Source organism: uncultured Senegalimassilia sp. (genome assembly GCF_934636665.1).
In the GTDB taxonomy this organism is placed as follows: Bacteria; Actinomycetota; Coriobacteriia; order Coriobacteriales; family Eggerthellaceae; genus Senegalimassilia.
This window is the reverse complement of the sequence record NZ_CAKUAT010000009.1, coordinates 57672-101471: the sequence shown is the minus strand read 5'-3', so window position 1 is coordinate 101471 and position 43800 is coordinate 57672. Positions and strand designations below refer to the sequence as shown.

Genomic DNA, 43800 nt, shown 5'->3' with positions numbered 1-43800 from the left:
TGGCCGCGCTGCCGGTGACCATGACGGTCGCCTGGACGCTCTAGCCGCCCGCGGGGCGGGGCGCCCGGCCCCGCGCCTGCCGCGGGGAGCGGGCCGTCCCTCCCGCCCGGGCCCCGTCCCCCGTTCGGGGCGGGCGCCCGGGGCGGGCCCCTTCCCTTGGAGCGGCGGCTCCCCGAGCCGCCGCCCTCCCTTCCCCAGGCTGTCGCCCAATCCCCGGGCGGCAGCCCTTCTGCGTTTAGGGACGATTTGCGCGGCGGCTCCGGGTCCTGACGCTTCGGGTGACACTCGGGGACGGAGCACTAGGTGTCCGGGTTTTAGCTTGGGCTTCGCATGCGCCCCCGGCGAGCAGGGGTTCGTTTATGGGCGAACGCTTGGAGTGCTTCGTAGACGTAGGTCATGATCCTTCGCCGATACTTTGAGACGGATGCTGGGGTCCTGACACTTGGGGTTCTGGCTGAAGCGTTGGGTTGGCTTTGGGGCGTCTTGAAGTGGCCGCTTTGGGGAATCCGGACACATAGTGCTACGTCGCCGAAGTGTCTGGGGTAGTATGAGGTGGTAAGGGAAGCCCGGCGGTGGGGTCGGGCGCGTGTCCTGAAGGAGGATGCTATGGATGCAAAGGTGTACGAGCTGATCAACGATCAGATCCGCAAGGAGCTGTATTCGGCGTACCTGTACCTGTCGTTCGCCGATTATTATGCGGAAGAGGGCCTGGAGGGTTTCGCCCATTGGTACGAGATCCAGACGCAGGAGGAGCGCGACCATGCGCTGATCTTCCGCAAGTACCTGCATGAGAACGGCTGCAAGGTGAAGCTGCAGGCCATCGACCAGCCCGACAAGACCTTCAGCAACCATCTGGAGCCGCTGGAGGCAGCGCTGGAGCATGAGAAGTACATCACCAGCACCATCAACGACATCTACACCGCGGCGCTTGAGGCGAAGGATTACCGCACCATGAAGTTCCTCGACTGGTTCATCGAGGAACAGCAGGAGGAAGAGGACAACGCCGAGAAGCAGGTGTCGCGCATGAAGCTGTTCGGCAGCGACGCCAAGGCGCTCTACGACCTGGACCAGGAGAACGCGGCGCGCGTTTACACCGTGCCCAGCCCGCTTGCGAACGCGTAGCCTCACGGCGAAGGCGGTCTTGCCAGGTTTGCGGGCGGTTCGCCCGGCTTCGGTAAACGCGACAGCGTGCCGGCAAGGTGTTTCGTTCTGGCGATTCCGAATGCAAAACCACGCTGAAAAGACGCTCCGATACGAATCGGGGCGTCTTTTGTGTTCAGGGCCGAAACAGTTGAGGGTGTGGGGTACTGCATACGCCGCGCCCTGTCGGATGTCGTCTCGCGGTTTTGCGGTGCCTATCGACTGAGCGCGCTGCATCATTCACGGCGCCTATCGATTGCGGACGCTTCTGAGTGGCTTATGCATAAATAATGGAACATTATGCATTTCTATAAAAAGCCACAAATAGTGATATCTGTGGCTATAATGCGAGTTCAGAGGCCGAAAATGATTATTTCATCTGCGTAAACGGCTTTTTGGCCAGGTTGCGGAAAATGAGCTGGCATGCAACAATACTGCCTGTCCGACAGAAGACAAATTGCAAAACTCAAACGACTATCTTCGCCAAATCGACTGTCTCGGGTTTGCAGGTTCCGTCGCCAAGCGGAACGCGGGTTGCCAAGACCCCGCACATTGCCTGTCGGGATTCCTTTCGAAAGCCGGGTCCTTCCTACCCGGCTTTATTTTTTCCTTGTGCACCTGCAAGAAACTATTTTCGCCTTGCGCTCGCGTTCGTTTCGAAGGCTTTCCCGCAATCCCTTTCCGGCATCATAGCGCCGAGCTGGGTGGTTTTGCGGCGTTGCGCAGCCGCCTCTTATCGCATGAGCGAGGCAATCTTTGCCCGATAGCGCCAGGCGCCGGGTTCGAGCGCTATACTGAGCGCATCGTGCTGCTTGCGGGCGAAGGTGGGCGGCGCGGCGTCCCGAAACCAAGGAAGGCGGTTCCCATGGAAGACTTCGAGTTCGTTTCCCCTACGCATTTCGTGTTCGGCCACAACGCCGAAAGCAAGGTCGGCCCCATGCTGGCCGAGCGTGGCGCGCATAAGGTGCTGCTGCACTATGGCGGGCAGAGCGCCATCAAGTCGGGCCTCATCGACCGCGTGTGCGCATCGCTCGAGCAAGCCGGCATCGAGTACGTGAAGCTGGGCGGCGTGCGCCCCAACCCCGAGATCGGCCTGGTGCGCGAGGGCGTCGCCCTGTGCAAGGAGAACGATGTGGACTGGGTGCTTGCCGTGGGTGGCGGCTCGGTCGTCGACTCCGCGAAGGCCATCGCCAACGGCGCCCGCATCGATTACGACGTGTGGGAGCTCATCACCAAGAAATACCCGAACACCGAAGTGCTGCCCATCGCCGTGGTGCTCACCATTCCGGCAGCCGGCAGCGAGGCGTCGAAGAACACCGTCATCAGCAACGACGAGCTGGGCATGAAGACCGGTTACGCCAGCAACTATCAGCGCCCGAAGCTGGCGTTCATGAACCCCGAGCTCACGTTTACGCTGCCGCCGTTCCAGACGGCCGCCGGCATCACCGACATGTACTGCCACCTGCTCGAGCGCTTCTTCGACGACGTGGGGGCCGTGCCCGTCACCGACGGCATGAACCTGTCCGTTATGCGCACCATCCGCGCCGAGGCCCCGCGCGTGCTGGCCGAGCCCGAGAATTACGACGCCCGCGCGAACATCATGTGGGCCGGCATGCTGTGCCATCAGGGCCTTTTGGGCATGGGCCGTCACGAGGACTGGGCCACGCACGGCCTTGAGCACGAGCTGTCCGCCTACGACACCACCGTCACGCACGGCGCCGGCCTGGCCTGCCTGTTCCCGGCGTGGATGGAATACGTCTACGACGCCAACCCGGCGCGCTTCGCGCAGTACGGCTACGAGGTGTTCGGCCTGGCGCCCACGGGCGATATCGAATCCGACGCGCTGTCGGCCATCGACGAAACGCGCATGTTCTTCGCCAGTCTGGGCATGCCCATCAGCTTGGGCGAGCTTGGCCTGGACGAGGACAACATCGAAGATGCCATCGCCGAGATGATCCCCACCCTGCGCGAGAACAAGGGCGAGCCGTTCGGCAGCTTCAAGAAGCTGACCATGGAGGATGCCGCCGAGATCTACCGCTTGGCGTTGTAAGAGAATCGCCCGCCTGTCGATGTCCGGCAGGCGGGCGTTTTGCGACGTCTACATGAAGCAGCCGGCGATGATCACGATAGCGGTGGTGAGCAGGCCCGATACGGCGATGCTGACGCCGGACATGGCGCCTTCCAGCTCGCCCATCTCAAGCGCCTTCGTGGTGCCCACCGCATGGCTGCAGGTGCCGATGGCCACGCCCTTGGCGATGCGGTTGTTCACGCGGAAGATCTTCGACATGAGCGGCGCGAAGATGGCGCCGAGGATGCCGGTGATGATGACGGCCGCCACGGTGATGGACGTGATGCCTCCCAGCTGCTCCGACACGGCGATGGCGATGGGGGTGGTCACGGATTTGGGGATGAACGACGTGGCCATCTCGTCGCCCAGGCCGAGCAGCTCGCAGAGCGTGTATGCGCTGATCATCGACACGACCGAGCCTACCAGGCAGCCGCAGAAGATGGGGATGAAGTGCTGCTTGAGGATCTGGCGTTGGCGGTAGACCGAATACGCCAGGGCGACCGTCGCCGGCCCCAGCAGAAACGAGACGAGCTGCACGCTGGACTCGTAGGAATCCAGCGGGATGTGGAAGACGCATAGGAGCGCGATGATGAACGCCACCGTCACCAGCAGCGGGTTGAGCAGCGGGGAACGCACCTTCTTGTACAGCGCCACGGCCAGCTTGAACACGATGAAGGAGATGACGGTGCCTAAAGCCAGGGTTGCGATGAGGTTCAGCATGGTTTAGGCCTCCTTGCCGGCGATGGGGGAGATGATGCCGGTTCCCGGCGTATGCGGATGGTGCTTGCCGGCGCCTTCGATATGCGCGTTGCCCGAATCAGCGTTCCCGGCCTGGGCGTTCGTCGCGTTCTCCGCTTCGACGGCGGGGGCAAGCGCGGTGTCCTTGCCCAGCTTCGCCATAACCCAAGACACGAACAGCACCGTGTAGGACGTGGCCAAGAACACGATGACGGTGGTGGTGATGCAGACGAACGCGAACTTCGCCGCCGCGGCCTGCAGCATGGAGAAGCAGCCCATGATGGCCACGCCGGCGGGGATGAAGAACACGGACATGTTATCGATAAGGTAGTCGCACGCCTCGCTGATGTATTTCGTCTTCAGGATGTGCGTGCCCAGCAGCACGAGCAGCAGCACCATGCCCAAGATGTTGCCGGGAAGCGTGATGGGCAGCACGGAGGCCAGCGCGCAACCGGCGGCGTATACGCCCATGATCAGGCATAACTGGGCCAGCAGCAGCAAGCCGTGCCTGATGGAGCGCTGTAGGCGCTGCTTGGGGGTATCGGCGCCCTTGAACATCTCGTCGTGCGTTTCCTTCAGGTCTCCTTTGACTGAAGCGACGAATTCCTTGAAGTGCGCCCAGATTTTGCGCGCACAACCCTTGACGCTTGCGGCGTCGTTATTCGATTTCATGATGTGTGGAACAACCCCTTGTCTGATTTTGGGAATGGATACCGTTTGTCTCGAATTTCATACTAGGACGCTTACCCGGCATTTCAAAAGTTTGCCGGGGAATCCACGCGACCGGCATAAGCCGTGCAGCGGAATCTCACAAAACCCAGGCATGCGAAAGGGGGCGATGGAAATCGGTTCCCATCGCCCCCCTGCGATAAGTTGGCGGATCGGTTGTCGGGTTTTCGGCTGGATGACTCGGTTTTGCGCTTCCGGCGTCAGACCGGCAGCGTTAGCGCACCCGGGCCTTCCATGCCAGCGCGGCCGCGGCTATGACGAGCGCCGCCACCGTTGCCACCAGGCCGATGGTGGGCGCCTTGTATCCGACCAGCATGACGGCCGTGCCGAACAGCGCCATGACCAGGCACAGGATGCTCAGCCACTTCATGTAACCCTGCGCGTCCATTTAGTAGTTCACATCCTTGTCGTCCAGGCGCCCGCGGAAGACGCGGTACGCGATCACGTGGTAGGTCAACACCAGCGGCACGCCCACGCAAGCGATGCCGGTCATCCACGCCAGCGACGTGTCGGAGGACGCCGCGCTCATTAGCGTGATGGAGGTTCCCACGCTGCCGGGGGCGGCAACCACCAGGTTGGGGAACAGCGTGACCGCGGCAAGCGCCACCAGGCAAACTGCGGCCGCCGACTGCAGAAGGAACGCCATCAGGTCGTTGCCCTTGCGGCCCAGCGCGATCGACGCGACCACGCACGCAAGGAACACCAGGGCGACGACCACGCCGGCGGCGAGCATGCCCGGCGCGAATGCGGGCTTTACCACGGCGAACGCCAGGACCGTCGCAACGGCGAACAGCGCCAAGGCCGCGATCTGGCAGGGCACGCGCAGCTTCGCGGCACGCTCATGCACGGCGGAGCCGGCCGGCGCCTTCAGCGCCACCCAGGCCGCGCCGGCGGAAAGGCACATGGCAAGGCCGAGCAGGCCGGCGACCAGGGTAAACGGCGACAGCAGGCCCAGAAGCGGCACGCCTGAATAGTCGCCGTTGGCGGCCATGGGGATGCCGGCGATCACGTTGCCCAGCGCCACGCCCAGCAGCAGCGCCGGCAGGAACGAGCCCACGGTGAAGCAGACGTCCCAGGCGCGCGCCCATTGCGGGTCGTGGGCGCGGAACTCAAGCGAGACCGCGCGGACGATCAGGCCGAACAGCACCAGCATGACGGCCAGGTAGAAGCCCGAGAACGTGGTGGCGTACGCCGCGGGAAACGCCGCGAACAGCGCGCCGCCGGCGGTGAGCAGCCACACCTCGTTGCCGTCCCATACCGGGCCGATGCTGCGGCGCACGAGCGCCCTCTCGCGCTCGTCTTTCGCCAGCGCGCGGTACAGGACGCCCACGCCCAGGTCGAACCCGTCGAGCACGAAGTACCCGGCGATCAGCACGAAGATCAGAAAGAACCAAAGGACTGCAAGCGCGCTCATGGCTATTCCCCTTCCTTGACGGCGTCGTTATCGGCGGCGTTGGCCGCGGGGGCGGCATCGCCGACGGGGCCGCGCTCGATGAAGCGCGAGATCACGCGCGCCCATCCGATGAACAGGAACACGTACACGGCTGCGAACAGGGCCAGGGTCAGCAGCAGCTCAGGAGCGGAAACCGACTGAGAGATGGCGTTGTTCGTCAGCAGGCTCACGCCGTCGGGGCCGGACGTGGAAGGGTAGACGACCCAGGGCTGGCGGCCCACCTCGGCGGTGATCCAGCCAACCTGGATGGCGACGAACGGGAACAGGGGGCTGACCAGCAGCAGCTTCTGCAGCCAGCGCATGGAGCGGATGCGGCCGCCGCGCAGGGTGAACACCACGGCCAGGATGGCCGTGATCATGATCAGCCCGTACATGGCAACCATAAGGTGGTAGGACTGGAACACCAGGTTCACGGGCAGGTCGGCCACGTCCATGTCGCCGTACTTTTCGGTCTGCGCCAGCGAGTTCAGGCCCTGGTACTGGGCGTCCCACGTGCCCGTTGCCAGGAAGCTGGTGCCGCCGGGGATGGAGAACGGGGTGATGACCTGCTGGTTCTCCTCATCGACCCAGCCGAACGCGTACAGCGGAGGCACCTCGTCGTCGTACATGCCCTCCATCATGGCAAGCTTGGTGGGCTGCTCCTGCGACACCTCCACGGCGGAGGAGTGCGCGGTGACGATCAGGGCGCACGAGGCCACGATGCCCACGACGGCGCCCACGCGGATGGTCTTCATGGCGAAGTCGGCGTGCTTGCCGCGCAGCAGGTACCATGCGCCCACGGCCAGGGAGGCGAACGCGCCCAGAATCAGCAGCGCCACCACCACGTGGGTGTAGCGCGGCAGCGTGGACGGGTTGAACGCCGCGGCCAGGAAGTCGGTGATGACGGCCTTCGAACCGTCGGCGGCCAGCTCGGCGCCGGCGGGCGTTTGCATCCACGAGTTCGCGATGAGGATCCACAGCGCGCTCAGGCACGAACCGGCCCACACGAGCCACGCCGACACGGTGTAGAACAGGCTGGACACCTTATTGCGCCCGAACAACAGCACGCCCAGGAACACCGATTCCAGGAAGAACGCGAACAGGGCCTCGGCGGCAAGCGGCGCGCCGAAGATGTCGCCCACGAAGCGCGAGTAGTCGGCCCAGTTCGTGCCGAACGAGAACTCCATGGTGATGCCCGTGGCCACGCCGATGGCGAAGGTGGCGGTGAAGATGCGCACCCAGAAGCGCATGGCGTTGCCATCGGCCTCGCTGCGGCTTCGGTGGTACTTGGTGGCGAAGATGGCCAAGATCAGGCCTAGGCCGATGGATAACGGGACGAAGATGAAGTGGTACGCCACGGTCAGCGCGAACTGGATTCGCGAGAGCAGCGCGACGTCGGATAGCATATCCATGAGAACCCCCTCCTATGTTCATATGCTACTAAACTAGTAACATAATACGCTGCGAAACAAGAAAATGGAAGTATTAACGAGATTTTGTATCGATTATTTTTGCGAGGATGCGCTGTCGTTGCGCGCTTGGGCGCGGCAAGCCGTGCGCGCGGCGTTTCGGTGCGCGAAGCCTGACGCGGAAGAGCGCGGTGCAGCGGGTTTTGGAGCTTGTTCGAGCGATGACCGGCTCGGCAGGGCTGTTTCTCGGGGCGCGTCCGGACGCATCGCGGCGTGCTCGGACGCGCCCTGCTGCGCTTTCGTCTAGTTGTCGGCCACGATGGAGTTCATGATGGCGGACACGATGCTGATGACGATGGACGCGAAAAACGCGCTGCCGAAGCTGGAGATGTAGAACCCCACGTGGAACATGCCGTTGCTCAGCCATGCGGCCAGGTACAGCATGGCGGTGTTCACCACCAGGTAGAAGATGCCGAACGTCAGGCACGTGATGGGCAGGCTGAGCAGCTGCAACAGCGGCTTGATGCTCATGTCGATGAGCGACAGCGCCAGGCCGGTGATGGCCACGGCGATCCAGCTTTCGGTGGTGCCCAGCACGGCGATGCCGGGGACCAGCCATACGGCGGCCCCTACGGCGACGGCGGTGGCCAGCCAACGGATGATGAATTGCATGGCGTCTCCTTTCGGTGGGGCGGGGCGGAAGCCAAGGCAGTTGCTTCCGATTATAGCCTCGCGGTATGCGCAGGGCGTGTGGGGCGCCGCCGCACCTGCCGCGGGGCATGCGGCGGCGCCTGCTTCGCTAGCGGTCGTCGTCGCGTTGCAGCTCGTCCAGGGTCTTCGCCAGGTCGGCGATCTTGAACGGCTTGCCCACGTGGGCGTTCATGCCCGAGTCCAGGGCCTTCTTCACGTCGTCCGCGTAGGCGTTGGCGGTCAGCGCCACGATGGGCGTGGTCTGCGCGTCGGGGCGCGGCAGCTTGCGGATGGCGCGCGTGGCCTCGTAGCCGTCCATCACGGGCATCATGGCGTCCATGAGCACGGCGTCGAAGTGCTGCGGCTCGCTTTCGGCGAACAGCTCCACGGCCTCCTTGCCGTTTTGCGCCTGTTCGAGGGTTGCCCCGCGCTCGGTGAGCATCTCGGCAAGGATGATGCGGTTGATCTGGTTGTCCTCGGCAACCAGATAGCGCCGGCCCTTGAACACCTCGGTATAGGAGGGGCGCTTCTCGTCCGCGTCGCCCTTCGCGCGGCCGTGCTCGGCGTCCTTGCCCGTTCGCTTGCCCTTGCCGGGGTCGTTCTCTGCGGCCTTGCGCGGGCACGGCTTCGCGCCTTCGCCCTCGCCAAGCTTGAACTTCAGCTTCACGGTGAACGTGGTGCCCTGGCCTTCCTTGCTCTCCACGTCGATGGTGCCGCCCATGGCGTCTACCAGGGCCTTTGTGATGGTCATGCCCAGGCCGGTGCCCTGAATGCCCTGCATCTGCCTACCTTCGGCGCGCTCGAATGGGGCGAAGACGTGGTCGATGAACTCGGGCGGCATGCCCATGCCGTTGTCGCGCACGATGAAGCTCAGGCGCGCGAAATTCGGGCTGGTCTGCTCGTGCTCCTCCACGTGCAGGGCCACCATGCCGCCGTCGGGCGTGTACTTCACCGCGTTCGACAGCAGGTTCAGCAGGATCTGGCGCACGCGCAGCTGGTCGGCGGCGAAGCTGCGGTGCTGCACGTTCACCGCGTCGAGCGTGAGCAGTTGCCCCTTCGCGGTGGTTTGCGGCCGCATGATGGCATCCACGTCGCGCAGCAGCGTGTCCAGGTCGCAGCATTCCTCCTGCAGCTCGATGGCGCCGCTTTCGATCTTGGACATGTCGAGCACGTCGTTGATCAGGCTTAACAGATGCTGCGACGAGGCCTGGATGGTGGCCAGGCATTCGTCGGTCTTGTCCCAGTCGCCGGCGTTGTCGCGCGCTATCTGCGTCATGCCCATGATGGCGTTGATGGGGGTGCGGATGTCGTGGGACATCTTCGCCAGGAACGTGCTCTTCGATTGGTTGGACTGCTTGGCTATGGCGAGCGCCTGCTGCAGGCGTTCGCGGCTCTCGGTCTCCTTCGTGCGGTCGAACAGCACGTACACCAGCTTCTCCGTGTCGCCCACCTTCGCGCGGAACAGCGTCTCGTGGTACCAGCGCAGCTCGCCGGTCTCCTGATGGCGGCGCGTGCTGTCGCCATCGCGGTGGTCGTTGCTGGGGAGCGTGTGCATGTTGGACTCAAGCAGGCTCTCCGATCCCGGTTCCAGCGAGCGGTCGATGTTGCGCACGTCCTTGGCAATGTCGGCGGCGGGGATGCCCAGGATGCGCTTCGTGTTCGGGCTGACGTAGTCGACCGAGCCGTCGTCGGGGCTGAACATGATGAAGATGTTGTCGGTGCTGCCCGATAGCGCGCTGAACAGCTGCTCGCGGTATTTCACTTCCCTGACCTGCTGGTGCAGCACGCGGCGTCCGTGCTGCACCAGGATGACCACCACCAGCGCGGCAAGCGCGAACAGCACCACCGATACGGTGGCTATGGTGAGCAGCTGCACCTCCGACATGCTGGCGTTGACCACGTTGCTCGGGACCACGCCTACCATCACCCAGTCTTGGAACCCGACGGGCATGTAGGTGAGGTAGTACTGGTTGTTGGCGGTGGAGAACTGCGTGGTGCCGCTTTGACCTGCGTCGATGTCGGAACGGATGGAATCGATGCCGCTGTCTGCGCCGAACGAGGCTATCTGGCCGAGCCAGTCGAGCAGGTTCGACGACTGCGAGTACTGGTCGGTTGCCGAGAACAGCAGGTTGCCGGCGGGCGTGATGACGAAGCAGCTGGACTGCCCGTCGAAGGCGTTCACGTCAAGGGCCGCCTCCATGTCGTGGTTGTTGTAGCTTATGGCGATGGCCGAGTATTCGAACCCGTCGAACGAGGCGGGCGTCACCGGCGTGGCGAACACCGTCAGCCCCGTGCCGCTGGTAGGGACGGTGTCCGCCACGATGCTGCTCCCGTTGTTCAGCTGGTCGAGCTGCTGGCCCAGGTTGAGCGTGCCGCGTTCGCCGTCGGGCGTGGCGTAGGCGCCCTGCGAGTTGATGAAGTAGAAGTCGGTGAAGCCCCACTTGGCCTGTTCGCCATCGATGAACTCGCGCGCCTGCTCGGCGTCGTCGCCGGACACGGCGCCGTCGGGCGAGTGGGCGGCGGAGTCCTCGAACATGGTGTTCCAGGTGCTCAGGTGGTTCCAGTTGTCGGACACCAGCATAGAGAACGTGTTGTTGACCTGGGAATATATCTCCTTCAGGTGGTCGGCGCTCTCGTCGTGCACCTTCTCTTGTATGAAGTGGACGTACAGGCCGCACACGCAGGCAAGCGTCACGATGACGATGCCGATGGCGGCGGCGAGGGATCGTCGTTGCATGGGACCTCGTTTCGGGCAAGCGCGGGCGATGTCCGCGCGGGCGTGCGGATGGGGTTCGGCGGCGGGCGCCGGCGCATGCACGCCGGGCCCGGTCGCGCATTCGGGTCCGGCGCGCATGCGTTGGGCAAGCTGTCGTCCGCACCATCATATGCGCTTCGGGCGGGCCGTGCCGCCGCACGGGCGAACATGTGCCGAACCGTGCCGCGTCCGTTGCCGGCCCGTTACGGGGAGGCGTGGATTCTGCCTTGAGGTTGCCGCCGGCGCGCCGCCGCCTGCCGCGCAAGTGCGTATACTGGGTAGTTACGGTTTTATGCAAGCGAACAAGGGGAGCTCATGAAGGAAAACGGCCAGAAGCGCGCAGGCGGGCAGGGCGGGAAGCGCCCGCGGCAGGCGGCACGGCCCCAGGCCGGTTCTCGGCGTCAGCAGGAGCGCAAGCAGGAAGGCGGTGCGCAGGCAGGCGGTCTGCCGCAGTGCCCGGTTGCGCGCCAGTGCGGCGCCTGCCAGCACGTCAACCAGCCCTACAGCCAGCAGCTTGCGGCGAAGGACGAGCGCGTGGCCCAGCTGTTTTCCCAGGTGGCAGCTCCTGAGGCGCTGCGTCCCACCCTGGGTATGCAGGACCCGTACGCCTATCGCAACAAGGTGATGTCCCCGTTCGCCCCCGGCGCGCCGCGCAAGGCCGCGCCCGGCAAGCGCGGCGGCAAGCGCCCCAGCCGCCCGGCGCCCCCTCAGCGCGACATCCTGTGCGGCATGTACGCCGCCGGCACGCACCGCATCATCGACACGGGGGAGTGCCTGATCGAGAACGCCCAGGCCAAGCAGGTCATCCGCGCGGTTCGCAGCCTTATGCTCAAGTTCGACATCCCGCCCTACGACGAGGACCGCGGCACCGGTTTCATGCGCCATGCCGTGGTGCGCGTGGGGCATACCACCGGCGAGGTGCTGGTCACGCTGGTCACTAACGGCCAGCAGTTCCCCGGCGCGAAGAGCTTCTGCCGCGAGCTGGTGCGCCGCTGCCCGTTCATCACCACGGTGGTGCAGAACATCAACGAGCGCCAGACCAACGTGGTGCTCGGCCAGCGCGAGCAGGTGCTCTACGGCCCCGGTTTCATCCTGGACAAGCTGTGCGGGCTGAGCTTCCGCATCTCGTCGCAGTCGTTTTACCAGGTGAACAGCGTGCAGACCGAGGTGCTGTACCGCCAGGCCATCGAGCTGGCGGGCTTCACCGGCGCCGAGCACGCCATCGACGCGTACTGCGGCACGGGCACCATCGGCTTGGTGGCGGCCTCCATGGGCGCGGCGCAGGTCACGGGCGTGGACTGCGTGGAATCCTCCATCCGCGACGCGCGTCAGAACGCGCGCCACAACGGCGTGGACAACGCGCGCTTCGCGGTGGCCGATGCCGGCGCGTTCATGCGCGACATGGCGGCGCAGGCCGCGGCGGCGGGACGTGCAGGCACCGACGAGGAGGGGCGCCCGCTCGTGCTGCTCATGGACCCGCCGCGCGCCGGCTCCACCGAGGAGTTTCTGCGCGCAGCGGTGCAGCTGGCGCCCGAGCGCATCGTCTACATCTCGTGCAATCCGGAAACGCAGGTCCGTGACCTGGGCTTTCTCAAGCAATTCGGCTACGGTGTGCGAACGGTGCAGCCCGTGGACATGTTCCCGCACACCGACCACATCGAGACCATCGCGCTCATCGAGCGCATGTAGCGGCAACCATATATATAGGTAGGGAAGGAAATGGCAGAGGAACAGCGAACGGGGAACGGGGCGGCCGCGGCGGGCGATGCCGGGCTCGGCGCCGATGCGGCCGCGCGTCCCGGGGACGTGCTTGCCGCGGCGCGGCGCACCATCGAACAACGCGGGCTGGCGAACGCCGACACGCCGGTGCTGCTCATGGTGTCGGGCGGCTCGGACTCCACGGCGTTGGCGTACGTTGCGCGCCAGCTGGCCGATGAAGGGGCCATCGGGCCCATCGCCATGCTGCATGTGAACCATCGGCTGCGGCCCGGCGCCGCCGATCAGGACGAGGCGTTCACGGCGCAGCTGGCCGAGCTTTTGGGAATTCCCCTGTTCAGCTGCCAGATCGACGTAGCCGGCCAGGCGCAGCGCGAGGGCGGCAACGTGGAGGCGGTCGCCCGCCGCGAACGCTACCTCGCTGCCAACGAGGCGCTCGCAAGCCTGTGCCGCCATGCGGCCGCGCCGCTGTCAGAGGGCCGCATCTTCACCGCCCACACCGCCGACGACCGCGTGGAAAACTTCTACATGCGCTCCATGGTGGGCACCGGGCCGGGCGGCTTCCGTGCCATGAAGTACGCCAACGGCCCCGTCGTCCGCCCGCTGCTCGACCTCGGGCGCCAGGACCTGCGCGACTACGTGCAGCGGCGCGAGCGCGGGGGCCTGCCGTGCGCATGCGATGCCGAGGGCTGCCTGTGGCGCGAGGACGCCACCAACGCGCATACCGATCGGTTCCGCGCCTACGTGCGCCACGAGGTCGTCCCGCACGTGAAGGAGCGCAGCCCGCAGCTGCTCGAGGTGCTCGGACGCACCATGAACCTGATCGCCGACGAGGACGACATGCTTGAGGAAATGGCATCCGACCTGGTGAAACGCCATATGGCGTGGACCGAGGTGCTGCCCGATCATCCGCCGGCCTACGAGGAGGGCGGCGTGCTCGCCCCCGAGCTGGGCACCCAACCCGTGCCGTTGCAGCGGCGCGCGGCGGTGCAGGTGCTGCAGGCCATGCTGGGCCCCGACGCACGCGTCGAGACGGCGTCGGTCGACGCGGTGCTGGCTGCGTGGGACGCGTCCGGCACCCCGCAAGCCGCCCCGCACGGCGGATACGTTGCCAACATCCAGGGAAACCTGGCGATCAGCGCGAACAAGCGCGGCGTGAGGCTTGAACCCATGGCCGCGTTCAGAGCAAGGAGAAGGAAATGAGCGAACAGCCCATGCCGCAAGACGCGGCGCAGGAAAACGAACAGGCCGCAGCCGAGCAGGCGCAGGCCGCCGAGCAGCCGATGACCGTCGACGTGATCCTTGCCAGCGGCAGCCCGCGGCGCAAGGAGCTTTTGGAGCGCGAGGGCGTGAGCTTCACCATCCGCGTGTCCGAGGTGGACGAGTCGCTGGAGCCCGACCTTGAGGCCAACCCGCCCGAGGCGGTGAAGAAGCTGGCCGAGCGCAAGGCCGGCGCCGTGGTGCAGGAGGTGCTCGGCGAGGGCTACACGGGCATGGCGGCCATCATCGGCGCCGACACCATGGTGGTGTGCGACGGCGAGATCTTCGGCAAGCCCGCCAGCATATCCGACGCCAAGCGCATGCTGCGCCGCCTGCAGGGCAACACGCACGAGGTGCTCACCGGCGTGTCGGTGTGGCTGGTGTCCGCACCCAACGCCGAGGACGTGTCTCTGGGTTTCCGCACGTTCGTGGACCGCGCGGCCGTCACGTTCCATCCGCAGACCGACGAGCAGCTGGCGGAGTACCTGAAGTGCGGCGAATCGTTCGACAAGGCGGGCGCATACGCCGCCCAGGGCAACGGCGCCAAGCTCATCAAGCACATCGAGGGCGACCTGGACACCGTCATCGGCCTTCCGGTGACGCGCCTGCTCAAGGAGTTTCCCGATCTGAAGTAACCGGCCCTGCCGCTCTTGCGGGCGGCGGGCCATCGGCATCCCGGGGCGCTGCGGCGCCCCGGTTCGCGTTTCGGCTGTTAGGGCCCTGCGCGGCATCGTCCGCCGCCCCGTGCGGCAGGTGCGCGCCGCATGCCCGCTTCCGGCGGTTTCGCCCGGTCCGCAGGCGGTCTGTATTTATGTGGCGTTACGGTATTGTCATGTGCCCGGTCGGGCCGAATGGTACACTTGTGCTCGTTCATATAAGGGCGCCTAGGGCGCTCTTCAGGCGAAATGCATCGAAGAGGTAATCATCGTGCACGAAAACATCGATCGCATCCTGTTCACCGAGGATGAAATCAAGCAGCGCGTCGCCGAGATCGGCGCGGGCATCACGCAGGATTACAAGGACGACCCCGAGGGCGTCATCCTCATCTCCGTCCTGCGCGGCGCGGCCATCTTCATGGCCGACCTGGCGCGTCAGATCCAGCTGCCGTGCGAGATGGACTACATGGCCGTCTCGTCCTATGGCAACGGCGTGAAAAGCTCCGGCGTGGTCCGCATCCTGAAGGACCTGTCCTCCCAGATCGAGGGCCGCAACGTGGTCATCGCCGAGGATGTCCTGGACTCCGGCCTCACGCTCACCTACCTGCTGAAAACGCTGAAGGCGCGCAACCCGAAGTCCATCGAGGTCGCCACGCTGCTGCGCAAGAAAACCCGCGCGCAGGCCAAGATCGACTGCGCATACGTGGGCTTCGAGTGCCCCGACGAGTTCATCGTGGGCTACGGCCTGGACTACGCGGAGCGCTACCGCAACCTGCCGTACATCGGCGTCCTGAAGCCCGAGCTCTACAACTAGGAAAGCAAGGCCTATGCCGCAAAACAATAAACCCCAGATCCAACAGCCCAACCCCCGGACAACCATCATCTCGGTTGTCCTTTTCCTGCTGGTGGCCTTCTTCGTGGGCCAGCAGTTCATGAGCATGTCGGAGTCTTCGCAGGGCACCACCGATAAGCTGGTGGCATCCGAGTTCCTGCAGGCGGTCGACCAGAACCGCGTCACGGAGGTCACGTACAGCGCCGGCGACTATACCGTATCCGGCACGTATTATCCCGCCGTCACGGCCGGCGATTCCGCCGCCGACGCGTTCAATAGCGCCATCGACGCCATGAACGCCGGCATGGCAACGTTGAAGGACCCGAACACGGGCAAGTCGCTCTCGGGCGTGGGCACGCAAGACATCGAGTCGCAAACGCTCGGCCAGGAGCACAAGTTCACGTGCACCTGGGCCGGCAGCTCGCTGTCCGACCTGATGGCCCAGCACCCCGAGATCAAGTACGAGGTGAAGACCCCCAGCCCGTGGGGCGACATCCTCACCACGCTGCTGCCCATCATCCTCATCGGCGCCATGCTGTTCTTCCTGTTCAATCAAATGGCGAAGGCGAATAACTCGCAGATGAACTTCGGCAAGGCCAAGGCCAAGCAGAGCATCGAGGAGCGCCCCGACGTGCGCTTCGCCGACGTCGCCGGCGTGGACGAGGCCGTCGAGGAGATGCAGGAGATCAAGGACTTCCTGGCCAACCCGGCCAAGTACCAGTCCATGGGCGCGAAGATCCCGCGCGGCTGCTTGCTGGTGGGCCCTCCGGGCACCGGCAAGACGCTGCTTGCCCGCGCCGTGGCCGGTGAGGCCGGCGTGCCGTTCTTCAGCATCTCCGGCTCCGACTTCGTCGAGATGTTCGTGGGCGTGGGTGCCTCCCGCGTGCGCGACCTGTTCAAGCAGGCTAAAGAGGCAAGCCCCTCCATCGTCTTCATCGACGAGATTGACGCCGTCGGCCGTCAGCGCGGCACCGGCTTGGGCGGCGGCCACGACGAGCGCGAGCAGACGCTCAACCAGTTGCTCGTCGAGATGGATGGCTTCGAGGCCAACGACTCCGTGGTGCTCATCGCCGCCACGAACCGCGCCGACGTGCTCGACCCCGCGTTGCTGCGCCCCGGCCGCTTCGACCGCCAGATCGTGGTGGACGTGCCCGACGTGAAGGGCCGCGAGCGCATCCTGAACGTGCATGCGAAGAACAAGCCGCTCGGCAGCGACGTGGACCTGTCCTCCGTGGCAAAGCTTACGCCGGGCTTCTCCGGTGCCGACCTGGCCAACCTGCTCAACGAGGCTGCGCTTCTGACCGCTCGCCGCAACAAGAAGATCATCACGCAGCAAGAGGTCAGCGAGTCCATGGAGCGCGTCATCGCCGGTCCCGAGCGCAAGGGCCGCGTGATGGACGACCAGACCAAGCACACCATCGCGTACCACGAAAGCGGCCACGCCCTGGTGGGCCACCTGCTGCCGAAGGCCGATCCGGTGCACAAGATCAGCATCATCAGCCGCGGCCGCGCGCTGGGCTACACCCTGTCCATCCCCAAGGAGGACAAGGTCCTCAACACGGTGGGCGAGATGCGCGATGAACTGGCGGTGTTCATGGGCGGCCGCGTCGCCGAGGAGATCTTCTGCGACGATGTGACCACCGGCGCCAGCAACGACCTGGAGCGCGCCACCAAGATGGCCCGCGCCATGGTCACGCAGTACGGCATGTCCGCCGAGCTGGGCGCGCAGGTGTTCGGCCAGCCCAACCATGAGGTGTTCCTGGGCCGCGACATGGGCAACACGCAGGACTACTCCGAGGAAACAGCTCGCCGCATCGACGACGAGGTCGCGCGCATCATGAAGGAAGCGCACGACCGCGCCTACGAGATCCTCAGCACGCATCGCGAGCAGATGGACCTTATGGCAAGCGTGCTGCTTGAGCGCGAAACCGTCGAGGGCGAGGCCTGCAAGGCGCTGCTGGACAACAACTGGAACGATTATCTGCAGCGCGAGGGCGATATCATCGCCGCGAAGGAGGCCGAGGAGGCGGCGGCGCGTGCTCGCGATGAACAGCTTGCCGACCCGAACTGGAACGGCCAGCAGGGCGGCCAGATGCCGCCGGCGCAGCCGGGTTCTCCCGTGCAGCCGTCCGGCGTGCAGCAGCCGCAGGCTCCTGTGAACGGCGGTCAGCCGCCGGTTCCCCCCGCGGGCGGTCAGCAGCCCCCGTACCCGCCGGCAGAGTAAGCCGGCGTGGTACCGCCGCACCTTCGCGGTGGGCGGCGGGATCGTTCGCGTACGACGCGCTGGGCTTTTCGGCCTGGTGCGCGGGCGCGGTGTGAAAACGTCAAGGTATAGCAAGAAGGCGGGCCGTCAGGCTCGCCTTCTTTTGAAAGAAAGGCATTCAGCATGATGTGGAAATGCGGCTCGTTCGAATTCGATACGCGCAAACCGGTGATCATGGGCATCCTCAACGTCACGCCCGACAGCTTCAGCGACGGCGGCACGCATAACACGCCCGAGGCGGCGCTGGCATGGGCGCAACAGATGATCGATGAGGGTGCGCACATGATCGACGTGGGCGGTGAGTCCACGCGCCCCGGGTCTGCCGAGGTGAGCGTCGAGGAGGAGACGGCTCGCGTGCTTCCCGTGGTGCGCGCCCTTGCCGAGCAGGGCGTCTGCGTGAGCGTGGACACCCGTCATGCCGCTGTGGCGAAGGTGTGCGTGGAAGCCGGCGTCGCCGTCATCAACGACGTGTCGGGCTTCCGCGATCCGGCTATGGTGCAGGTTGCCGCCGAAAGCGATTGCGGCGTGGTGGTCATGCACATGAAGGGCGAGCCGGGCACCATGCAGCAGAACCCGCAGTACGACGACGTGGTCGCCGAGGTGCGTGACTACTTGCGCGACCAGGCGGCCATGCTCGAGGCAGCCGGCGTGGCGCCCGAGCGCATCTGCGTCGACCCGGGCCCGGGCTTTGGCAAGACGGCTTCGCAGACCCTCGAGCTCGTGCGCAACTTCCAGGAGTTTGCGCGCCTGGGCTACCCGGTCATGGTTGCCGTTTCCCGCAAAAGCTATCTGGGCTTCGCCTACGGCATCGACGACCCGGTCGAGCGCGACCATGTGAGCGCCGCCGAGGCGCTTATGGCGTGCGAGCTGGGCGCGGGCGTTGTGCGTGCGCACAACGTGGCCGAAACCGTGAAGGCGCTGTCCGACATGCGCCCGTACGCGTTCTTGGGCCTGGGTTGCAACGTGCCGTTGGTGGCAGAGCCCGGCGAGGAGCTTGAGGGCAAGATCGCCATGCTCAACCAGGCCATCACCGAGCTGTGCAGCCTTCCCGATTCGCAGATCATCGATATCTCCAGCTTCTACGAAAGCGAGCCGGCCTACTACGAGGATCAGGACACGTTCGTCAACGCCGTGGTGCTGCTGCGCACGGGCATCGCGCCGAAGGAGCTGCTGGGATATCTGCACGCCATCGAGAACAGCCTGGGCCGCGTCCGCGAGATCGAGAACGGCCCGCGCACGTGCGACCTGGATATCCTGGACTACCAGCTCTACGTCACGGACAACGACGTGCTCACGCTGCCGCATCCGCGCATCCTCGAGCGTGATTTCGTGCTGAAGCCGCTGCTGGAGCTGCGCCCGAACCACGTGCTGGCCGACGACGTGCGCGTCGCGCAGGCGGCCAAGCCGGAATCCGAGCGCTACGGGAAGGCCGAGCGCGTCAGCCGCTAAGCCGGGGAAAACGTCGGGGCGCGGATGGCCGATGGGCCTGGGGCGCAGGCGATGATTCGGGCGTTGGGTTTGCGGGGTCCGGGGCCGGGCCATCGGCTTGGGCGATGGTCGGTGCCTTGCGATGCGGGGCGTTGGGCTTGCGGGAACGACCGCCGGTATGGGCGTTGGGTTCGCGGCTCGGGGCTCGTGGAGCTGGACCGCCGGCTCATTACGGTTTTCCGCGGCCTTGCGCCGCGCCGCCATATGAGAAGGGAAAGGTGCTGGGGATGCAGTTTCGCGTGCAATCGTTTGAGACCGTTACGTCCACGAACGACCTGATCAAGCAAGCTATCGAGGAGGGCCAGCCCGAGGGCCTGGCGGTGCGCGGCCTGCGGCAGACCGCCGGCTACGGCAGGCAAGGCCGCGCATGGGAAAGCCCGATCGGCGGCATGTACCAGTCGTTCCTGCTGCGACCCGACGTTCCGCCGGCGCAGCTTCCCACGCTCAGCTTGCTGGTGGGGTTGGCCGTCCGCCGCGCGATTACGAGCCTTGTTCCCGAGCTTGGGGGCCGCGTGCAGGTGAAGTGGCCGAACGACATCGTGGTGGCCGAGGCGGACGATTCCCCCTGCGAAGCCGCGCCCGCGGCGAGCGAGGGTCTGCCCTGCGCGAAGGAACCGACGTCCCTGTGCGATGCCGCCCTCGGTGGCGCAACCGGCGACGGCAGCGCATCGGGCGAGCCGGCTTCCGCCGGCGACCCCCAGCCTAAGCGCCCCTTCCATAAGCTGTGCGGCATCTCAACGGAGATGCATGCGCGGGCGCTGTGCGTGGGCGTGGGCGTCAACGTGGCCCGCCCGGCCGATGCCGCATCCGCGCCAGCGGGGAAGAACATTCCGGTATACCTGGATGAGCTGGGATTTTGCGAAGGCCCCGTCGAGGACCGCATCAACGCCGTGGCCGATGCGCTGTGCGATCAGCTTGCCGTCGTGTACCCGCTGTGGTGCGAGCAGGGCTTCGAGCCCTTCCAAGCCGAGTTCGACGCGTGCTCTGCGCTGTCCGGGCGCTTCGTGCGCATGGAGGACCTTTCGGGCAACGTGCTGGCGGCGGGCACGGTGACGCGCGTTGCCCCGGACGGACGGCTGGTGCTGTGCACCCCGGAGGGCGTGGAGGTGTTCGCCAGCTCAGGCGAGGCCCATATCCGTTAGGTGTCTGTGCGGTCGGCGCGTCGTGTGCGCGCCGACCGCGGCGCTTGCGCGCTGGCCATATGCGTCGTTCCTGCGTTTGCGCGCATGCGGCCTGCGCATGTCCTCGGCATGTGCGCGGTCGTAAAGCCGGTCATGTCCCGAAAGCATCCGGCGCCGTCCCTTTCGCTCCTCAACTCGATATGCACGAACGATGGAATCCCGGCATGGGGTTCTCCTGCGTGCGCTGTCTGTGGTCTGCCGGTCATACAATAGAATGCTGACGAAAATTTTAGGTAGTAAAAGGTTTCGAAAGGCAGCACGCAAGCATGACGCAAGAGCAAGAAACGAAGGATACGTCCGCGGCTCCGTCCCATCCGGCGGATGCCCAGGGCAAGTCCGCAGCGCCTGGCCGCCAGGGCAAGCCCGGCCAGCACGACAAGGTAACGCGTATGGGCACGGAGTCCATCCCGCGCCTTATCACCGAGTTCGCCGTTCCCTCCATCTTGGGCATGCTGGTCAACGGCGCGTACAACGTCATCGACTCCATCTTCCTGGGCCAGGCCATGGGCGAGATCGGCCTGTCCACCGCCACGGTGGCCATGCCCATCATGACGGTGTTCATGGCCATCGCCATGTTGGTGGGCAACGGCGGCAACGCCCTGGCCGCACTGCGCATGGGCGAGGGCAAGCCCGAGGAGGCCGAGCGTAGCCTGGGCAACACGGTCACGCTTTCCCTTATCGCTTCCGTTGTGGTGGCCATCGCCATGTTCATCCCTGCCTGCATCAACGCGCTGCTCGGCGTGTCGGGCGCCACTCCCGAGGACTGGGACTACGCCATGCAGTTCATCCGCATCATCAGCCTGGGCTTCATCTTCCAGTGCATCGGCATGGGCGTGAACAACTTCATCCGTACCGCCGGCGCACCGAACCGGGCGCTGGGCACCATGATCATCGGCGCCGTTGCGTGTACCGTGTTCAATGCCCTGTTCGTGCTGGTCATGGGCATGGGCGTCGTGGGCAGCGCGCTTGCCACCGTGTGCGGCCAGGCCATCTCGTGCGCCACGGTCCTGTGGTACTTCTGCCTGACGAAGGGCGTCCCCATGCGCCTGCACCTGCATATGATGCCGCTGCACGGCGAGACGGTGCGCCTGATCCTGTCGCTGGGCCTGGCAAGCTTCGCCGTCCAGGCGGGCATGGCCGCGGTGAACTTCGTGCTGAACAACCTGCTGAACATGTACGGCGCGCAAAGCCCCATCGGCGCGGAGGGCGCGCTGGCGTCCATCGGCGTGGTGCAGCGCGTGGCCTCGTTCGTCGTGCTGCCGCTCATCGGCATGTCGATCGCCATCCAGCCGCTGCTTGGCTTCAACTACGGTGCGCACCTGTTCAAGCGCGTTAAGAAGACGTTGGCCTGGGGCATTGCGGGCAACACGGTCATTGCCGTGGTGCTGTGGGCGCTCGTGCACCTGTTCCCCGCCCAGATCGTCGGCTTCTTCGGCATCACCGACCCGAACCTGCTGTCGTTCACGGTGTTCGCGCTGCAGGTGCAGCTGTTCCTCATCCCGTTCGTGGGCTTCCAGATCGTGGGCTCGAACTACTTCCAGGCAACGGGCCAGCCGGCGAAGTCGGTGTTTCTGTCCCTTACGCGTCAGATCCTGTTCCTGATCCCGCTTTATATCGGCCTGCCCATGGTCATGCCCGTATGGTTCCCGGGCTACACGGGCCTGGACGCGCTGTACTTCGCGTGCCCCGTGGCGGACTTCCTGGCCATCTTCACCACCGGCGTGTTCGTCCTGCTGGAGCTCAAGCGCCTGCGCAAGCTGGAGAACGGCCAGCTGCAGGCCAAGTTCTAACGGCGCAAAGGGCGATGCGTTTTGAGCGCGGCGCCCTTCACTTGTCGCTGGTGGCGCCTGATTCGATACCCGGATTTGTTTCAGCCTTGCAACGTTTTTTGCGCTGCAAGGCTTTTTTATGACCAAAACCGGTGGGGGAATTTGTGCGCGTGCTACAATTCCGCTGTGATTTGTAGGAAATAGGATCGATGCGTACGGCGCAGCGATCGCCGCGATGGGATCGCGGATGGGCCTTCTGGATGAACCAGGGGGACAAGGAAGGGGAAACCGTGGAGCAGGTTCAGAAGAAGACGGCCGCCGGGTCGCGCACGCGTTCGATCGCGTTCGTTGCATTGACGGTCGCCATCACGGCGGTGTCGGCGTGGGTGACGGTACCCCTGGGCCCCGTGCCGTTCACGCTGCAGATCTTCGCCGTGGCGTTCATGGTGCTGGTGCTGCAGCCGAAAGAGGCCGTTGCGGCCATCACCGCGTACCTGGTTCTGGGCGCCGTGGGCGTGCCCGTGTTCAGCGGCATGCGCGGCGGCATCGGCGTTCTGGCCGGTGCGACCGGCGGCTTTCTGTGGGGCTACCTGCTGGGCGTGGGCCTGGCCGTGGCCGTGCGCTTCGGTCTGAAGGCCGTGCTGGCTCGTGATGGCCAGGCGAAGGGCGCCCGTGCGTTCGCGATCGACTTCCTGACCGGTCTGGTGTTCCTTGCCGTCGCCTACGTGTGCGGCTGGGCTCAGCTGATGGCCGTGGCGTCCATGACGCCCGCCGCCGCCTTCGCGGCCGGTGTTGCGCCGTTCATCCTGGTCGACCTGGCGAAGCTGGTCGCGGCCGTCATCTGCGCCCGCGCCGTCAACGCCGCCGTGGGACATCGCGCATAAGCGATATCGCACAACCCAAGCGTAACGAAAAGGCCCGCTCATGCGGGCCTTTTTCGTGTTCTGATGCGCTTACGCCTCGTACAGGACGGCGCCGCTGGTGAAGCCGCCGCCGAAGCCTACGAGCACCACCTTGTCGCCGGGGTGGATGTTGCCGCTTTCGTATGCGTCGCACAGCGTCATGGGGATGCATGCCGACGATGAGTTGCCGCGATGCGCGATGGACACCTGGAAGCGCTCGAGCGGCAGGCCCATGCGCTTGGCGGCGTACTTGATGATGCGCAGGTTCGCCTGATGCGGGACGATGAACTGCACGTCGTCGATGGTCAGGTTCGCGCGGCGCAGCACCTCCTCGATGGCGGCGGGCATGACGCTGGTGGCGAACTTGAACACCTTCTGGCCGTTCATGTACAGGGCCTGGCGCGGCGCCCCTGCGGCTACGCGTTCCGTGACGTCGAGCTCGACGTCGATGGGGGCGGTGCCGGGGTCGGCCTGCTGCAGCGCGTCCGCATCGATGCCCTCGGCCGTGAACGGCTGGGGCGCGTCGTAGGCGGAAGGGCAGGTGAGGGCATTGGAATCGTCGTCATCGTTTTTGATGTACCACGACAGGATGCCGGGCTTGCGCTCGTCCCATTCCACCACGGCGGCGCCGGCGCCGTCGCCGAACAGCACGCACGTGTTGCGGTCGTTCCAGTCGACGATGCGGGTCAGGCGCTCGCCGCCCACCACGAGCGCGCGTCGGATGGGGTTGCGGCCCGCAGCGCCCGCAGCGTCCGGGGCGCTGGCGGCCATCATGGTCTCGGCGATGGTCAGGCCGTAGATGAAGCCCGAGCACGCGGCGTTCATGTCGAATGCGGCGGCGTTGACAAGGCCCAGGCGGCGGCGCAGCACGGCGGCGCAGGTGGGGACCACTTCGTCAGGCGTGATGGTGGAGTAGATGACAAGGTCGATGTCCTCGGGAGCGATCTTGCGCTCGGAATAGCCGCCGTCCGCCCAGCCCAGCGCCTGGCGCGCGGCGCCTTCGGCCAGGTCAACGTTGCCCTCGCTGACGCACACGCGGCGCGAGAGGATGCCCGTGCGCGTGGAAATCCATTCGTCGCTGGTGTCCACCAGCTTGGTCAGCTCTTCATTGGGCACGTCAAGTGCCGGCAGCTGCTTGCCGCAGCCGATGATGGTGCAACCCATGATGCTCCTTCGATATACGGGGCGATGCGCCCCGGAGATGATGCGTGTCGATTGCATTCGAGTATAGCATCGCAAATTGCGGCCCCTGCGAATCCCCACGTCATGGCCCCCGCTCGCACTGGAATCGGTGCACAGGTGAAATAAACGCTTGACGCCCTGGGGACGTTCCGGTCGGTGGAAGGATCGGGCGCCTGCCCGGGTGGGCGGCGAGGATTCCTACTCGTCGGCGATGATCGGTTGCAGGGCGCACGTGGTGAGGGGGGGTCGATGCCGCCTGCGGAAGCGGCCCGAGCAGCAACCATCAGCCCGGTTGCGCCAGCCTTCCCTTAGGCGCTCTTCGCCTTCCCGTGGGGCTTCTTCACCGAGATGTCGGCGGGGATGGAGGGGATGGCGATCATGAAGCACGCCCCGCCCTCGGGGAGGTTGACGGCCTCGACGGTGCCGTCGTGCGCCTCGGCGATGGATTTCACGATGGCAAGGCCCAGGCCCGTGCCGCCCGTGCCGCGCGTGCGGCTTGCGTCGGTGCGGTAGAAGCGGTCGAACAGCAGCTTGGGGTCCACGTCGCCGAAGCCACAGCCGTCGTCTTTCACGGCGATGATGGAGTTGCCGTTCATGCCGAACAGCTCCACGTTGATGTGCCCGCCGGGCTTGATGAAGCGGCTGGCGTTCTCGACCAGGTTGGTGACGGCCTGGCGCAGGCTGTCGGGGTTGCCCAGCACGTCGGGGGCCTCGCCCGAGACGCTCGTATTCGCTTGTCGGTCGTGCAGGATGGGCGACAGCGCGTCGACCACGCTGTTCGCCAGGTCGTGCAGGTTCACGCGCTGCATTGTTTCGGGGATGGGGGAGCTTTCTATGCGCTGCAGGGTCAGCAGGTCGTGCGTCAGGCGGCTGAGGCGCTCGCTTTCGTTCACGATGATGCCGCAGAACTTCTCATGCAGCGAGGGCGGCAGGTCGGGGTCGGCGAGCATCTCGGCGTTGCCGCGGATGGCCGTCAGCGGCGTGCGCAGCTCGTGCGCGACGTCGCTGATGAACTCGTTCTGGCGGCGCTCCTTGATGGCAAGGTCGTGCTGTTGCTGGGTGGTGGTTTGCACGAGGCGCTTGAAATCGCTGGTCAGCAGGTCGGCCTCGTACATGCGGCCGTCGGGCTCGAACGTGACGGGCGCGCCGCTGCGGAATGCCGCCATCTTCTTCGCCAGGTCGCTGAGCGGCTCGGATAGAAAATGGCCGATGAGCAGGCTGATGCAGAAGATGACCACGCTGATGGGGATGAGGACCAGCAGGACCGCGATGGAGGCGTCGTACACGAGCATGCACACGACGGCCGTGACCACTGCAGCGAGCAGGCTGAGCAGCGTGGCCAAGAGCGCGAAATATGTCTGCAGCCGTTTTATAGCTTGAACCTATATCCGTAACCGCGAACCGTTTCCACAAGGCCGGGATCGTAACCGGCTTGCTCGATCTTATCACGCAGGCGCTTGATGTGGGTGTCCACGGTCTTGGTTTCCGTGAGGTATTCCCAGCCCCAGGCGTCGCGCAGCAGCTCCTCGCGCGAGACCACCTTGCCGGCGTTCTTCATAAGGCATGCCATCAGCTCGAACTCGCGGGGCGTCAGGTCGATGTCGCCGGCCGGGCCGGTGGCGGTGTGCGCGTCCTCGTCGAGCGTGATGCCGCTGGCGGTGATGGCGTGGCTGTTCGGCGTGAGCTCGTTGCCCTGGCTGCGGCGTAGCAGCGCGCGGACGCGGGCGATGAGCTCGCGCACGCCGAAGGGCTTGGCCAGGTAATCGTCGCCGCCGATCTCGAGCCCGACCACCTTGTCAAGCTCGGTGTCGCGCGCCGAGAGGAACAGCACGGGCGCCGACGTCTTGGTGCGCAGGCGGCGGCACAGCTCGTAGCCGTCCATGCCGGGCAGCATGATGTCCAGGACGAACAGGTCGTAGTCGTTTTCCTGGGCCATTGCCAGCGCGTCCTCGCCGTTGTCCACGACGTCGGGCTGGAAGCCCTCCTTCTTCAGGGCGTATCCGACGAACTCCGTGATGGAGGGCTCGTCGTCCACGACCAGGATGCGTGAAGGCGTTTCGTTCATGATGGGCCTCTTCTTTCCATTGCGAAAGCTGCTTGCGCGGCGCGCCGGGTCGCGCCGTTGCCGGGCGCCGGGCGCCGCAAGGAAGCAGCTGTTCCACGTTCTTGCGACAACTATACCCGCATCGGCCCGGCAGGTGGGCTTCCCGTCAAAAACACGTTACCTCCCCGGCGCAAAACCGCCCGGCATTTCCCCGATCCGGCCGCCCGGACACCTGGGGACGGAGGCTTATCTGTCAGGTTCCGCGCCGCCCTGCGTTAGGATTCACTCCGCCCCGCGCCGGTGCGTCTCCACCCGAACCCCGCCCGAACCGCTAGGCGCGGACGCTTGGCGGGCGGATTCGGGCGCTTCCCGTGTGCTTGCCGGTCGTCTGGCGGCCTGCTGCTATACTGATGCGCGGAAAAATCGGCCCCATCGCGGAACGCGGCGACGGGGAACATGAGAACGAGGGGAGCGGCGCCATGCTGCTGGCAATAGACGTGGGAAACACCCAGACCGTTTTGGGCGTGTACGAGAACAAGAAGCTGCGCTTCCGCTGGCGCGTGGCCACGAACAAGCTGCACACGTGCGACGAGCTGCGCGTGAAGCTCATCCCGCTGCTCAGCTCCGAGGGCGTCTCGTTCGATGACATCAGCGGCGTGGCCCTGGCGTCGGTGGTCCCGGCGCTCACCGAGGCGTGGTGCCAGGCCACCAAGCAGATGATCGGCGTGCGCGCGGTGGTGTGCACCGCGGAGAACGCCGCCGGGCTGTTCGACGCCGGCGACTACCCCAACCCGCGCGAGATCGGCGCCGACCGCATCGCCGACTGCGTGGCCGCGCGCATGCTGTACGGCTCGCCCGTGGTGGTGGTCGATTTCGGCACCGCCACTAATATGGAAGTGATCGACGAGAAGGGCACGTTCGCCGGCGGCATCATCGCGCCTGGCGTGGACACCAGCGCCCGCGCGCTGTTCAGCCACGCCACCAAGCTGGGCGCCATCGAGCTGGTCAACCCGCATACCTCCATCGGGCGCAACACCGCCCAGGCCATGCAAGTGGGCATCGTCTACGGCGAGGCGGATCGCGTGGACGGCCTGGTCAACCGTATCTTCGAGCAGCTCGGCTACAAGGCGGCCGTCGTGGCCACCGGCGGCCTGGCGCGCCGCGTGGCGCCGCTTTCGCGCACCATCACGCACGTGAATCAGGACCTCACGCTCGAGGGTCTTCGCCTGGTGTACGATAACTTCATGGACAACGACGTCACCGGCCTGTACGGCCGCCCCGACGAGGTATTGGAGTAGGGGAGCTCGCGCTCGGCGGCACGGCTCCGTCCGTCGTCGCGGCGCGCCCTCGCGTCCGGCGCCCCTGGCTTCGCCTTTAGCGCCTTGGGAAGCCGCCGGCAAGGCGGTTCCGTCGCCCGCTTCTCCACAATTGCAACAAATTTGGCCGCATTTTCGCCGTTGCCTTGAAATCTAGGTTTCTTAACGGTTGCGGTTCGATGGCGGGCAGGGCTCGCCGCTACAATGACACCTACGTTCATGCGCCTCGCCAAGGGACGGGGCGCGTCCGCATCCAGACGAGAGAGAGGCCCCGACGTGTTGACCGACATCGAAATCGCCCAGGCAGCGACTCCGCAACCCATCAGCGCCATCGCGCAGAAGGCGGGTGTGCCCGAGCAGTACCTGGAGCAGTACGGAACCACGAAGGCTAAGGTGGACTACAACCTGCTGCGCGATGAGCAGCACACGCCGGGCAAACTGGTGCTCGTGACGGCCATCAACCCCACGCCGGCCGGCGAGGGCAAGACCACCACCACGGTGGGCCTGGCCGACGCGCTGCAGAAGCGCGGCAAGAACCCCGTCGTTGCGCTGCGCGAGCCCAGCCTGGGCCCCGTGTTCGGCATCAAGGGCGGTGCCGCGGGCGGCGGATACGCCCAGGTCATCCCCATGGAGGACATCAACCTGCACTTCACCGGCGACTTCCACGCCATCGGTGCGGCCAACAACCTGCTCGCCGCGCTGCTGGACGCCCACATCCATAACGGCAACGAGCTGGGCATCGACGTCCGCAAGATCACGTGGAAGCGCGTGGTGGACATGAACGACCGTCAGCTGCGCAACATCGTGTGCGGCCTGGGCGGCAGGGCCAACGGCGTGCCGCGCGAGGACGGCTTCGACATCACCGTGGCCAGCGAGATCATGGCCATCTTCTGCCTGGCCACCAGCATCACCGACCTGAAGGAGCGCCTCGGCCGCATCGTGGTCGGCTACACCTTCGACGACCAGCCCGTCACCGCGCACGACCTGCACGCCGAGGGCGCCATGGCCGCGCTGCTCAAGGACGCGCTCAAGCCCAACCTCGTGCAGACGCTCGAGGGCACGCCGGCGTTCGTGCACGGCGGCCCGTTCGCCAACATCGCGCACGGCTGCAACTCCATCATGGCCACGCAGATGGCCCGCGCGCTGGGCGACTACGCCATCACCGAGGCCGGCTTCGGCGCCGACCTGGGCGCTGAGAAGTTCCTGGACATCAAGTGCCGCCTGACCGGCCTGAAGCCCGACGCCGTCGTCGTGGTGGCAACGGTCCGCGCGCTCAAGAACCACGGCGGCGTGGCCAAGGACGCGCTCAACGAGGAGAACCTGCAGGCGCTCGAGGCCGGTCTGCCCAACCTGCTGCAGCACGTGGAGAACATCACGAACGTGTATAACCTGCCGTGCGTGGTGGCCATCAACCGCTTCCCCACCGACACCGAGGCCGAGCTGAAGCTCGTTGAGGATAAGTGCCGCGAGCTGGGCGTGAACGTGGCCCTGTCCGAGGTGTGGGCCAAGGGCGGCGAAGGCGGCCTGGCGCTGGCCGACGAGGTCGTGCGCCTGTGCGAGAACGGCGACGAGGCCGGCCGCAGCGCCGACACGTTCCAGTTCTCCTACGGCGATGACCTGAGCCTGCGCGAGAAGATCGAGGCCGTTGCGAAGAACGTCTACCGTGCCGACGGCGTCGACTTCGAGGCCAAGGCGGCCAAGGAGCTGGCGAAGCTGGAGAAGCTCGGCTTCGGCGACATGCCCGTGTGCATGGCCAAGACTCAGTACAGCTTCAGCGACGATCAGACGAAGCTGGGCGCGCCGCGCGGTTTCCGCATCACCGTGCGCGACGCCAAGGTCAGCGCCGGCGCCGGCTTCGTGGTGGCGCTCACCGGCAACATCATGACCATGCCGGGCCTGGGGAAGAGCCCCGCGGCCTTCAAGATCGACGTCGACGAGACCGGTAAGATCACGGGGCTGTTCTAAGTCCCCGGCGGCGAAGGATGGGCGACGCCCAGTCGCTCAGACAGTCCTCGCTTGGTGAAACAGTCCACTGGACTGTTTCAGTCGCTGCGGAACTCGCTTTGTGGGCATCGCCCATCCTTCGCCTTAGTCGGTTTGCTCGCAAGCTCGTCGGCTCCCGGCGTCGAGCTTGCAGACCGCTTGTGCGGTTGGAAACGGAAAGGAAGCGTATGGATACTTCGTTCGTCGAGGAGCTTGCCTCGGCGGCCCCCACGCCGGGCGGCGGCGGGGCCTCGGCATATTGCGGTGCGCTGGCCTGCGCGCTGGCGTCCATGGTGGGCAATCTGACCGTGGGCAAGAAGACGTATGCCCAGGTGGAACCCGAAGTGTACATGCGCTTGGAGAAGCTGGCGGACCTGCGTGGGCGCCTGCTTTCCCTGGTGGGCGCCGACGCCGAGGCGTTCGGCCCGCTGGCGGCGGCCTACCGCATGCCCAAGGACACCCCCGAGCAGCTTGCGGCCAAGCAGGCCGCCATTCAGGATGCCCTCATCGGCGCCACCGAGGTGCCGCTGGACATCATGTGCACGGCGGCCGCGTGCGTGGAGCACGCCGACTTCCTGGCGCGCAACGGCAGCCGCATGGCCCGCAGCGATGCGGGCGTTTCCGTGGCGTTCGCCCGAGCCGCCGTGGACGGCGCCAGCCTGAACGTGTACATTAACGCGGCGTCCATCGACGACGCCGAACGCGCCGCACGCTATCGCGACGAGGCCGACCGGCTTGTCGCGCAGACGCGCGAGCGCTGCGACGCGGTGTTCGCGTTCGTGAAGGATGCGGTCTCGTAAACGGCCGGCAGGCCGATAGATGAAGGTGGAGAAAACGTGGCAGAGTTGTTGAAGGGCAAGCCGGTCGTCGACCGCATGGCAGAGGATATGCGGGGGCGCATCGCCGCGCTCGAGGAGCAGGGCGTGGAACCCACGCTGGCGCTGGTGCGCCTGGGGCAGCGCCCCGACGACCTCTCGTACGAGCGCACGGCGGTCAAGCGCGCCGCTGGCCTGGGCATTCACACCAAGCCCTACGTGCTCGACGAGTTCGCGCCCGAAGCTGCGCTCAAGGCCACGCTGCAATCCATCAACTACGACAAGACGGTGCACGGCTGCCTGATGTTCCGCCCGCTGCCCGCGTTCATGGACGAGAAGGCCATGTGCAACACGCTGACCGCGGCCAAGGACGTCGACGGCATCTCGCTGGCGTCGCTTGCGGCGGTGTTCGCCGACGCGCCGGACGGCTTCCCCCCTTGCACCGCTGCGGCGTGCGTCGCCATCTTGGAGCACTACAAGGTGCCCATCGTCGGCAAGCACGTGGTGGTCATCGGCCGCAGCCTGGTGGTGGGCAAGCCCGTGTCCATGATGCTGCTGCGCCGCAACGCCAGCGTCACCATCTGCCATAGCCGCACCGAGAACCTGCAGGAGATCAGCCGCTCGGCCGATATCGTCATCTGCGCCACGGGCCGTGCCCGCGCGTACGGCCGCGAATACTTCCGCCCGGGCCAGACGGTGCTCGACGTGGGCATCAACTTCGACGTGCACGGCAAGCTGTGCGGCGACGTGGATTTCGACGAGGTGGAGCCCATCGTGGACGCCATCACGCCGGTGCCCGGCGGCGTGGGTACCGTGACCACCAGCATGACCATGCAGCACACCGTGGCCGCCGCCGAGGCCCAGCTGAAGGAAAGCCTGAAAGGCTAGCCGAACGCCCGCCCTTGCGGCGGGCGTTTTTGTGCTCTGCAGCGGGGCCGCGAGAGCCGTTGGCGCGCCGGCTTCGCGTGCGGCCGGCTGGTCGGCCCCGTTCGCTGCTCGCCCCTTGAAGCGAGGTCGGTGCGCGACGTCGCGCACCGACCTGCCCCCGAAAGCCGTTTTCCCCTGCTTATCCGCCGTTTTCGTGGGCGGGATGCATGTTGTCGCGCATTGGCGTATGATGTGCTGCATTATGGCTAACGGACTGACATACGCACGTAAAACCGCGTCCACGGAGGCAACGAAGCAGCTGGCTGAAACGCTGGCTCCGTACCTGCATCCGGGCGACGTGGTGGTGCTTTCGGGCGATTTGGGCGCCGGCAAAACCCAATTTGTGCAAGGCGTGGCCGCCGGCCTGGGTATTTCCGCCCAGGTTACCAGCCCCACGTTCAATATCCTGCTGGAGTACCACCAGGGGCGCATCCCGCTGTACCACTTCGACCTGTATCGCCTGGACGAGCAGGACGAGCTGGAGGACACGGGCTATTACGATACCATCGACGCCGATGGCGTGTCGTTCATCGAGTGGGGCGAGAAGTTCCCCGGTGCGCTGCCGTACGGCTACCTGGAGATCCGCATCCTGGTGACCGAGGACGGCGGCCGCCGCGTGCTCGCGCACGCGCTGGGAAACCGCGCTCGCCAGCTGCTCACCGTGTGGGCCAACGATTCGAAGGCGCGTCTGTCGAAGAGCACGGCCAGCGCCGGCGGCTTCATCGTGCCGGGTGGTGCCCCTATGAACACGGGATCCATCCCCCCGGTCAAGGTCGCGGAGGCCAAACCCGCCGTTTCGCCTGCTGATTCGTTCGGCTCGCTCGCGCCTGACGCGGCCCAAACGGACGCCGCGCGCTAAGCGGCGTCTCTCAGCGAAACCGGCCATATAAGGAACCATATTCGAAAGCAAGGGGAGCACTGTGCCTGAAACCGCATATGCGTTGGCGTTCGATACGGCGAACGAGGTGATCTCCATCGGGCTGGGCCGTTTGAACGCCGCGGCATGCGCGGTGGAGCCGGTGGCTGCGGTGGAGGTGGCGGCGCATCGCGCGTCGAACACGCAGCTGCTCGTGCGGGTGGACGCCCTGCTGCGCGAGGTCGGCGTGGGGCGCGGCCAGCTGGCGTGCGTGTGCGTCGGCCGCGGCCCGGGGTCGTTCACGGGCGTGCGCATCGCCATGGCCACGGCCAAGGGCGCGGCGCAGGCGCTTGGCGCCGCATTGGTGGGCGTGTCGTCGCTCGACGTGGTGGCCTGGCATGCGTGGGCCTCGGGCGTGCGCGGCCGGCTGGCCGTGGTCGCCGACGCCATGCGCAAGGAGGTCTACCCCGTCCGCTATGCGCTTGATGATGCGGGCGTGCATCGCCTTGAGGCGGACCGTGTGGTGAAAGCCCAGGCGGCAGCCCAGGAATTGGTCGACGAAGCGTCTTCCGGCGCTGCGGCGGACGCGTTGCAGCTGACGGGCGACGGGCTTGCGAAGTACGCGGAGCTGTTCGCCCCCGCGGGCACGTTGCTGCCCGAGGAGTTGTGGGCGCCCACGGGCAGCGGGCTTTTGCTGGCGCTGCAGGACGCGTGGCGCACGGGCGCGGCCGACCCGCTGGACGCGCAGCGCCACAACCCGGCGTTCTTGCTGCCGGTGTACACGCGCCTGTCCGACGCCGAGGAGAACGAGCGCATTCGCCTGGCGAAGAACGACCCGAAAAACCTTGCCACCGGCGTGCAGGACGCCGCGCCGCGACGCGATCAGCGCGCCACCATGCACGATACGGCGGTGCTCAACGCCCGTCCCGACGAGCACGGCATCACGTACAAGCCGCTCGACGCTGCGCACGCCGAACATGTTGCGGCCATGGAATCCCAGGTCATGGGCTCGGACGCGTGGAACGCCGCGCTTGTGGCCGATGAGCTTCCGCGCGCCGATCGCACCTGGTGGGCGGCGTATGCAAGCGGGGAAGGCCCCGATGCGGGTTCCGCCGGCTCCGATGGCGCTTCGCCCGCTGCGCGCGGGAACGTGCTGGTCGGCTATGCCGGCGGCATGGTGATCGACGGGCAGGTGCAAATCCTCAAGATCGGCACCGATCCGGCGTGGCGCCGCCGCGGCATCGCGCGCCAGCTCATTTCCCGCGTGGCTTCCGATGCCCGCGACCTGGGCGCTACCACGTGCTCGCTGGAGGTTCGCGCCTCCAATGTCGGCGCACAGGCGTTCTACGAATCGCTTGGCATGCATTCCATCGGCAAGCGCCCGCATTACTATTCCGACCGCGAGGACGCCGTCATCATGGAGGGCCCGCTGCAGGGCGTTATCGGCTCCTCGGCCGTCGGCGGCGCCGCCGATGCGAAGGCGCTGCGCGCCGTCACCGAGGATGCCGGCGTTCAAGAATCCCCGGTCGACGTCGCCGGCATGACGCTGCGCGTGGACGAGGCGCACGATGCGCAGAAGGCCGCCCAGCCCGCCGCGCAGCTCGAGCGCCCGCTCATCCTGGCTATCGAAAGTTCCTGCGATGAGACGGCGGCAGCAATCGTCGACGGCAAGGGCAACCTGCTTTCCGACGTGGTGGCAAGCCAGATCGACTTCCATTCCCGCTTCGGCGGCGTGGTCCCCGAGATCGCCAGCCGCAAGCACATCGAGGCCATCTGCGGCGTGTGCGACGAATGCCTGGACGTTGCGGCGCAGCGCCTTGGCATGGAGCGTCTGACCTGGGCCGACCTTGACGGTGTGGGCGTCACGTACGCGCCGGGCCTGGTGGGTGCGCTGGTGGTGGGCGTGGCGTTCGCCAAGGGCGCGGCCTGGGCCGCCGACAAGCCGCTGGTGGGCGTGAACCACCTTGAGGGCCATATGTACGCCAACAAGATCGGCGCGCCCGATTTCGCCCCGCCGGCGGTGGTTTCCCTGGTCAGCGGCGGAAACACCATGCTCGTGCACATGCGCGGCTGGGGCGATTACCGCGTGCTGGGCGCCACCATCGACGACGCGGTGGGCGAGGCGTTCGACAAGGTGGCCAAGGCGCTCGGCTTGGGTTACCCGGGCGGCCCCGTGGTGTCGGCGCAGGGCGCCAAGGGCAACCCGAAGGCCATTGAGTTCCCGCGTGCCATGATGCATTCGGGCGACATGCGCTTCAGCCTTTCGGGCCTGAAGACCGCCGTGGTCACCTACATCAACAACGAGCGCGCCGCGGGCCGCGAGCTCAACGTGCCGGATATCTGCGCCAGCTTCGAGGCCGCCGTGGTGGACGTGCAGGTGAAGAAGGCCGAGATGGCGCTGCGCGAAACGGGCGCTCCCACGTTCTGCCTGGGCGGCGGCGTGGCGGCGAACCCCGTGCTGCGCGCGGCGTACGAGAAGCTGTGCAAGAAGATGCACGTGCGCCTGGTCATGCCTCCGCTTTCGGCTTGCGGCGACAATGCCGGCATGATCGCCCTGGTGGCGCTCGACCGCTTCCGCCAGGGGAAGTTCTACGGTCTTGAGACCGACGCGCAAGCCCACGCGGACCTGGAACAGGAGTACTAGCAACCGCTGGCCTTGAGGATTCGCGAAAACGGCTCCTGTCGGCGTTTTGCCTGATGGAGGGGACTTTGCCGCTTGCACCGTACGCGGGTTGCGAGACTGCGCCCCCTTGTCGGCCCTCGGCCGCTGAGCCGTTGCAACCGCAGCTTGCGTGTTCGCTTCATGCCGAACGCGCGGCGCGGCTGCGCGAACGGCTATACTGGAATGCTGAACGAACGGCCCGCTCAGGGCCGGCTTGATGAAACGCGCTTGGCAGCTGCCGGCGCGATGCTTTCGCCGTCGGGCGCTTTGGCCCGCGGCGAGTGCGAACTGATACGCAAGGAGCAGCACCGCATGGCCATCGATACCGCCACCGGCAAGGAAGCGCCGGCCGAGATCTCGTCCGAACGCGTGAAGGACATCTTCTCCGCCATCGCGAAGAAGTACGAGCGTTTCAACGCCATCTCCAGTTTCGGCGCTTACAAAATGTGGCTGGCGGGCATGATGAAACAGGCTCCCATCAGCGCAAACGATGACGTGCTGGATATTGCGGGCGGAACGGGCGACGTCAGCTTCACCGTGGCGCGCGCCAAGCACCCGCGCCATATCCAGTGCACCGATCTGGTCAACGAGATGCTCGACGTGGCCCGCGCGCATTACGCCGACGGCGCGGCCGACGGCGTGCCGGTGGACTTCGAGGTGGTTGACGCGCAGGATATCCCTTACGCCGACGCTAGCTACGACGCCATCACCATGGCTTACGGCATCCGCAACATGCCCGACCGCCCGCTTGCGCTGTCGGAGATGTATCGCGTGCTCAAGCCCGGCGGCAGCCTGGTGTGCCTTGAGTTCAGCACCCCGCCCAACGCCGTTTGGCGCGCGCTGTACAACTTCTACCTGAAGCACCTCATCCCGTTCTGGGGCGGCCTGATCACGGGCGACCGCGACGGTTTCGTGTACCTGTCGAAGTCCATCAAGGCGTTCCCCAACCAGCAGGGCCTGGCCCGCATGATGGAGGACGCCGGCTTCACAGACGTCACCTGGAAGAACTACACCGGCGGCATCGCCGCAGTTCACGTAGCGAAAAAGCCCGAGTAGCGCCAATCACGGAAGATTCCGACCGTAACGATCGAAAGCCCGCCGCCGGCGGGCTTTCGTGTTTCCGACCTCGGTTTCAGTCAACTTTAAGGGTGTGTTCGTAGTATCTAGCCTCGAAATGTTCCCCGAGTGTGGGCCGCTGGGCCCTTGGGAGGAAACGATGACTTCATTCACCGACACCTTTGAACGCAAAGAGGTCAAATACCGCTTAAACGCGAAGCAGCATCGCGAAGTGCTCGACGCGCTGGCAGGGCGCATGGCCGCCGATGAGTACGGCCGCACGCGCATCACCAGCTTGTACTTCGACACGCCGACGCGCGACCTGATCGCGCGCAGCCTGGAAAAGCCCCTGTACAAGGAGAAGCTGCGCGTGCGCTGGTACGGGACGCCGACTTCGGGCGAGCGCGTGTACGTGGAGATCAAGAAGAAGTACGACGGCATCGTGTACAAGCGCCGCGTGGGATGTTCGCTGACGGCGGCGTGCGCGTACCTGATGGGGCGCGTGCCCTACGAGAACGCCTGCGTGCAAAACCCGCTGTCCGACCAGGTGCAACAGGACGAGGCGCTCACGCTGCACAGCATCCAGATCGCCCGTGAGATCGATGCGTTCACGGCGCGCTACCGTAACCTGCGGCCTTCCATGTACATCGTGTGCGAGCGCACGGCGTACGCCCCGGTGCCGGGCGCCGACGCCGATGGGCTGCGCATCACGTTCGATTCGGGCGTCGCGTATCGCGATGTGCTGGCCGGCGAGCGCGAGGCGGGCAGCGCCTTCCATCCGCTTTTGGGTTTGGGCGAGACGATCATGGAGGTGAAGACCGCAGGCACTTACCCGCCCTGGCTGGTCGAGGTGCTTGGCGGGTGCCAGGCGTACCCGTCGTCGTTCAGCAAGTACGGCGCTGCCTACCAAGAATGCGAGCGTGCCGCCGGTACCCGTTTTGTTCGCGGCGCTTTCCCGTCTCTGACCTCCCGAAAGGATAATCGTCGTGCTTGATTCCGCGCTCTCCTCGGTCTTCGGAACGACCGATTCCCTGGTGGCGAGCGTGTCCACCGTGCAGTTCCTGATGTGCTGCGCCGCGTCCATCGTGCTCGGCGCGGCCGTGGCCTGCATCTACATGTTCCGTCATAAGTATTCGAAGAATTTTGTGGTGACCCTGGCGCTGCTGCCGCTGATCGTGCAGATGGTGATCACCCTGGTCAACGGCAACCTTGGCGCGGGCATCGCCGTCATGGGCGTGTTCAACCTGGTACGCTTCCGCAGCATCCCGGGCAGCGCGAAGGACATCGGCAGCGTGTTCCTTGCCATGGCGATCGGCCTGGCAACCGGCATGGGATTCATTGCGCTGGCCGTCTTGTTCACGTTCATTGTGGGCGTGGTGAACGTGGTGTACGTGCTGTCGCCGTTCGGTCGCCCGCAGCAGCCGGAGAAGGTGCTCCGCGTGACGGTGCCCGAGGACCTGGAGTTCGACGGTATGTTCGACGCCGTACCGGCGCGCTATACCGCTGAGCACGAGCTGACCGAGGTTTGCACCACGAACATGGGCAGTTTGTACCAGCTTGAGTATCGGGTGCGTCTGGCACAGCCCGGGATCGAGAAACGCCTGATGGACGAGGTGCGCTGCCTGAACGGGAACCTGAAGGTCAGCTTGAGCAACGCGCAGATTTCCAAGGAGGTGCTCTAAATGGGCCGGTTTGCGAACCGACGCGCCCGGGCGGCGCGCGAAGGCGCTGCCGATGGACCCGGGGCGTTTCGCCGGGCTGTTGGCGAAGAAGAGGAGCAGAGTCTCGATGTCGCCGCGCCTGCGGCGGGCGGATCATCGGCGAGGGAGCGCACCGATGTGCGCGGGCTGACGCGCCTGGCGTGCGGCGCGATCGCCCTGCTGGCTTTGAGCGGCGTGCTTGCGATGGAAGGCTGCGCGGCGGTTTCGACGGGTGCGGAAAACTCGGCCGCATCCGAGCAGGCCGCTGCGGCAAGCGCCTCCGACGCGGAGTACGCATCGTTCGAAGAGGTTGCGGCTGCGTTTGACGAAAGCGCTCTTGACCTGGACTATTCCAAGCGCGACCTTGATGCTTCCTATGACGCGTCGTCGGCGACCGTCATCACGCTGTCCGGCGATTCGGCCAGCGTGCAGGGGACGGGCGCCCAGGCGTCCGCCGACGGCGTGGTCATCTCGTCGGCGGGCACGTACGTGGTGTCGGGCGAGCTGACCGACGGGCAGCTGCTGGTCGACGCCGGCGACGATGACAAGGTGCAGCTGGTGTTGGCGGGCACGACCATTCATAACGAGGACGGCTCGGCGATCTACGTGCGCAACGCCGACAAGTGCTTCGTCACCTTGGACGCAGGGACGGAGAACAGCCTGTCCGATGGGTCGTCATGTGCGCTGGAAGATGATTCCGATGAGCCCTATGCCACGCTGTTCAGCCGCTGCGACCTGACGCTGAACGGGTCCGGGACGCTGAACGTGACGAGCGCGTATCGCCACGCGGTGTGCTCGAAGGACGATCTGGTGGTGGTATCGGGAACGTACAACATCAGCGCCGTGGAAGACGGCCTGCGCGGTCGCGATTGCGTGAAGATCCGCGACGGCGTCTTCGCCATCGAAGCGGGCGGCGACGGCATCAAGTCGAACAAGGACGACAAGCCGACGAAGGGTTTCGTGAGCATCGACGGCGGCACGTTCGACATCCAAGCCGGTGACGATGCGGTGCAAGGCAAGACGCTCGTCCGTCTTGCGGGCGGCTCGATGACGGTGGCGGCCAACGATGACGCGTTCCATTCCGATTTGGAGATGCATCTGCTGGGCTCCGCGATAGAGGTGAGCGCCGGCGACGACGCGTTCCATGCGGAGACGAAGCTGACCGTGGACGACGGAACCGTGAACGTGACCAGCTGTTATGAGGGCTACGAAGCGGAGAAGGTCTACGTCAACGGCGGCAACACGCACATCGTGGCAAGCGATGACGGCGTGAACGCCAGCGCTGCCGACCTGTCCGACGATGCCGACGCCGATACGGTGAGCACCACGCTGCCCAACGGTGGCACGCCCGGTGTGCCCGGCCAGGGCGGCGGCGCGGCGGCTCAGAACGCCGGCGGCCAGGCACCCGCAGGCGCCCCGCAGGGTGGGCAGGCCCCGGAAGCTGCGGGCGCGCAGCAAGGTGGTCAAGCCCCCGATGCTGCCGGTGCTCAGCAGGGCGGAAGCGCGCCCGAGCTGCCGGCCGGCGATAATGCGGGCGGTGCCGCCGATCCCGGCCAGCAGGGCGGAGGCCCCGCGGCAGGCGGCGGCATGGGCCAGGCCGATGACGACTGCCTCATCCAGATCAACGGCGGCTACTTGGTGGTGGATTCCGTCGGCGATGCCATCGACAGCAACGGCAACGTCGAGGTGACGGGCGGTGTGCTGCTGGTCTCCGGGCCCACCAGCGACGGCGACGGCGCGTTCGACTACGACGGCAGCGCGACCGTCACTGGCGGCACCGTGCTCATGGTGGGTTCCACGGGCATGGCGCAAAACTTCACCAGCGGCACGCAGGCCTTCGCCATGGCCTCGGCAAGCGGCGAGGCCGGCCAGAGCGTATGCGTGGTCGACGGCAGCGGCAACGTGGTGGCGTCGTTCACGGCCACCAAGCGCTTCTGCATGGTGCTGGCGTCCAGCCCGGCTTTTGCGGAAGGCGGCGAATACACCCTGGTCATCGGCGGTGAGGTGGCGAACGCCAACGCCGACGGCTACACGGATTCCGGCACGGTGAGCGGCGGCAGCGAAACCGCGATCACGGCCAGCTGCACGGCGTCTGCGGGCGTTGGCGGCATGGATGGAGCCGGCGGCATGGGTGGCATGGGCGCCGCAGGCGCGAACGGAGCCGGCGGTGCGGTCGGTGTGGACGGCCCTGCTGCAGGCGGCAGCAAGTAAGAGGTCCGGATTCGGCAGGAGCCTCCGTCCCCAAATGGCACTCGGGGACGGAGGCTTATCTGCCAGGTTTGCTCTTGGTCGCTCTGCCCGTTCGATTGCTCCCGAGGCGGTCGGCGGCTGGTAAGACGCTTCGGCGAACCGCCGTTTGCGGCGGGGGTTTGCGGACCCCAAGCATCCTAATCCTACGTCCCCCAAGCGTCCGACCCCCTGAGCGTCTTGCTTGCTTGCCGTTTGCGGTGGGGGTTTGCGGAGTTCTCGAGCACTCCATCGTGATGGAGTACAATAAAGGCAAAGGACCCGGTGAATCGGAAAGGCGATGCCGAATGAGCGAGCTGAGAACCCCCGAGGTGGAGGATCTGCTGACCGTTTTCTCAAAAATCCAGGACAAGGACGACATCTTCCTGCTGCTTGAAGATCTGTTCACCATCCGCGAGATCCGCGAGACCTCGCAGCGCCTGGCCGTTGCTCGCCAGCTCGACGCCGGCAACTCGTATGCTTCCATCGAGAAGGCCACGGGGGCTTCGGCAACCACCATCGCCCGCGTGTCGAAGTGCCTGAGCTACGGCGCCGGCGGCTACACCATGGCGCTCAACATCCTGGACGACGTTCGCAAAGGGAAGTAGAACCCGAGCGGCAGGGCGGAACCGGAGCTTCCCGGCATGCCCCGCGCGGTGCCTCTTGCAGCGCATCTGTCGCCAACACGTTGATACGGCTGAATCGAACCCGCCGTCCTCCTTCGAGGGCGGCGGGTTTTTGTGTTCTCGCGCGATTTCGCCCTCTCCGCCGCCCACATTCTTCGTTTCGCACCCCCGCTTCTCCGTACGTAATCTCCGCTTTGTCGCCTTTCGCTTCGTCCCCTTCCTTTCTTCGACGGTTCGTACATCTCTTCACCACGCGCCCCAGCTTCGCCGTCTGCCAGACCCCGGACATTGAATGAACGCGCCGTTTGGGTGCGCGAAACGCGAATCGCGCGAAGCTTACATGGGGGAGCCCTGCGTATCATCGTCCTGGCGTGAGGAAAAGCTAGCATGGAAAAGCTGTGGCGTTGCAAGTGAAAAGTTCACCGTGTATTACAATGCCCGATGGCAAAATGCAATCAACGTGCCCGCAAGGGCGTTTCAGAGGTGTCACATGGTTCGTCCCCGTCCGCAGATCGATCGTCGCCTGTTCGTTTCGGCAGCTGCGCTGTTCGGCGCATCCACGGTGCTTGGGACCGTTCCCGCTTGGGCCGATGACGAGGACGATAAGGAAAAGGACTCCGACGACAAGGAGAAGAAGAACGACGAGCCCGACGCCGAGGAGAAGCTGGCGCAGGCCGATGCCGTGTATCAGCGCGTGGCGTCGCTGCAAAACGAGCTGGCAGAGGCGGCGCAGGCCTACTATCAGGCGCTTGACGAGCACGAGGCGGCGGTGAACGCGGTCGACGACGCTCAGCGCCGCATCGACGAGGCTTCCGCGCAGATCGACACGCTGCAGGATCGCCTGGCCAAACGTGCCGTGGGCATGTACAAAGCCGGCAAGTTCACCGTCATTGACCTGCTCATGGGCTCGGCGTCGTTCAAGGAATTCGCCACGGGCCTGGACATGTACGACGCGCTCAACGAGAACGACGAGCGAATGATCGAGGAGACCAAGGCCCTGCGCGACCAGGTGGCCGCCGACAAGGAGCAGCTCGAGCTGGAGGAGCAGGCGGCGAAGGAGGCGGCCGAGCAGGCAGAGCGCGTCAAGAACGAGGCGCAGGAGAAGGTTGCCGCCATGCAGGCCATTCTCCAGCAGCTTGACGAAGAGGCGAAGGCGGCGCTGGAATCCATGCAGGACCGCGATCGCGCCGAGGCGGCGCAGGCATCGTCGGCGCAGGTCAGGCGCGCGTATGCGTACAACATCCCGTCGGTTCCGATTCCGGCCAACGGCTCGGTGGTGGATTACGCGCTCTCGCGCATCGGCTGCCCGTACGTGTGGGGCGCCGAGGGCCCCGAGACGTTCGACTGCTCGGGTTTGGTGCGTTGGGCGTATCTGCAGGTGGGTATTTCGCTGCCGCATCAGACGGAATCGCTGTACTACGCGGCCGCGGCGCAGCTGCCCGTGGAGAGCGCGCAGCCCGGCGACGTGCTGTGGATCAGTTACGGCGACGGATACAACGGCCACGTGGCCATCGCCTGCAACGAGGGCGGCACACATTACGTGCACGCCCCCACGTTCGGCGCCTTCGTGCGCGACACCGATCCGCTGTCTTGGGCAGGCTTCACCCACGCGCTGCGCTTTGCGTAAGGGCGCGGCTGCTTTCGGCTGGCGAAAAGGCCGGCGCTCACCGAGCGCACGACCCCCTCGCGTAGGGACGCGGCTGGTTGGTTGCCGATTGCGTAGCGTTTTGCGAAGAGCCGCGGCTGAATTCGGCTGGCGAAAGGATCAGCGCCCGCCGATGGCCGGATCCCTCGAGTAAGCCCGGCTGGTTTCGGCTGGCAGTAGGGCTAAGCGCCCGCCGAGCGCGCTGTGTTTTGCGTAAGCCCGCCTACTTCGCATTTCGCGCGAAAATCTCCAGCACCAGCTGCAAACGGGTGCCCAACGGCAAGGGGTTCTGCTTCAGGAATCGCGGCACCTCGCGAAGCGGCAGCGTGAACACCTCGATAAACTCGCCGTGCTCGGGATGGGCCGCTTCGTCCTTCTCTACCTGGGCGAATACCGTCTGCACGCTTTCGTCGCTCATGCCGGTCGACGAATGCCCGGCTTGCGGCAGCAGCTCCACGGCACCTTCCGGGATGTCGGTGCGCAGGCCGTAACCCGTTTCCTCGCGCAGCTCGCGGTCCACGGCCACGGCAAGGTCCTCGCCGGGCTCAACCAGGCCCGCGGGCAGGCCGACCACCCAGCTGTTCAGCGGATAGCGGAACTCGCGGATGAGCACCAGGTTGCCGTCGCGCGTGATGGGCACGATGGACACGGCGTCGGCTGTGCGCTTGCCGCTGGTGCCGGCCGCCTGCTCGGCCGCGGCGATGGCTGCGGCGCCGAAATCGTCAGCGCCCTCGTCGATGGCCGCGATGGCCGTGTTGCTGCGCGCCTCAAGCCGCGCCAGCTCGGCGCGATACGCCTCCGGGTCCTTGCGCGAGGCCGCTTCATATATGTAGTCGCTGCCGTCGGGCAGCACGTACGTGAGAATGTACTTCTTGATCCAGCCGTCTGATACTTGCTCGATGTGCTTCAGCTGCGGGGTTTCGCGCATAGCGGGTTCCTTCCTGTCGATTAACGACATGGTAGCGCAAGCGCGGGCGGAGCGCTTCCCCGCCTAAACGCAGGACCGCCGCGGCGGGAAGCCGCGGCGGTCCTCTGCGATGCGGGGAGGGAGACCCCGCGATGGGCTTCGCCGCCCCGGGATGGGAGGCGGGGCGGCGAAGCGGCGCCGATGGGAAGACGGCGCCATGGGAATCGGCGGGGCGCGGGTGGGAATCCCGCGCCCCGCGCGCCAGGCGGGAGTGGGAGAATCCGCCTGGCCGGATCGCGGATGGGAGGGCGCGATCCGTAAAGGGAAGGGATAAGGAACGGTTCATATAGTAGGTGCGCGTCCTGAAAGAAGCCTTAAAGAAGCATGAACGCCGCGTGAAGATGGGGGGGCGGGCCGCTGGGTTTGCATGCTCGCGAGTGTCGCTTGCGGGCGGCTCGTCGGTCCTGCGCTTAGCTCGTTGCGCGACCTCAACGGCAGCTGCGCGGTTCGCGGCCCCGTCGCCCGATGCCCGCCGCTCGGTTTGCGGCCTCGCTCGACCCCTCAAGTTCCCGCATCGTGACGCGAAAATGACGTGAAGGTAACGCGTTAGCACTCTCGCTTGCAGAGTGCTAACGCGAGGACTATAACAATAGCTGTTCAAAGGAACGGCCCCTTGAACGGGGTCGCAACGAAAGCAACCGAAACGGCGGCGGAACAACCTGCCGGCCCGTTCGCAAGCTTGACGGCAGTTGCGCGACGCAGCGCAACCGCTTGCCGGGCAAGCGCATCGGGCATCGGCGCCCGACCGGGGATCGGCCGGCGCCGGG

The 43800-nt window shown here is 66.0% G+C and carries 34 protein-coding genes; 23 read left to right on the top strand and 11 right to left on the bottom strand.

The window, feature by feature from the left end; translation table 11 throughout:
* Window positions 1–606: 606 nt before the first annotated feature.
* Together Q0G75_RS05195 and Q0G75_RS05190 are read left to right on the top strand one after the other, a co-directional pair.
* Window positions 607–1122: a ferritin gene (locus Q0G75_RS05195; RefSeq protein WP_294417853.1), complete on the top strand. Its 516-nt coding sequence runs from the start codon at window positions 607–609 to the stop codon at window positions 1120–1122.
* 883 nt (window positions 1123–2005) lie between these two features.
* Window positions 2006–3190: an iron-containing alcohol dehydrogenase gene (locus Q0G75_RS05190; RefSeq protein ID WP_294417852.1), complete on the top strand. Its 1185-nt coding sequence runs from the start codon at window positions 2006–2008 to the stop codon at window positions 3188–3190.
* Window positions 3191–3238: 48 nt separating this feature from the next.
* Here the strand turns inward: Q0G75_RS05190 and Q0G75_RS05185 are convergent, their stop codons facing one another.
* The 7 genes from Q0G75_RS05185 to Q0G75_RS05155 all read right to left on the bottom strand — a co-directional run bounded on the left by Q0G75_RS05185 (window position 3239) and on the right by Q0G75_RS05155 (window position 10943).
* The gene (locus Q0G75_RS05185) at window positions 3239–3928 is read right to left on the bottom strand and encodes an LrgB family protein (RefSeq protein WP_294417850.1); all 690 of its coding nucleotides are present in this window, start codon (window positions 3926–3928) and stop codon (window positions 3239–3241) included.
* 3 nt (window positions 3929–3931) lie between these two features.
* The gene (locus Q0G75_RS05180; protein ID WP_294417848.1) at window positions 3932–4618 is read right to left on the bottom strand and encodes a CidA/LrgA family protein; all 687 of its coding nucleotides are present in this window, start codon (window positions 4616–4618) and stop codon (window positions 3932–3934) included.
* A gap of 271 nt (window positions 4619–4889) precedes the next feature.
* Window positions 4890–5063, bottom strand: coding sequence for a hypothetical protein (locus Q0G75_RS05175; RefSeq protein ID WP_294417846.1), 174 nt, complete (start codon window positions 5061–5063; stop codon window positions 4890–4892).
* Window positions 5064–6089, bottom strand: coding sequence for a cytochrome d ubiquinol oxidase subunit II (cydB, locus tag Q0G75_RS05170; protein WP_294417845.1), 1026 nt, complete (start codon window positions 6087–6089; stop codon window positions 5064–5066). It lies immediately after the preceding gene.
* Between the two features lie 2 nt (window positions 6090–6091).
* Window positions 6092–7519 (bottom strand): cytochrome ubiquinol oxidase subunit I, encoded by a 1428-nt coding sequence (locus tag Q0G75_RS05165; RefSeq protein WP_294417843.1) that lies wholly within the window; start codon window positions 7517–7519, stop codon window positions 6092–6094.
* A gap of 300 nt (window positions 7520–7819) precedes the next feature.
* On the bottom strand, window positions 7820–8188 hold the full coding sequence (locus Q0G75_RS05160) for a phage holin family protein (protein ID WP_294417841.1): 369 nt from the start codon (window positions 8186–8188) through the stop codon (window positions 7820–7822).
* Window positions 8189–8315: 127 nt separating this feature from the next.
* Window positions 8316–10943: an ATP-binding protein gene (locus Q0G75_RS05155; RefSeq protein WP_294417839.1), complete on the bottom strand. Its 2628-nt coding sequence runs from the start codon at window positions 10941–10943 to the stop codon at window positions 8316–8318.
* 333 nt (window positions 10944–11276) lie between these two features.
* Here Q0G75_RS05155 and rlmD point away from each other — a divergent pair, with 333 nt between their 5' ends.
* The 9 genes from rlmD (at window position 11277) to Q0G75_RS05110 (ending at window position 23010) form a co-directional block, all read left to right on the top strand.
* The gene (gene rlmD / locus Q0G75_RS05150) at window positions 11277–12650 is read left to right on the top strand and encodes a 23S rRNA (uracil(1939)-C(5))-methyltransferase RlmD (protein ID WP_294417837.1); all 1374 of its coding nucleotides are present in this window, start codon (window positions 11277–11279) and stop codon (window positions 12648–12650) included.
* A gap of 30 nt (window positions 12651–12680) precedes the next feature.
* Window positions 12681–13880: a tRNA lysidine(34) synthetase TilS gene (tilS, locus tag Q0G75_RS05145; protein ID WP_294417835.1), complete on the top strand. Its 1200-nt coding sequence runs from the start codon at window positions 12681–12683 to the stop codon at window positions 13878–13880.
* Window positions 13877–14572 carry a nucleoside triphosphate pyrophosphatase gene (locus Q0G75_RS05140; RefSeq protein ID WP_202898029.1) on the top strand — a complete coding sequence of 232 codons (696 nt, stop codon included), beginning with the start codon at window positions 13877–13879 and terminating at the stop codon, window positions 14570–14572. The genes tilS and Q0G75_RS05140 overlap by 4 nt, the downstream gene beginning before the upstream one ends.
* A 292-nt stretch (window positions 14573–14864) precedes the next feature.
* Window positions 14865–15407: a hypoxanthine phosphoribosyltransferase gene (gene hpt, locus Q0G75_RS05135; RefSeq protein ID WP_294417832.1), complete on the top strand. Its 543-nt coding sequence runs from the start codon at window positions 14865–14867 to the stop codon at window positions 15405–15407.
* Between the two features lie 13 nt (window positions 15408–15420).
* Window positions 15421–17649 carry an ATP-dependent zinc metalloprotease FtsH gene (gene ftsH, locus Q0G75_RS05130; protein ID WP_294417829.1) on the top strand — a complete coding sequence of 743 codons (2229 nt, stop codon included), beginning with the start codon at window positions 15421–15423 and terminating at the stop codon, window positions 17647–17649.
* Window positions 17650–17811: 162 nt separating this feature from the next.
* Window positions 17812–19137: a dihydropteroate synthase gene (folP, locus tag Q0G75_RS05125; RefSeq protein WP_294417826.1), complete on the top strand. Its 1326-nt coding sequence runs from the start codon at window positions 17812–17814 to the stop codon at window positions 19135–19137.
* Window positions 19138–19403: 266 nt separating this feature from the next.
* On the top strand, window positions 19404–20318 hold the full coding sequence (locus Q0G75_RS05120) for a biotin--[acetyl-CoA-carboxylase] ligase (RefSeq protein ID WP_294417824.1): 915 nt from the start codon (window positions 19404–19406) through the stop codon (window positions 20316–20318).
* A gap of 305 nt (window positions 20319–20623) precedes the next feature.
* Window positions 20624–22147 (top strand): MATE family efflux transporter, encoded by a 1524-nt coding sequence (locus tag Q0G75_RS05115; protein ID WP_294417822.1) that lies wholly within the window; start codon window positions 20624–20626, stop codon window positions 22145–22147.
* Window positions 22148–22416: 269 nt separating this feature from the next.
* Window positions 22417–23010: a biotin transporter BioY gene (locus Q0G75_RS05110; protein WP_294417820.1), complete on the top strand. Its 594-nt coding sequence runs from the start codon at window positions 22417–22419 to the stop codon at window positions 23008–23010.
* A gap of 69 nt (window positions 23011–23079) precedes the next feature.
* On the opposite strand, the gene Q0G75_RS05105 is transcribed toward Q0G75_RS05110, so the two are convergent.
* The 3 genes from Q0G75_RS05105 to Q0G75_RS05095 form a co-directional block, all read right to left on the bottom strand.
* Window positions 23080–24192, bottom strand: a complete 1113-nt coding sequence (locus tag Q0G75_RS05105) for a beta-ketoacyl-ACP synthase III (RefSeq protein ID WP_294417819.1) — start codon at window positions 24190–24192, stop codon at window positions 23080–23082.
* Between the two features lie 326 nt (window positions 24193–24518).
* Entirely contained in the window at window positions 24519–25553 is a 1035-nt protein-coding gene (locus tag Q0G75_RS05100) for a HAMP domain-containing sensor histidine kinase (protein WP_294417817.1), read from the bottom strand.
* Between the two features lie 26 nt (window positions 25554–25579).
* Window positions 25580–26275 (bottom strand): response regulator transcription factor, encoded by a 696-nt coding sequence (locus tag Q0G75_RS05095; RefSeq protein ID WP_042433509.1) that lies wholly within the window; start codon window positions 26273–26275, stop codon window positions 25580–25582.
* Between the two features lie 458 nt (window positions 26276–26733).
* Between Q0G75_RS05095 and Q0G75_RS05090 the strand changes: the two genes are divergently transcribed.
* From Q0G75_RS05090 to Q0G75_RS05035, 12 genes are all read left to right on the top strand, one after another.
* Window positions 26734–27552: a type III pantothenate kinase gene (locus Q0G75_RS05090; RefSeq protein ID WP_294417816.1), complete on the top strand. Its 819-nt coding sequence runs from the start codon at window positions 26734–26736 to the stop codon at window positions 27550–27552.
* A 294-nt stretch (window positions 27553–27846) separates the two neighbouring features.
* The gene (locus Q0G75_RS05085; RefSeq protein ID WP_294417815.1) at window positions 27847–29535 is read left to right on the top strand and encodes a formate--tetrahydrofolate ligase; all 1689 of its coding nucleotides are present in this window, start codon (window positions 27847–27849) and stop codon (window positions 29533–29535) included.
* Window positions 29536–29741: 206 nt separating this feature from the next.
* Window positions 29742–30353, top strand: a complete 612-nt coding sequence (locus tag Q0G75_RS05080; RefSeq protein WP_294417813.1) for a cyclodeaminase/cyclohydrolase family protein — start codon at window positions 29742–29744, stop codon at window positions 30351–30353.
* A gap of 36 nt (window positions 30354–30389) precedes the next feature.
* Complete coding sequence (locus Q0G75_RS05075; protein ID WP_294417809.1) at window positions 30390–31256, top strand: bifunctional 5,10-methylenetetrahydrofolate dehydrogenase/5,10-methenyltetrahydrofolate cyclohydrolase; 867 nt, start codon at window positions 30390–30392, stop codon at window positions 31254–31256.
* Between the two features lie 241 nt (window positions 31257–31497).
* Window positions 31498–32154 carry a tRNA (adenosine(37)-N6)-threonylcarbamoyltransferase complex ATPase subunit type 1 TsaE gene (tsaE, locus tag Q0G75_RS05070; RefSeq protein WP_294417808.1) on the top strand — a complete coding sequence of 219 codons (657 nt, stop codon included), beginning with the start codon at window positions 31498–31500 and terminating at the stop codon, window positions 32152–32154.
* 61 nt (window positions 32155–32215) lie between these two features.
* Window positions 32216–34795 (top strand): tRNA (adenosine(37)-N6)-threonylcarbamoyltransferase complex transferase subunit TsaD, encoded by a 2580-nt coding sequence (gene tsaD, locus Q0G75_RS05065; protein WP_294417805.1) that lies wholly within the window; start codon window positions 32216–32218, stop codon window positions 34793–34795.
* A gap of 330 nt (window positions 34796–35125) precedes the next feature.
* Complete coding sequence (locus Q0G75_RS05060; RefSeq protein ID WP_294417802.1) at window positions 35126–35869, top strand: class I SAM-dependent methyltransferase; 744 nt, start codon at window positions 35126–35128, stop codon at window positions 35867–35869.
* A 160-nt stretch (window positions 35870–36029) separates the two neighbouring features.
* The gene (locus Q0G75_RS05055) at window positions 36030–36863 is read left to right on the top strand and encodes a polyphosphate polymerase domain-containing protein (protein ID WP_294417800.1); all 834 of its coding nucleotides are present in this window, start codon (window positions 36030–36032) and stop codon (window positions 36861–36863) included.
* Window positions 36856–37551: a DUF4956 domain-containing protein gene (locus tag Q0G75_RS05050; protein ID WP_294417798.1), complete on the top strand. Its 696-nt coding sequence runs from the start codon at window positions 36856–36858 to the stop codon at window positions 37549–37551. Before Q0G75_RS05055 ends, Q0G75_RS05050 begins: the two co-directional genes overlap by 8 nt.
* A complete protein-coding gene (locus Q0G75_RS05045; protein WP_294417796.1) occupies window positions 37552–39780 on the top strand; it encodes a carbohydrate-binding domain-containing protein in 2229 nt (742 codons plus the stop codon).
* 323 nt (window positions 39781–40103) lie between these two features.
* Window positions 40104–40403: a YerC/YecD family TrpR-related protein gene (locus Q0G75_RS05040; RefSeq protein ID WP_294417795.1), complete on the top strand. Its 300-nt coding sequence runs from the start codon at window positions 40104–40106 to the stop codon at window positions 40401–40403.
* Between the two features lie 508 nt (window positions 40404–40911).
* Window positions 40912–42048, top strand: coding sequence for a C40 family peptidase (locus Q0G75_RS05035; RefSeq protein ID WP_294417792.1), 1137 nt, complete (start codon window positions 40912–40914; stop codon window positions 42046–42048).
* A gap of 241 nt (window positions 42049–42289) precedes the next feature.
* Here Q0G75_RS05035 and Q0G75_RS05030 read toward each other — a convergent pair whose 3' ends face one another.
* The gene (locus tag Q0G75_RS05030) at window positions 42290–42994 is read right to left on the bottom strand and encodes an NUDIX hydrolase (RefSeq protein WP_294417790.1); all 705 of its coding nucleotides are present in this window, start codon (window positions 42992–42994) and stop codon (window positions 42290–42292) included.
* Between the last annotated feature and the right edge of the window lie 806 nt (window positions 42995–43800).

Coding starts and splice junctions, on each gene's coding strand:
- Q0G75_RS05080 (WP_294417813.1), top strand. CDS start 29,742: ATGGATACTTCGTTCGTCGAGGAGCTTGCCTCGGCGGCCCCCACGCCG.
- Q0G75_RS05045 (WP_294417796.1), top strand. CDS start 37,552: ATGGGCCGGTTTGCGAACCGACGCGCCCGGGCGGCGCGCGAAGGCGCT.
- Q0G75_RS05105 (WP_294417819.1), bottom strand. CDS start 24,192: ATGGGTTGCACCATCATCGGCTGCGGCAAGCAGCTGCCGGCACTTGAC.
- Q0G75_RS05055 (WP_294417800.1), top strand. CDS start 36,030: ATGACTTCATTCACCGACACCTTTGAACGCAAAGAGGTCAAATACCGC.
- ftsH (WP_294417829.1), top strand. CDS start 15,421: ATGCCGCAAAACAATAAACCCCAGATCCAACAGCCCAACCCCCGGACA.
- cydB (WP_294417845.1), bottom strand. CDS start 6,089: ATGAGCGCGCTTGCAGTCCTTTGGTTCTTTCTGATCTTCGTGCTGATC.
- Q0G75_RS05090 (WP_294417816.1), top strand. CDS start 26,734: ATGCTGCTGGCAATAGACGTGGGAAACACCCAGACCGTTTTGGGCGTG.
- Q0G75_RS05140 (WP_202898029.1), top strand. CDS start 13,877: ATGAGCGAACAGCCCATGCCGCAAGACGCGGCGCAGGAAAACGAACAG.
- tilS (WP_294417835.1), top strand. CDS start 12,681: ATGGCAGAGGAACAGCGAACGGGGAACGGGGCGGCCGCGGCGGGCGAT.
- rlmD (WP_294417837.1), top strand. CDS start 11,277: ATGAAGGAAAACGGCCAGAAGCGCGCAGGCGGGCAGGGCGGGAAGCGC.
- Q0G75_RS05190 (WP_294417852.1), top strand. CDS start 2,006: ATGGAAGACTTCGAGTTCGTTTCCCCTACGCATTTCGTGTTCGGCCAC.
- Q0G75_RS05115 (WP_294417822.1), top strand. CDS start 20,624: ATGACGCAAGAGCAAGAAACGAAGGATACGTCCGCGGCTCCGTCCCAT.
- Q0G75_RS05165 (WP_294417843.1), bottom strand. CDS start 7,519: ATGGATATGCTATCCGACGTCGCGCTGCTCTCGCGAATCCAGTTCGCG.
- Q0G75_RS05160 (WP_294417841.1), bottom strand. CDS start 8,188: ATGCAATTCATCATCCGTTGGCTGGCCACCGCCGTCGCCGTAGGGGCC.
- Q0G75_RS05185 (WP_294417850.1), bottom strand. CDS start 3,928: ATGCTGAACCTCATCGCAACCCTGGCTTTAGGCACCGTCATCTCCTTC.
- Q0G75_RS05035 (WP_294417792.1), top strand. CDS start 40,912: ATGGTTCGTCCCCGTCCGCAGATCGATCGTCGCCTGTTCGTTTCGGCA.
- folP (WP_294417826.1), top strand. CDS start 17,812: ATGATGTGGAAATGCGGCTCGTTCGAATTCGATACGCGCAAACCGGTG.
- Q0G75_RS05120 (WP_294417824.1), top strand. CDS start 19,404: ATGCAGTTTCGCGTGCAATCGTTTGAGACCGTTACGTCCACGAACGAC.
- Q0G75_RS05180 (WP_294417848.1), bottom strand. CDS start 4,618: ATGAAATCGAATAACGACGCCGCAAGCGTCAAGGGTTGTGCGCGCAAA.
- Q0G75_RS05155 (WP_294417839.1), bottom strand. CDS start 10,943: ATGCAACGACGATCCCTCGCCGCCGCCATCGGCATCGTCATCGTGACG.
- Q0G75_RS05175 (WP_294417846.1), bottom strand. CDS start 5,063: ATGGACGCGCAGGGTTACATGAAGTGGCTGAGCATCCTGTGCCTGGTC.
- Q0G75_RS05095 (WP_042433509.1), bottom strand. CDS start 26,275: ATGAACGAAACGCCTTCACGCATCCTGGTCGTGGACGACGAGCCCTCC.
- Q0G75_RS05040 (WP_294417795.1), top strand. CDS start 40,104: ATGAGCGAGCTGAGAACCCCCGAGGTGGAGGATCTGCTGACCGTTTTC.
- Q0G75_RS05195 (WP_294417853.1), top strand. CDS start 607: ATGGATGCAAAGGTGTACGAGCTGATCAACGATCAGATCCGCAAGGAG.
- Q0G75_RS05060 (WP_294417802.1), top strand. CDS start 35,126: ATGGCCATCGATACCGCCACCGGCAAGGAAGCGCCGGCCGAGATCTCG.
- tsaE (WP_294417808.1), top strand. CDS start 31,498: ATGGCTAACGGACTGACATACGCACGTAAAACCGCGTCCACGGAGGCA.
- Q0G75_RS05030 (WP_294417790.1), bottom strand. CDS start 42,994: ATGCGCGAAACCCCGCAGCTGAAGCACATCGAGCAAGTATCAGACGGC.